The 42974-nt window shown below is 69.0% G+C and carries 38 protein-coding genes (1 of these 38 only partly in view); 22 read left to right on the top strand and 16 right to left on the bottom strand.

Features of this window, described 5'->3' with window-relative positions; all coding sequences use genetic code 11:
• A partial coding sequence (locus ACIQ0W_RS12135; protein WP_396643003.1) for a hypothetical protein occupies positions 1 to 572 on the top strand: 572 nt, incomplete at its 5' end.
• A gap of 58 nt (positions 573 to 630) precedes the next feature.
• Here the strand turns inward: ACIQ0W_RS12135 and ACIQ0W_RS12130 are convergent.
• Genes ACIQ0W_RS12130 through ACIQ0W_RS12120 form a run of 3 tightly spaced genes read right to left on the bottom strand, consistent with a single transcriptional unit; the run spans position 631 to position 4413 of the window.
• On the bottom strand, positions 631 to 1626 hold the full coding sequence (locus ACIQ0W_RS12130; RefSeq protein ID WP_396643002.1) for a glycosyltransferase family 2 protein: 996 nt from the start codon (positions 1624 to 1626) through the stop codon (positions 631 to 633).
• A gap of 58 nt (positions 1627 to 1684) precedes the next feature.
• Complete coding sequence (locus ACIQ0W_RS12125; protein WP_396643001.1) at positions 1685 to 3013, bottom strand: O-antigen ligase family protein; 1329 nt, start codon at positions 3011 to 3013, stop codon at positions 1685 to 1687.
• Complete coding sequence (locus ACIQ0W_RS12120; RefSeq protein ID WP_396643000.1) at positions 3010 to 4413, bottom strand: O-antigen ligase family protein; 1404 nt, start codon at positions 4411 to 4413, stop codon at positions 3010 to 3012. The genes ACIQ0W_RS12125 and ACIQ0W_RS12120 overlap by 4 nt, the downstream gene beginning before the upstream one ends.
• Positions 4414 to 4540: 127 nt before the next feature.
• Between ACIQ0W_RS12120 and manA the strand changes: the two genes are divergently transcribed.
• The 4 genes from manA (at position 4541) to ACIQ0W_RS12100 (ending at position 10876) form a co-directional block, all read left to right on the top strand.
• Positions 4541 to 5725, top strand: a complete 1185-nt coding sequence (gene manA / locus ACIQ0W_RS12115) for a mannose-6-phosphate isomerase, class I (protein ID WP_396642999.1) — start codon at positions 4541 to 4543, stop codon at positions 5723 to 5725.
• A gap of 163 nt (positions 5726 to 5888) precedes the next feature.
• Positions 5889 to 6209 (top strand): WhiB family transcriptional regulator, encoded by a 321-nt coding sequence (locus ACIQ0W_RS12110; protein ID WP_081766244.1) that lies wholly within the window; start codon positions 5889 to 5891, stop codon positions 6207 to 6209.
• 57 nt (positions 6210 to 6266) lie between these two features.
• Positions 6267 to 9476 carry a glycosyltransferase gene (locus ACIQ0W_RS12105; protein WP_396642998.1) on the top strand — a complete coding sequence of 1070 codons (3210 nt, stop codon included), beginning with the start codon at positions 6267 to 6269 and terminating at the stop codon, positions 9474 to 9476.
• Positions 9473 to 10876: a DUF5719 family protein gene (locus tag ACIQ0W_RS12100; protein ID WP_396642997.1), complete on the top strand. Its 1404-nt coding sequence runs from the start codon at positions 9473 to 9475 to the stop codon at positions 10874 to 10876. The genes ACIQ0W_RS12105 and ACIQ0W_RS12100 overlap by 4 nt, the downstream gene beginning before the upstream one ends.
• 37 nt (positions 10877 to 10913) lie before the next feature.
• On the opposite strand, the gene ACIQ0W_RS12095 is transcribed toward ACIQ0W_RS12100, so the two are convergent.
• On the bottom strand, positions 10914 to 11360 hold the full coding sequence (locus ACIQ0W_RS12095; protein ID WP_396642996.1) for a metallopeptidase family protein: 447 nt from the start codon (positions 11358 to 11360) through the stop codon (positions 10914 to 10916).
• A 139-nt stretch (positions 11361 to 11499) separates the two neighbouring features.
• Here ACIQ0W_RS12095 and ACIQ0W_RS12090 point away from each other — a divergent pair, with 139 nt between their 5' ends.
• Both ACIQ0W_RS12090 and ACIQ0W_RS12085 read left to right on the top strand, forming a co-directional pair.
• On the top strand, positions 11500 to 11706 hold the full coding sequence (locus ACIQ0W_RS12090) for a DUF3499 family protein (protein WP_396642995.1): 207 nt from the start codon (positions 11500 to 11502) through the stop codon (positions 11704 to 11706).
• Between the two features lie 145 nt (positions 11707 to 11851).
• Complete coding sequence (locus ACIQ0W_RS12085) at positions 11852 to 13120, top strand: DUF222 domain-containing protein (protein ID WP_396642994.1); 1269 nt, start codon at positions 11852 to 11854, stop codon at positions 13118 to 13120.
• A gap of 220 nt (positions 13121 to 13340) precedes the next feature.
• On the opposite strand, the gene ACIQ0W_RS12080 is transcribed toward ACIQ0W_RS12085, so the two are convergent.
• Positions 13341 to 14198, bottom strand: a complete 858-nt coding sequence (locus tag ACIQ0W_RS12080; RefSeq protein WP_396642993.1) for an RDD family protein — start codon at positions 14196 to 14198, stop codon at positions 13341 to 13343.
• Between the two features lie 17 nt (positions 14199 to 14215).
• Here ACIQ0W_RS12080 and ACIQ0W_RS12075 point away from each other — a divergent pair, with 17 nt between their 5' ends.
• From ACIQ0W_RS12075 to katG, 3 genes are all read left to right on the top strand, one after another.
• The gene (locus ACIQ0W_RS12075; RefSeq protein WP_396642992.1) at positions 14216 to 15211 is read left to right on the top strand and encodes a stage II sporulation protein M; all 996 of its coding nucleotides are present in this window, start codon (positions 14216 to 14218) and stop codon (positions 15209 to 15211) included.
• 72 nt (positions 15212 to 15283) lie between these two features.
• Positions 15284 to 15751, top strand: coding sequence for a Fur family transcriptional regulator (locus ACIQ0W_RS12070; RefSeq protein WP_396642991.1), 468 nt, complete (start codon positions 15284 to 15286; stop codon positions 15749 to 15751).
• Between the two features lie 43 nt (positions 15752 to 15794).
• Positions 15795 to 18119 carry a catalase/peroxidase HPI gene (katG, locus tag ACIQ0W_RS12065; protein WP_396642990.1) on the top strand — a complete coding sequence of 775 codons (2325 nt, stop codon included), beginning with the start codon at positions 15795 to 15797 and terminating at the stop codon, positions 18117 to 18119.
• Between the two features lie 97 nt (positions 18120 to 18216).
• Here the strand turns inward: katG and ACIQ0W_RS12060 are convergent, their stop codons facing one another.
• From ACIQ0W_RS12060 to ACIQ0W_RS12035, 6 genes are all read right to left on the bottom strand, one after another.
• Positions 18217 to 19005 (bottom strand): aquaporin, encoded by a 789-nt coding sequence (locus ACIQ0W_RS12060; protein ID WP_396642989.1) that lies wholly within the window; start codon positions 19003 to 19005, stop codon positions 18217 to 18219.
• Between the two features lie 100 nt (positions 19006 to 19105).
• Positions 19106 to 20431 (bottom strand): DUF58 domain-containing protein, encoded by a 1326-nt coding sequence (locus ACIQ0W_RS12055; RefSeq protein WP_396642988.1) that lies wholly within the window; start codon positions 20429 to 20431, stop codon positions 19106 to 19108.
• Between the two features lie 8 nt (positions 20432 to 20439).
• Positions 20440 to 21396: an AAA family ATPase gene (locus ACIQ0W_RS12050; RefSeq protein WP_396642987.1), complete on the bottom strand. Its 957-nt coding sequence runs from the start codon at positions 21394 to 21396 to the stop codon at positions 20440 to 20442.
• Between the two features lie 20 nt (positions 21397 to 21416).
• Positions 21417 to 22655, bottom strand: coding sequence for a DUF4350 domain-containing protein (locus tag ACIQ0W_RS12045; RefSeq protein ID WP_396642986.1), 1239 nt, complete (start codon positions 22653 to 22655; stop codon positions 21417 to 21419).
• Entirely contained in the window at positions 22655 to 23317 is a 663-nt protein-coding gene (locus ACIQ0W_RS12040) for a DUF4129 domain-containing protein (protein ID WP_396642985.1), read from the bottom strand. Before ACIQ0W_RS12040 ends, ACIQ0W_RS12045 begins: the two co-directional genes overlap by 1 nt.
• Complete coding sequence (locus ACIQ0W_RS12035) at positions 23314 to 24555, bottom strand: hypothetical protein (RefSeq protein ID WP_396642984.1); 1242 nt, start codon at positions 24553 to 24555, stop codon at positions 23314 to 23316. Before ACIQ0W_RS12035 ends, ACIQ0W_RS12040 begins: the two co-directional genes overlap by 4 nt.
• Before the next feature lie 208 nt (positions 24556 to 24763).
• Between ACIQ0W_RS12035 and mtrA the strand changes: the two genes are divergently transcribed.
• From mtrA to hpf, 5 genes are all read left to right on the top strand, one after another.
• Positions 24764 to 25444 (top strand): MtrAB system response regulator MtrA, encoded by a 681-nt coding sequence (gene mtrA, locus ACIQ0W_RS12030; protein ID WP_396642983.1) that lies wholly within the window; start codon positions 24764 to 24766, stop codon positions 25442 to 25444.
• 100 nt (positions 25445 to 25544) lie between these two features.
• Entirely contained in the window at positions 25545 to 27242 is a 1698-nt protein-coding gene (mtrB, locus tag ACIQ0W_RS12025) for an MtrAB system histidine kinase MtrB (protein WP_396643007.1), read from the top strand.
• A gap of 8 nt (positions 27243 to 27250) precedes the next feature.
• On the top strand, positions 27251 to 28909 hold the full coding sequence (locus ACIQ0W_RS12020; RefSeq protein ID WP_396642982.1) for an LpqB family beta-propeller domain-containing protein: 1659 nt from the start codon (positions 27251 to 27253) through the stop codon (positions 28907 to 28909).
• A gap of 87 nt (positions 28910 to 28996) precedes the next feature.
• Positions 28997 to 29713, top strand: a complete 717-nt coding sequence (locus ACIQ0W_RS12015; RefSeq protein ID WP_396642981.1) for a ComF family protein — start codon at positions 28997 to 28999, stop codon at positions 29711 to 29713.
• A gap of 94 nt (positions 29714 to 29807) precedes the next feature.
• A complete protein-coding gene (hpf, locus tag ACIQ0W_RS12010) occupies positions 29808 to 30473 on the top strand; it encodes a ribosome hibernation-promoting factor, HPF/YfiA family (RefSeq protein WP_396642980.1) in 666 nt (221 codons plus the stop codon).
• Positions 30474 to 30587: 114 nt separating this feature from the next.
• Here the strand turns inward: hpf and ACIQ0W_RS12005 are convergent, their stop codons facing one another.
• Together ACIQ0W_RS12005 and ACIQ0W_RS12000 are read right to left on the bottom strand one after the other, a co-directional pair.
• Positions 30588 to 31901 (bottom strand): hypothetical protein, encoded by a 1314-nt coding sequence (locus tag ACIQ0W_RS12005; RefSeq protein ID WP_396642979.1) that lies wholly within the window; start codon positions 31899 to 31901, stop codon positions 30588 to 30590.
• Positions 31902 to 31943: 42 nt separating this feature from the next.
• Positions 31944 to 32585, bottom strand: coding sequence for a PadR family transcriptional regulator (locus ACIQ0W_RS12000; RefSeq protein ID WP_396642978.1), 642 nt, complete (start codon positions 32583 to 32585; stop codon positions 31944 to 31946).
• Between the two features lie 79 nt (positions 32586 to 32664).
• Here ACIQ0W_RS12000 and ACIQ0W_RS11995 point away from each other — a divergent pair, with 79 nt between their 5' ends.
• Positions 32665 to 33402 carry a YqjF family protein gene (locus ACIQ0W_RS11995; RefSeq protein WP_396642977.1) on the top strand — a complete coding sequence of 246 codons (738 nt, stop codon included), beginning with the start codon at positions 32665 to 32667 and terminating at the stop codon, positions 33400 to 33402.
• Positions 33403 to 33505: 103 nt separating this feature from the next.
• Positions 33506 to 34495 (top strand): phosphodiesterase, encoded by a 990-nt coding sequence (locus ACIQ0W_RS11990; RefSeq protein WP_396642976.1) that lies wholly within the window; start codon positions 33506 to 33508, stop codon positions 34493 to 34495.
• Here the strand turns inward: ACIQ0W_RS11990 and ACIQ0W_RS11985 are convergent.
• A complete protein-coding gene (locus ACIQ0W_RS11985; protein WP_396642975.1) occupies positions 34452 to 36101 on the bottom strand; it encodes a stealth family protein in 1650 nt (549 codons plus the stop codon). The genes ACIQ0W_RS11990 and ACIQ0W_RS11985 overlap by 44 nt on opposite strands.
• A gap of 324 nt (positions 36102 to 36425) precedes the next feature.
• Here ACIQ0W_RS11985 and secA point away from each other — a divergent pair, with 324 nt between their 5' ends.
• The 3 genes from secA (at position 36426) to ACIQ0W_RS11970 (ending at position 41032) form a co-directional block, all read left to right on the top strand.
• Positions 36426 to 39248 carry a preprotein translocase subunit SecA gene (secA, locus tag ACIQ0W_RS11980; RefSeq protein ID WP_396642974.1) on the top strand — a complete coding sequence of 941 codons (2823 nt, stop codon included), beginning with the start codon at positions 36426 to 36428 and terminating at the stop codon, positions 39246 to 39248.
• 135 nt (positions 39249 to 39383) lie between these two features.
• Complete coding sequence (locus tag ACIQ0W_RS11975; RefSeq protein WP_396642973.1) at positions 39384 to 40610, top strand: pyridoxal phosphate-dependent aminotransferase; 1227 nt, start codon at positions 39384 to 39386, stop codon at positions 40608 to 40610.
• 68 nt (positions 40611 to 40678) lie between these two features.
• The gene (locus ACIQ0W_RS11970; RefSeq protein ID WP_396642972.1) at positions 40679 to 41032 is read left to right on the top strand and encodes a hypothetical protein; all 354 of its coding nucleotides are present in this window, start codon (positions 40679 to 40681) and stop codon (positions 41030 to 41032) included.
• A gap of 13 nt (positions 41033 to 41045) precedes the next feature.
• Here the strand turns inward: ACIQ0W_RS11970 and ACIQ0W_RS11965 are convergent, their stop codons facing one another.
• Positions 41046 to 41456 (bottom strand): Rv3235 family protein, encoded by a 411-nt coding sequence (locus ACIQ0W_RS11965; protein WP_396642971.1) that lies wholly within the window; start codon positions 41454 to 41456, stop codon positions 41046 to 41048.
• Positions 41457 to 41657: 201 nt separating this feature from the next.
• Between ACIQ0W_RS11965 and ACIQ0W_RS11960 the strand changes: the two genes are divergently transcribed.
• A complete protein-coding gene (locus tag ACIQ0W_RS11960) occupies positions 41658 to 42308 on the top strand; it encodes a hypothetical protein (protein WP_396642970.1) in 651 nt (216 codons plus the stop codon).
• A 61-nt stretch (positions 42309 to 42369) separates the two neighbouring features.
• Here ACIQ0W_RS11960 and ACIQ0W_RS11955 read toward each other — a convergent pair whose 3' ends face one another.
• Complete coding sequence (locus ACIQ0W_RS11955) at positions 42370 to 42648, bottom strand: helix-turn-helix domain-containing protein (RefSeq protein WP_396642969.1); 279 nt, start codon at positions 42646 to 42648, stop codon at positions 42370 to 42372.
• Between the two features lie 169 nt (positions 42649 to 42817).
• Between ACIQ0W_RS11955 and ACIQ0W_RS11950 the strand changes: the two genes are divergently transcribed.
• Positions 42818 to 42974, top strand: partial view of an SAF domain-containing protein gene (locus ACIQ0W_RS11950; RefSeq protein WP_396642968.1) — the 5' portion only. Its footprint extends 470 nt past the window's final position; 157 of the gene's 627 nt are visible here — the first part of the coding sequence; its start codon is at positions 42818 to 42820; its stop codon lies beyond the right edge, outside the window.

Below are 42974 nucleotides of genomic sequence, written 5' to 3'. Positions count from 1 at the left end.
CGGGCGTCGATCAACCGACGGCGTCGAATGTGAACTTCACCGGGGGGCAGACGATCGCGAACCTGGCCACGGTGAAGCTGGGCTCTGACGGCAGGATCAGGGTGACGAACAATTCGCCTGGCTCCGTGCACCTGCTGGCGGACATCGCCGGTTACTACGTCGCGGGCGACGACGTCGCTGGCGCGCCGGAGGCGGCGGGTGGTTTCGTGAGTGTGTCGCCGTCTCGTATTTTGGATACTCGGACGGGGAACGGGGCGCTTCGGGCAGCGGTGGCGGGGTTCGGATCTGTTGATGTGCAGGTGACGGGCCGTGCTGGTGTTCCCGTGTCCGGTGTGACTGCGGTGGTGGTGAACGTGACTGTTGCCGGGGCGTCGACGGGTGGATTCCTCACGGTGTATCCGTCGGGCGTCGATCAACCGACGGCGTCGAATGTGAACTTCACCGGGGGGCAGACGATCGCGAACCTGGCCACGGTGAAGCTGGGCTCTGACGGCAGGATCAGGGTGACGAACAATTCGCCTGGCTCCGTACACCTGCTGGCGGACATCGCCGGTTACTACGTCGCGGGCTGACTCGCGGCGTTCGGTTGCGGCCGACACACCGGCCGAGAGTTCGATTCGACGAGGCTGATCACGGTTGCGCGGCCAGCGGTGGCATGGGCTGCCACGTCTTGTCGCGTGCGATCTTGCGCCCGTCTCGGAGTCCCCGCCACAGGTTGCTCGTACCGCGGACCGTGCGCTCCACGAAGACCAGACGGATCAGCTCTTTCGCGAAGGTCAGGAACGTTCCCATCGCGAAGCGGACGGGACGAAGCGCACCCTGGGTCCGGAAGTAGTGCCGCATGTGCCCGCGGTTTCGCATGATGTAGTAGCGGTACGCGTTGCTCGACGCGTTCAAGTGGCGAACACCCATGTCCCACTGCCGGATCTCTCGAGTGCGCCGCAGGACGAACTCGTCGACGATGACCGCGGTCGTATGGCGTGACGCGAGCCATCCGTACACCGAGTCATCCCAGTAGATGAAGAACCGCGGGTCGGGCAGGCCGACCTTCCGCACGATGTCGCGGTGGATGAACATGCCCTCGAAGCATCCGGAGTTCATCTCGCGATAGCGCGCCTCGTCGAATCCCGCCGGAGCGAACGGGATGGGGATGCCGAGGGGGATCGACAGGCGGTACTGCCAGTAGAACTCGCTGCCGTCGTAGTCGTAGCGCCGACCCTGGATGCTCTTGAACCGCGGAGCCCACACGCCCATCCGGGCGAGGCCGTCGGGCAGGACCTCGACATCGTCGTCCATCAGCCACATCCACGTCGAGCCGAGCTCGTACGCAACGCGCATGCCCTCGCTGAAGCCACCGGAACCGCCGGTGTTCGTCTCGAGGCGCCGGTAGACGATCGTCGCGGGGATCTGTTCGCGGAAGGATTCCACGACCTCGGCGGTGTCATCGACGGATGCGTTGTCGATGACGACGACGTGTCCCGGGTGAGGATCCATCCGCACGATCGAGGCGAGCAGCTTCGCCAAGAGCGCCGAGCGGTTGTACGTCACGATCGCGATGGTCGCCGATGCCGGATCGAATGCGGTTTCGGTCGACGAAGATTCCGTCGCTTCTGGGCTCTGTGGCATGACGCCTCCATCCTACCGGCCCGGCAGCTTCCCCTTTTCGGTGCCCGTGAACCCGGGTCTACCGTTCCCCACTGAGGGGGAGCGGTGGCGGCGGGCTCGCGGGCCGGATGCCCTCCCGCCACGACCGGCTGAGCCCGGCGCGAACGACGCACACCACGAGCAGGAGCCACCCGAATCCGCCGAGGGTGAAGCTCTCGAACATCGAGTCGACGAGCAGCGTGATCAGAATGAGGGGAGTCCAGGCGTAGAGCACGGAGCGCCGCTTGCTCGCGACGAGCGACGAGCGGACGAGGGCGAGGGCGCACATCCCGGCGAAGAGCAGGAGGCCCACCCATCCGGTCTGCAAGAGCACGTCGAGATACGCGTTGAGGGCAGTCGCGTGCGCCTCGTCCGTGATGATGTTGATCGAGGTGTAGGGGAACTCCTCAACCGGCCAGGCTCCGACCCACCCCCAACCCTGGATCGGCCGATATCGCACGTAGATGTTCAGGATCGTGTCCCACAGTTCGGCTCTCGTGGCGAAGTCGGATCCCGCATTCAGGATCGCGATGATCGCGCGACGGAAGAAGTATGCGAACACACCGCCGACGACGACGAGCGACAGGAGTGAGATCTGCAGGGTTCGTCGTTGCTCGGGCGGCGCGTGCCGCACGAGCGCCAGCGCGCCCGTGGCGACGGCGACCGCGAGCGCGAGGACGAAGACGGTCGGGGATGCGGAGAGCAGCGCGAGCAACCCCCCGAGGACGAGTGAGAAGATCGCGAGACCGCGGGGGATGGACCGGGTACGCCACTCGATGACGAACGTGATGAGCGCTATCACGGCGACGAAGCCGAGCATGTTGCGTGTGCCGAAGATGCCCTGGATGGGACCGCCCAGAACGATGTTGCCCTGGATCCCCAGGAACCTGATCGGCAGGTCCAGAAGGATGCCCGAGAGGATCTCGAGCGCGAGCGATATGGCGAGGAGAGTGCGCAGCGTGTCGCCGAGGGCTCGCACCGTCTGAAGGGTGTCGCGGACGTGTCCGATGACGATGGCCAGGAACGCGGGTCCTGAGAGAACGAGCCATCCGATCAGCGTTCGGGGTGGTTCCGTGCTCCACACGGCCGTGGCCGCAAGCCACACGAAGAACAGTACGAGGGTCGTGGGCACCAGCCGCACGATCATCACCTCGTGCCGACGGCGCACGAGTACCGCCACGCCCACGGCGCACAGTCCCGCGATGATCGTGGAGTAGGTCACGACTCCGGCGGTCCGCTGGATGGCGAACGACAGAGCCACCGTCCCGAACACCGCGAGGGTGAACGCTCGCGCGAAAGCCGCGGAATCGAGCGCGTCCCAGGTCCACTCGAGCAACGGATGCCGCGGCATCCGCGCGGGGTTCGTCACCGCGCCGTCCGCTCGACCTGCTCGCCGCGCTCCATCGCGAGTCTGCGCTCCGCCGGGCCCTCGCCCACGAGCGGCGACTGCCCGATCTTGTGCGACAGCATGACGACGAACAGCCAGCCCCACTCGGAGAGGGGGCGGGATTCTGCGAGGCCCTGGACCAGCAGCACGGTCATGACGAGCGTCGGCAGCAGGGTGAGCGCCTGGTAGGGCCGGTCGGCCGTCAGGTCCCACCGGGGGCGGTCGATCGCGAAGAACCACGCCCGCCAGATCAGGGCCACATAGGTCAGCACGAGCAGACCCAGGCCGATGGCGCCGACCTGGAAGAGGGCGTCGAGCCACATGTTGTGCGCGTGGAACACGGTCAGATCGTTCACCACGATCCATCCGTCGATCTCGGGTACCCACGGCAGCCACGGGGTGGAGAACCCCCAACCCAGTACGGGATGCTCGACCACCCGGGCCCACACGTCCTCCCAGATGCCCGTGCGGCCCGTGAGGTCGCCTCCCCGGCCGAGCAGCTCCAGGATCGCATCACGCCCGAACCAGGCCGCGAGGGCCCCACCCAGGCCGATGGCGGCGTACGCGATGTAGAACTTGGTGCGCTCGCCCGGTCTGCGGGTCGTCCGCATGAGGAGCGCCGTCCCGAGAACGACCGCCACCGCGACGACCGCGAGCCACACGCTTGCGGAGCCCGAGCGCCAGAGGAGGAACGCCGACAGGACGATCCATCCGTACAGGAGTGCCCGACGCGGCGCCCCCGAAGCTATGCGGATCGCGAAGACGATGATCGCGAGCAGGGCGGCGGTCGCGAGCAGATGGGCGTTGCCGACGATGCCCTGGATGCGCCCGCCGTCGAAAAGGTTGTTGCGCGACCAGTCCAGTTCCGTGACGATGTCGCCGTCCCAGAGCAGGAAGTTCGGCAGGATCGGATGCTGCACGATGAGCGAGACCCACAGCTCGAACAGGATCGACAGAGCCATGACCCACTTCAGAGCGGAGGCGATCGCGCGCACGAGCTCACGCCACGTCAGCACGCTCGCGACGAAGAGGCCCTGGACGGTCGTCGCGGCGAGCAGTACCCAGGTGAGCACGGTCGCATCGCGCCACGTCGACCAGATCACCGAGGCTGCAGCCCAGGCGACGTAGGCGAGCGGCAGCCACGGCAGCTGGCGCCACGCGATCACGGGACGGAGCACGGCCCACAAGACGCCACTGGCGAGCGTCGAGGCGCAGACGAGAACCACGAGTCCGACGGCGCCGAGCAGGTTGAACCAGAACGTCGTCGCGAGCGCGGTGAACAGGACGAAGATCGTGTAGGCGCGCAACAGCAGGTGCCCCGTGGATTCGCGGATGGGCGCCGCGGGAGGGGCGCCAACGGGGTGTCGCGTGTGGACGGCCATGGTGCAATCAGGGTACCCGCATCACGTGGCCCGGCCGGGGCGCGGGGCGTCGCCGCCCTGACGGCAACTCCTCGCGCGACGCCGAAGCAGGGACGGAGGATCGCAGCAGTCGATTTAGGCTGTTCGCATGCTCGTGTCGCTCTCGAATGTCCCGCGCAGCTATGACTGGGGCTCTCGCGATGCGATATCGCGCCTTCAGGGACGTCCGCCGTCCACGATGCCGGAGGCGGAGCTGTGGTTCGGCGATCACCCCGGCGCTCCCGCGACCGTCGAAGACGGCACGGGACGGACCCTCGACGCATGGATCGCGGACGAGGGCGAGGCCCGGGGCATCACCGGTCCCCTTCCGTTCCTCCTCAAGCTGCTGGCCGCGGACTCGCCGCTCTCGATCCAAGCGCACCCCACCCTGGATCAGGCGCGCGTGGGCTACGACCGAGAAGAGGCGTCCTCTGTGCCTCGGGATGCCCCGCACCGCAACTATCGGGACGCCAACCACAAGCCCGAGGTGATCGTCGCCATCGACGGGGACTTCGAAGCGCTCGCCGGGTTCCGGCCCGCGGACGAGATCGTCGAACTCCTGGATGACATGGGCGTCGACGATCCGGATGTCGCCCGGTTGCGTCGAGGGCTCCGTCACGATGACGCACGCTCAGCGATCGCTTCTTTCGTCCGTGCGTCGCTGGCGGGCGAGGTCGCGGGAGCCGCAGCGCTGATCGCGGCAGTGTGTTCGCCGGGCCGCTCGCGGTTCGCGGACGATTTCGCCGCGATCCGACGGGTGGAGAAGGCGTATCCGGGCGATCCGGGCGTCGTTGTCGCGCTGCTGATGAATCGCATCGTGCTGGCCGAGGGCGAGGCGCTGTTCGTGCCGGCGGGAGTGCCGCACGCCTATCTGCGCGGCCTCGGGGTCGAGATCATGGCCGCGAGCGACAATGTGCTCCGTGGCGGGCTGACACCGAAGCATGTCGATGTTCCCGAGCTGCTGAGCGTGCTGGACACGCGTCCCGGCCGCGTCGCGCTGCTCGCTCCGGAGGCCGTGGCGCCCGGGGTCGAGATCTTCGCGCCGCCCGTATCGGACTTCGCACTCGTGCGAGTCCGACGCCCCGAAGGAACGGAGGGCGAGACATCCGTCGAACTTCTCGGCGCCGCGATCGCATTGGCGACGAACGGAACGTCCACGATCGTCGGATCCGCCGGCGCCGTCACCCTGGCTCCGGGGGAGGCCTGCTTGATCACTCCCGATGAAGGCCGCGTACGAATCACGGGCGTCGGCGAGGTTTTTCTGGCTCGCCCTGGCCGGTTCGCCCCCGCGTGAGCCCCGAGGCTGCCGACTGCCGACACGCCCGGACCGGCGCGTCGTGAAGCTTCATCTCCGGATTGAGGGTTTACGATGCCGCGCTTGACCTGGAGCGAATGACAACGGTGTAATTAGTCCTACGCGATTGCGTGTGTGGGGGGACTAAGAGGTGGGAGACGAAATGGCGGGTACGGAATATCGTTCCGGCGTTCCCGACAACTGGTTCGTCGACCCGGTTAATTTGGGGGTTCCGGGAGTTCGACGGCCTGTCGAGGACGAAGATCCCTTGTCGTGGCAAACCGATGCGCTGTGCTCGCAAACGGATCCGGAGGCCTTCTTCCCGGAGAAGGGCGGATCCACGCGGGACGCCAAGCGCGTCTGCACGACATGCGAGGTGCGGGGGCAGTGCCTCGACTACGCACTGGCGAACGACGAGCGCTTCGGCATCTGGGGAGGGCTCTCCGAGCGCGAGCGCCGCAAGCTGAAGCGCCGGGCGGTCTGACGCGCGCGGCGCGTTCACCCGCTGGGTGCGGCAGAGCGCGCCTAGGCTGACGGAGTCATGCCAGCCCGTGTTCATGCTCTTCTGGTCGTGCGCGTCGATGGCGCGGACGACCAGGCGCTTCGGCACCTCGAACGGACCCTCGAGTCGGTGGGAGCGGGCGCCCGGCGCCCGGATGCGCTGACTTTGGTCGTCTGCGGTCGTGTTCCCGCTCGCCTGACTGAACTGGCGACATCGGCCGGGGCGGAAGCCGTCATCGAGGCGCCGCGCAACACCGGATACGCCGGCGCCGTCCGGATGGCGAGCGCGCGCCTCGGCGATGCCGACGCCGTCTGGCTGCTTGCCCAGGACACGGCTCCCGATGCCGACGCCCTTCGCCTGCTGGCGGGATCGCTCGAAGTCCAGCCGTCGGTTGCCGCGGCGGCGCCGAAGCTCGTCGCATGGGACGCCCCGGACGCGATCGTCTCGCTCGGTGTATCGATGACCCGTTACGGGCGCAGCGTCGGCCTCGTGGACGGCCGGCTCGACCAGGGTCAGCACGATGGGGCCGAGGACGCGCTCGGTGCGGACGTGCGTGGTCTGCTGGTGCGCCGCGCCGTCTGGGACCTGCTCGGTGGAATCGACCCCGGCCTGGAGGGGGCGGACGAAGGTCTCGATCTCGGCGTCCGGAGTCGCTTCATCGGCGGTCGGATCGCTCTCGTGCCGGCGGCGCGCGTCTCGGTCGCGGGTGACGGCGTCGCGGGCTTGCCTGCGCCCCGCGACGGCCGCCGCACCCGCCAACGAGAATTCATGGCGCGGACGGCGCAACTGCATCGCCGCCTTGTCTACGCTCTGCCCGGACTCGTCCCGTTGATCTGGCTGAGCATCCCGCCGCTCGCGGCCGCACGGACGATCCTGCACCTCATCCGCAAGTCGCCGGGCTCGGTCATCGGCGAGTGGCGCGCGAGCGCCCTGGCCTGGGCTCGCGTGGGCGCCGTGGCGCGGGCGCGGGGACGGATTCGAGCGGCGGCACGGGCCACCGGCATCCGCGTGCCGTGGTCGCAACTCGCGCCGCTGCGTGTGACGCGATCGGAACTGGTGCGGCGCTTCGATGATCCGGATGACATGGCCACCGAAGCCGATGTCCGCACGGAACTCAGGTTCTTCACCGGCGGCGGCGCCTGGACGGTGCTCGCAGCCCTCGCGGTCGGGGCGATCGCCTTCTTCCCGCTGCTCGCTTGGACCAGCGTGGAGGGTGGGGGGCTGCTTCCCCTCTCGTCGACCCTCCAGGGGCTCTGGGGTGATGCCGCATACGGCCGACGTGAGTTGGGCCTGAACGTCGTCGGACCCGCAGACCCCTTCGCGGCGGTCGTTGCGATCCTGGGCAGTCTCACCCCGTGGAACCCGTCGATGGCCCTCGTCGTCCTCTGGATCCTGGCGCTCCCCCTGGCGGCGCTCGGCGGATGGTTCGCCGCGACGCGGCTGACCGAACGTTCCGGCCTGCGCATCGCGGCCGCTGTTCTGTGGGCCCTCGCGCCGACCTTCCTGACCGCCCTGATGCAGGGCCGTCCCGCCGCCGTACTGGTCCACCTCCTTCTTCCCTGGCTCTTCTACGCGGGCGCCATGACGCGTCGATCATGGGGCTCCGCGGGTGTGGCTTCTTTGCTGCTGGCCGCCGTCGTCGCCTGTGCGCCCTCGCTCGCCCCCGCATTCGTCGTGCTCTGGCTCGCCGCACTCGTGACAGCGGGACGAGGCGCGGCGCGTGTCGCCTGGCTGCCCGTACCGGCGCTGGCGATCTTCGCCCCGCTGATCTGGTTCCGGGGCATCCGTAACGGCGACCTCTGGGGCATCTTCGCCGACCCGGGGTTGGTGTGGGCGGCGCCTCAGGCTGCGGCGGATGTCGCCGGTCGGGCTCTGCTGGCCAGTGGATTCCCGACACCCGATGTCGCCGGCTGGACGGCTTGGCTGAGTGTGACCGGCACCGATGGCGCTGGCGACGTCGGTGCCGTCTGGTGGCTCGCGCTTCCCCTGGTGCCACTGGCCGTGCTCGCCCTGTTGTCGCTCAGCACTCCGCGCTGGCCCGTCGGCGGGACCTTGGTCGGTGTCGCGGTGCTGGGGCTCGGATCAGCCTTCTTCGCCGCGGGTTTCGTGGTGCAGTTCGCGGCGGGTACGCCTGTGGCGCTCTGGCCGGGAAGCGCCCTGAGCCTTGCCTGGCTCGGCGTCGCGGGTGCGGCGGTCGTCACGGCGGACACTCCGCTCGCGCGACCGGTCGGGGCCCTTCGGCCCTGGGCGGTCGTCATCGCCGTCGCCGGCGTCGTGATGCTGTCGTTTCCCGCACTCTCCGCGACGATCCAGGATCGTGCCGCGCTGCAGAACGGTCGCTCGTCCACTCTGCCGGCATTCGTGGCCGCGGTCGGTCGGGACGATCCCGATCTCGGCACGCTCGTTCTCACCCCCCTCGCCGATGGAGCGGTCTCGGCACGCGTGGTCTGGGGCGCGAGTGAGACACTCGGCGGTCAGACGACTCAGCTGAGCACCGCGACGGAGCCCACGGCGTCGGCAGAAGACCTCGCCGCGCTGTCCGCCGAGCTAGTGTCGCCGAGTGTGGTCGATGCGGCAGGCGAACTCGCCGCCGAGGGTATCGGTTTCGTTCTGCTGGGGGAGGGTGCGGGCACGGAGGCATCCGATGCCCTATCGCTTCAGGCGGTCGCTTCCCTGGACGCACGCGCCGGACTGGAATCCGTCGGCGACACCGTGCGGGGCAAGCTCTGGCGGGTCACGGACGACATCTTCATCGCGCCGCGTGAGCCGCTCAGCCGCACGGACGCCGCCATTCAGCGCACGATCGCCGGCGGGCAGGCGATCATCGTCCTCATCGCCCTGCTGCTCGCATTCCCGACCGCCGCGTCGCGTCGTGCCGCCCGATCCCGTTCGCGTCTGGTGGGAGTCACGGACCGCCGGTCCGGGCGCCCGGCGGGTGCGCCGCGCACCGGCCCGAAGACCACGCGTGACTCGGTGCGCGCGCGGCGTGCGACCGAGACCGTCGGGGCCGAGCGGATAGAGCCCGCGCAGGTCGAGCGGGTGCAGGTCGGGCCGGAGCAGGTCGGGCCGGAGCAGGTCGAGCGGGAGCAGGTCGAGCGGGAGCAGGTCGAGCGGGTGCAGGTCGAGCGGGAGCAGGTCGAGCGGGAGCAGGTCGAGCGGGAGGGCGAGCGGCAGACCGACCGAGCCGAGCCGGACGAAGCGTTGACCGACGACTCGGCGCGGGACTCGAACGGGGAGGACCGAGCATGAGGGCGACGGGCTGGCTGCGAGCGTTGACGACGGGAACGCGGGTGCTCATCGGGGCGTTGCTCGCGGTCCTGATCGTCGCCATCGTCATCGCGGCGGTCGGAGCCAATGTGCCCGGCATCGCGCGGGACGCGCTTCGTATCGTCGATACGCCCACACCGTCGCAGACGGTGGCGGTGTGCCCGGGTCCGCTGCTCGCCACCGGCAGGACGGTCGGAGCGGCGGGCGATGTCTCGGTCGCCGGTGACGCGTCCGTCGTGTCCGGCTCGCCGGACGGGACCCCGCGGGAGGACGTGCTGAGCGCTCCCGTGGGCGATGGGCCGCGCGTGCTGCGGCTCGACCCCTCCGGTGACGTGCCCGCGGTCGTCGCCGGAGCCCAATCCGCTTCCGTGGGGGACGAGGACCTGCTCGGATTCGCGGCCGCCGCGTGCACCGCACCGCAGTTCGAGTCGTGGCTCGTCGGGGGCGCGACGACGACGGGATCCGCGGACCTCGTGGCCCTCGCGAACCCCGGGGACGTGCCGGCGACGGTGCAGCTCACGGTCTACGCCTCGAGCGGGGCGCTCACCCCTCCGGGCGGGCGGGACATCGTCGTCGCGGCGGGCTCGCAGGTCGTGCTGCCCCTCGCCGGTCTCGCTCTCGGTGAGCTCGCGCCCGTTGTCCGGGTGCAGGCGCAGGGCGCTGCCGTCGTCGCGAGCCTTCAGTCGAGTCGCACGCAGACGCTCGTGCCCGTCGGGCTCGATGTCACCGGGCCCACCTCGGTGCCCGCCGAGCGCCAGGTCATCGTCGGTCTGGTCACGCCGACACCCGGCGATGGGGCCGCGAGCAACGTCGCCACCGCTTCGGTGCGGGTGCTCGCTCCGACCCAGGACGTCACGGCGACGATCCGTGTGTACGCCGTGGGCGCCACCCAGCCCGCCAACACGCCGGTCGATGTTCCCCTGAGCGCGGGCGTGCCGCTCGAGATCGATCTGCCCGGCCTCACGGCCGGCACATACACCGTCGAGGTCGAGGCTTCATCGCCCGTGGTCGCTGCGGGTTGGAGTTCGACTGCCGCGGACGGTGTCCGTGACAATGCGTGGATCCCTGCCTCCCCGGCACTGGACGAACCCTCGCACGTCGCGGTCGCACAGGCGCCCGCGGACACGTCGCCCTCCCTCCGCGTTGCGGCCGATGCCGAGTCCGTGCAGGTCACGCTGACCCCCCTGAGCGGCGGCGCACCTCTTCAGCTGACGCTTCCGGCGGGTGTTTCGCAGACGATGGACATCACCCCCGGTGTGTGGCGAATCGAAGCATCCGGAACCGTCTTCGCATCCATCGGCTACGCCGGCGCGGCCGCTTTGGCGGGCTATCCCGTGGCCGCGTCCGCGCAGGCATCGGCCGCGGTCGTCATCGTCCCCTGAGTGGACGCCGGATGACGCGACGCATCGGCCGGGCCCGTCAGAAGTAGCGGAAGCGCTCGGGACCCAGGTCCCACGGATCGCGATCGAGATACTCGGCGGCGGCCCGGAAGACGTTGCCCTCGATCATCATGCGGCGGTGGAGCTCATCGTCCCGGTGGGTTCGTACCAGGCGCTCGATGGGGATGCGGAAGAGCACGATTCGCCGTGCTTCGCGATCGATGTGCCAGCGCGGGATTCCCTCTTCGTGCGGCTCGGTGGGCATGTGTCCGATATGGAATTCGACGTCGCGCAGTTCGGGCCACGCGGAACGGAGAAAATCGGATGCCGCGCCGACCGCGATATCGAAGCGCTCGAACCGGGTGTCGAGCGGTCCGATCGGCGGGCGGACGACCGGGCTCCGGCCCTGACGGCCGTGCCGCCCATGGCGATCCGGGCGTGGGCCGGGATCGCCCCCGCGCGCAGACTTTCCTCGCCGAGCGATCATGCCTCGATCTTAGGCCGATGCCCGGGCGCGCATCCGCAGGGCTCGGGCCCCGTCATCCGGACCGCGCATGGGGGTGCTCTGTGGCCGGGCACCGCGCGCCGCGGCCGGGGTGGTCCATAGCGCGACTACGCTGACGTCGATGCATGGAAGACTCTGCTCGAAAGTGGGCTGCGCCCGCGAGGCCATCTCGACGCTGACCTACGACTACGGCGACCAGATGGCTGCTCTGGGACCCCTGGGAGCTGCCGACGATCCGCACGCGCACGACCTCTGCTCCATCCACACGGAGCGGATGTCGGTTCCGAAGGGCTGGGTCGTCGTGCGTCACGAGACACTCCGCGCCTGAGCGCGGGCGAAGTCCGCGTCAGGATTCGTCGAAAATCCCGTGCCCGTTCTATATGTGAAAACTCTCATCATCTCGCCTTCATTCCGCGCGATTTCGGGCCATTTTCGGGGTTCGGATGTCGGTGGTCGTCCGTAAAGTTTCGAACATGCATTCGATTTCTTGTGGGGTTGATGCCAAGGCTCGGGACTTCGCGGTCCGCTGCGCTGAGGCGGTGCGTGTAGCCGAGCAGGGGCAGGCCGCTTTGGCTCGCATCTTTGCGGAGGCGGCTGCGGAGGGGATGCACCGGGTCGCGGAACTCGCCTCCCCCTCCTCACGCGAAGCTGAGTTGCCGTTCCGTTCTTTGGCGGCGGAGATGGCCGCTGCGGCGAACATGTCCGACCGGACCGTGCAACGCCGCATGAACGACGCCGCTGTATTGGCGGAGTCCTTTCCCGCGACGTTCAACGCGTGGGAAGAGGGACGGATCGCTCGCGGCCATGTCGCGGTGATCATGGAACACGGACTCCCCCTCACCGACCCCGACGCGCGGGCGGAGTTCGAGGCTGAAGCACTGCTTCGTGCCGAGGGGACAACGCCCGGGCGACTCGGAGCATCGCTCGCGCGGCTCGCGGAGTCGCTGCAGCCGCGTCCGCTCGCGGAGCGCCACAAGGAAGCACGCGCATCGCGGGGTGCGTGCGTGCGGGATATCGGCGACGGGATGGCGGAGTTCATTTCCACCCAACCCGCGGTGTTGGCTCATGCGATGCACGATCGCATCACGCAGCAAGCCCGGGCGATCAAGGATGCCGACCCGACCGACACCCGCACCCTCGACCAGATCCGTGCAGACCTGGTGGCGGACATGATGCTCACCACGACGCCTTCCGTGGAAACGGGTGCCGGGTTCTCGGATGGTTTCGGCGGATTGGGCGCGATTCGCGGGATCGTGAACGTCACCGTCCCGGCTCTCGCGTTGGCCGGCGTGACCGATGAACCAGCCGAGCTGGTTGGCCGCTGTCCGATCGACCCCGCCACCGCCCGCCAGCTCGCCGGACACGCGACCGGTTGGGACCGAGTTCTCGCCGATCCCATCACCGGGTGCGTGCTCGCGGTCGACCGGTACACGCCCTCGGCGGATATGAAACGGTTCCTCCGGGCGCGGGATCAGCACTGCCGGTTCCCGGGATGCCGGCAACCCGCACATCGGTGTGATCGGGACCACACCCTCGACTACGCGCTGGGTGGTGAAACCGTCGTCTGCAACCTCGCCTGCCTCTGCAAACGACACCACATTCTCAAGGGCGAAACGGCGTGGACCGTCCGCCAACTCGGCGGCGGAGTTCTGGAATGGACCTCACCCGGTGGTCACGTCTACATCGACAGGCCACCCCCGGCGATCCACTTCACCCCGAACACGGATCCGCCCCCGTTCTGAGGGAACCCCCGGTCACTGACGCTTCCGGTCATTGAGCGAGGTCCGGAAGGGGCGAGAGGAAATGACGTCACCCCGTGGGAGCGTCCGTGATGGAGGACGTTTCGTCTCGCCGCGCTCGCGCAACGACGGGGATGCTGCTGTCGTACGTGTTCGTGGGTGCTCCCGTCGACAGGCTCGCTGCGCTGTCGGCCGTCATCGGGACGGGTTCAGCGGCGGCGCCTCAGCGCCGGGGAAAGCCGGGGGGAACGCGCTCCAGGATCGGCGCGAGCTCGACCCTCCGCTCACCGTGCGCGGTCAGGGCGCGCAGCTCCCGGTCGCGCCGCGCCGCCGCGATGCCGAGGAGCGCCGTGAGGGGGTCGGTGTTCGGCATCGGGTAGACGAAAGCGGAAACCTCATCGCGCAGTTCTTCCGCGATGCGGTGACGCGCCGCGGGCGCGAGCCGGGGGGCCTGAACGAGAAACTGTGCGAGCCGCCGCGAGAGGCGGTCCGGGAGGCGTGCAACGTCCACGACCGATGCCCATTGTTCGAGCATCGGGGGAACCGGTGGGAGCGGAGACGGCAGGGGAGCCACGCGGGTTCTCTGCGAGTACGTTCCCGCGAGCAGATCACCCAGGCGTTGCGATCGCGGGGTGAAGGCGCCGGCGAGCACCGCCACCACGCCGAGGGTGAAGTAGATCTCCAGCACGCCCACGAGGGCTCGGATCAGGGCCTGACGGAATCCCGACGCCCCGCCATCCGATCGCACGATGCGTGTTCCCACAGCCAGACGGCCGAGGCTCCGCCCGCGCGTCGTGGCCTCGACGGCGGTCGGAAGCACGACGAGCACGAGGACGAGCGTGACGATCACCGTCATCTGCTGGGCGCCCGCGGGCAGCAGCGGCGCGAGAGGGCCCGTGATCACCAGCACTGCGCCGACCATCAGCACGGTCGCCAACAGGATGTCGATCACCGCGCCGACGGCCCGCAGCAACACGCCGGTCGGCTGGACGTCGAGGGCGACCGCCTCACCGGTGAGCACTTCGTCCTCGGCCAGATGGGTGGCCCGGTGGGTGACCTCGGGGGAGGGGCGAGGCGTCATGCGGGTAGTTTAGGCGCGTGGACCTCGACGCGCTGGCGGCCGCACGGGCTGCCGAATGGGAACGGCTCGGCGTGCTCTCGGCGCGCCGCCGCTTGACGGGCGCCGAAGCCGACGAGTTGGTCGCGCGCTACCAATCCGCTTCGGCCGATCTCGCCGAGATCAAATCGACCGCGGGGCGCGCACCCCAGGGTGATGTCGTCTCGACCCTGCTCGCGGCCGCGCGGCTGCGCCTGACGCGGGCGAGTGCGAACCCCTTGCGAGCGCTGCCGCGCTTCTTCACCCTGCAACTTCCGGCGGCCCTGTACCGGGTGCGCTGGACGACACTCGTGATCGCCGCCCTCTTCGTCGCGATCGTCGCGATCGTCGCCGCGTGGGTGGCAGGCGATCCCGCCCTCGTTGCGGCTCTCGGAGACCGGGCGGGGCTGCAGTACTACGCGGAGGAAGAGTTCACGAGCTACTACTCCGAGAATCCCGCGGCGGTGTTCGCGGGCACAGTCTGGACGAACAACGCGTGGATCGCCGCGCAGTGCGTCCTGTTCGGGATCACCGGGTTCTGGCCCGTCATGGTGCTGATCCAGAACGCGGTTGGCGTGGGAACGGCGGCGGCCGTGATGTTCGCCTTCGAGCGCGGCGATGTCTTCGTGCTGTTCATCCTTCCGCACGGTCTGCTCGAGTTGACGTGCATCTTCGTCGCCGGAGCCGCCGGGCTCCACATCTTCTGGGCCTGGATCGCGCCTGGGCCGCGGACCCGCCTGGAGGCGCTCGCGTCCGCCGGCAGGTCGCTCGCCACCGTGGCGATCGGGCTGTTGTTGGCTCTTCTGGTGTCGGGGATCATCGAGGGCTTCGTGACGGCGCAGCCGTGGCCGTGGGTCGTGAAGATCGGCATCGGCGCTCTGGCGCTGGGCGCGTTCGTCTTCTACATGCTGTTCGTCGGGGGGCGGGCGGCGCGGGCCGGCGAGACCGGCGACCTGTCCGAATCCGAAACAGGCGCACCGATCCTCGTCTCCGGATGAGCGGCATTCGTTCATCGGATTTTCACGGCCGCTTGTTTTGAGTGAATCAAAACTGGACGCTAGACTCGGGGGATGAGTTCAACCGCCCTCCTCCCTCACGGGATGGAAGCCGCCGAGCTCATCCGGCGTGCCGGCCTCCGGGTGACGGAACCGCGGAGAGCCGTCGTGGAGGCTCTGCAGGTCAGTCCACACGCGAGCGCGGACGCCGTTTTCCAGATCGTCGCCCTGTCGGTGCCGCAGACGAGCTTGCAGTCGGTCTACAACGCCCTCGGCGACTTCGAGGACGCGGGGCTGGTGAGGCGCATCGAGCCCGCCGGGCGGCCCGGGCTGTTCGAGCTGCGCGTCGACGACAACCACCACCACGTCATCTGCACGGAGTGCGGAGCGATTGCCGACGTCGACTGTACCGTCGGCGAAGCGCCCTGCCTGACGCCCTCCGATACACACGGCTTCGCGGTTCACGCCGCCGAGGTGACGTACTGGGGCACGTGCCCCGACTGCTCGAGCGCCGCCATCGCCGCGGCATCCGTGAACCCCTGAACCCGACGACGAACCCCGATACGAACCCCGAGGAAGGAAGACCATGAGCGATAGCGACGAGACCACCACCGGAATCGGCAACGATCCCACCGGTACGGACCAGTCCGTCACCGACATCGACACGCCCGTAGACGAGCGCGAGGACGGCGAGACGCGTCCGAGCCCGAACCCGGACGATGGCAGCTGCCCCGTCATCCACGGCCAGTCAACGGCACAGCCCCACCCGACGACGGGTTCGGCCAACCGCGTGTGGTGGCCGAACCAGCTGAACCTCAAGATCCTCGCGAAGAACCAGCCGGCCCGCGACCCGCTCGACGCGGGATTCGACTACCGGGCGGCGTTCCTCGCGCTCGACCTCGACGCGGTCAAGGCCGACATCGCGGAGACGCTCACGAAGAGCCAGCCCTGGTGGCCCGCGGACTTCGGCAACTACGGCCCGCTCATGATCCGGATGGCCTGGCACTCGGCGGGCACCTACCGCGCGACCGACGGTCGCGGCGGCGGTGGCACCGGCCAGCAGCGCTTCGCACCCCTCAACAGCTGGCCCGACAACGTCAGCCTCGACAAGGCGCGGCGACTGCTCTGGCCCGTGAAGAAGAAGTACGGCCAGAGCCTGTCGTGGGGCGACCTGATGATCCTCACCGGCAATGTCGCACTCGAGACCATGGGCTTCGACACCTTCGGTTTCGGCGGCGGCCGCCCCGACGTGTGGGAGCCGGACGACGACGTGTACTGGGGCCCCGAGACGACCTGGCTCGCCGACGAGCGCTACGAGGGCGATCGGGAACTCGAGAAGCCCCTCGCCGCGGTGCAGATGGGCCTGATCTACGTCAACCCCGAGGGCCCCAACGGCAACCCGGACCCGCTGGCGTCGGCCCGCGACATCCGCGAGACCTTCGGCCGCATGGGAATGAACGACGAAGAGACCATCGCGCTGATCGCCGGTGGCCACACCTTCGGCAAGACGCACGGCGCGGCCCCCGACACCAACGTCGAGGCCAACCCGGAGGCCGCGGGCCTGGAGAACCAGGGCCTCGGCTGGAAGAACAACTTCGGCACCGGTAAGGGCGACGACACCATCACGTCGGGCCTCGAGGTCACGTGGACCTATCACCCGACGCGCTGGGACAACGAGTTCTTCCACATCCTGTTCGCCTACGACTGGGAGCTCATGAAGAGCCCCGGTGGTGGACACCAGTGGCGCCCGGTCAACGGCGGGGGAGCCGACATGGTGCCCCTGGCCCACGACCCGGCGAAGCGCCGCGAGCCGCGCATGCTCACGAGCGACCTGGCCCTGCGCATGGACCCGGACTACGAGCCGATCTCGCGCCGCTTCCTCGAAGACCCGGAGGCCTTCGCCGACGCGTTCGCGCGTGCATGGTTCAAGCTCACGCACCGCGACATGGGCCCGATCGCCCGCTACCTCGGACCCGAGGTGCCGAGCGAGGAGCTCATCTGGCAGGACCCGGTGCCCGCGGTCGACCACGTTCTCATCGACGCGGCGGACGCCACGGCGCTCAAGCAGCAGATCGTGGCGTCCGGCCTCACGGTCGCCGAACTCGTCGCGACGACGTGGGCCGCGGCATCCACGTTCCGTGGCAGCGATAAGCGCGGTGGCGTGAACGGCGCGCGCATCCGCCTCGCGCCGCAGAAGGACTGGGCGGTCAACAAGCCCGAGCAGCTGGCACGTGTGCTCGGCGTGCTCGAGGGCGTCCAGGCGTCCTTCAACGACGGCCGCACGGACGGCAAGAAGGTCTCGCTTGCGGACCTGATCGTGCTCGCGGGCAACGCGGGTGTCGAGAAGGCGGCGCAGGATGCGGGAGTCGACGCCGAGGTACCGTTCCACCCGGGGCGCACCGACGCGACGCAGGAGCAGACCGACGAGCTGTCGTTCGGATATCTCGAGCCGAGTGCCGACGGATTCCGTAACTATCAGGGCCCTCTCGCGCCGATGCCGGCCGAGTACCACCTGATCGACCGCGCGAACCTGTTGACGCTGACCGCGCCCGAGATGACCGTGCTCGTCGGTGGACTTCGCGTCCTCGGCGCGAACTGGGACGACTCGGCCTACGGCGTTTTCACGGAGCGTCCCGGCGTTCTCACGAACGACTTCTTCGCCAACCTCCTGGACCTCGGCACGACGTGGAAGCCGCTCGACCCGGGCTCGCACGCGTTCGAAGGTCGCATCGACGGAACGGACGAGGTCTTCGGCCGCGGCACCCGCGTCGACCTGCTGTTCGGCTCGAACTCCGAGCTGCGCGCCCTGGCCGAGGTGTATGCCTCGGACGACGCGCACGAGAAGTTCGTCCGCGACTTCGTCGCCGCGTGGGGCAAGGTCACCGAGCTCGATCGCTTCGACCTCCGCTGATCAGCCTCGTCTGATCAGCCTCGTCTGATCAGCGCCGAAAAGAAAGCGGCCCGTCCCTTCCGGGGCGGGCCGCTTTCGTGCGCGTGGGCGCTGATCGCTACCGCGTGCGGGCCTCCGCCTGCGCCGGGAATGCGGGCTTGGGCTCGAAGAGCGTCCGGTGAGCGAACCCGGCGATCAGACCACCGACGAGCGGGAACACGATGAAGACCCACAGCTGGGCGAGCGCGTCGCCGCCGCCGTAGATCGCGGTGGCGATCGAGCGGGCCGGGTTGACCGAGGTGTTGTCGATGGGAATCGACGCGAGGTGGATGAAAGTGAGCGTGAGGCCGATCGAGAGACCGGCGAGGGCCGGGCCCGTGCCGCGTGACGCGTGAGTGACCCCGAGGATGACCATCACGAAGATCGCCGTGAAGAGCACCTCCGCGATGATGGCCGCGCCGATTCCGAAGCCACCCGGTGAGTTGTCGGCGAAGCCGTTGCTGGCGAAGCCCCCGTCCTGGGCGAGCTGCAACCATCCGTCCGGCCCGAACAGGCCGATCAGGACGATCAGCGTCGTGCCGACGGCACCGCCGACGAGCTGAGCGATGATGTATCCCGGTGCGTTCTTCCACTCGAACCGACCGGACGCGGCGAGTCCCAGGGTCACGGCCGGGTTGAAGTGACCGCCCGAGATCGGGCCCCAGGCGTAGATGCCCGCCATGAGGGTCAGGCCGAAGGCGAGCGAGACGCCGAGGAAGCCGACGCCGAGGGGCGTTCCGTTGTCGCTGATTCCGAAGTTGGCGGCGAACAGGGCCGTCCCGATCGATCCGAAGACGAGCAGGAACGTTCCGAGCGCTTCTGCGGCGAGTTTTGTGGCGGTGGAGGGGGTCTTTTCGGGTTCCGACATGGCGGACTCCTCTCTTCTCGTGCCGAGCGTAGCGGCGTGCGTTCGCCTGGCGCGAGAGCCGCGCAACAAACGTCACCGCGTCGAACGGACCGCCGGATGCCTAGAGCCGGCCGGCCGCCTTCAAGGCGAGGTAGCGGTCCGCGATCTGCGGGGGCAGTTCGTCCGGTCCGCGCAGGATCGCCTCGGCCCCCAGTCGCGTCAAGCCGTCGCTGAGGCGCCGCGTGTCGAGCAGAGTGCGTTCGGCCGCCGCGGCGAGCCACAGGTCATCGCTCCGTTCACGCTTCGCCGCGGTCTGCTCGATCATCACATCCGTGACGGCGCCGATCAGCACGCGGCCCCGCGCCGCGACCGCCGGGAGGCGGGCCAGCAGGGACCGGCTCGCGCTGGCTGCGTCGAGCGCGGTCAGCAGAACGACGAGCGACGCATGCGACGTCAACCGGGAGGCCTGGGCGAGTGCCGCATCCCAGTCCGTATCGATGAGTTGCGGCTCGACACCCGCCATGGCGTCGACGAGCGCCGGCAGGAGTCGGGCGCCGCGCACACCACTCACCCGGGCGCGTACGACCCGGTCGAACATGAGCAGGTGCACGTGGTCGCCCGCCCGGTCGGCGAGGGCGGCCAGCAGCAGAGCGGATTCCATCGCGGCATCCAACCTCGTGCCATCGCCCACGCGGGCGGCAGAAGTGCGCCCCGTGTCGATCACGATGACGACGTGGCGGTCGCGTTCGGGCCGCCACGTGCGCAGCATGGTCGTGCGCGCCCGCGCGGTTGCGCGCCAGTCGATGGAGCGTACGTCGTCGCCGCGGACGTATTCACGCAGTGAATCGAACTCGGTGCCCTGGCCGCGCACCTGAACGCTCGTGCTCCCGTCGAGCTCACGCAGGCGTGCGAACCGCGAGGGCAGGTGCCGGCTCGCGTGGAAGGGGGGCAGGATCCGCAGCGACGCCGGCGCGGGGGTGACGCCCTGACGTCCGGCAAGTCCCAGGGGGCCGAGGGTGCGGACCACGACGAACGCTGTGCGCCGCTCGCCTCGCCGTCTCGGGATGAACGTCACCGGCAGGATGCGGCTCTCACCCGGCGGGATGTCGAGGCGGTGACGCGAGGGTTCCGCGCCCGCCGTCGGCTCCCAGCCGTCGCGCAGGAGACCGCGCAGGCGCCGTCGTCCCGTGGCCGCAACCATGATCGACGCCCGCACCGGAACGCCGAGACGCGCGCGACCCGGCATGTCGCGCTCGACGCGAATGGCGCGCGGGTCGGCGGCGGCCGACGCATCCGCGATCGCCGCGACGGTGCACAGCAGGAGCCAGCCGGTAACCCCCGCCCACGCGACGGTATCCGCGCTGCCGGCGCTCGCGGCGAGCGAGAGCAGGATGACGGGCACGACGCCGAGGCCGACGAGAACCGCGAGGCGTCCGGTGACGAACACGGCGACCCCTAGAGCGGCACGGGGGTCTGCTGCACGACCTGGCGGAGGATCGCGTCGGCCGTCACCCCCTCGATCTCGGCCTCGGTCCGCAACCGCACGCGGTGCCGCCACACGGGAACGAGCATCGTCTGCACGTGGTCGGGTGTGATCGCGGGGTAGCCGCCGAGCCACGCCCAGGCCTTCGCCGCCGCGAGGAGGGCCGTGGATGCGCGCGGGCTCGCACCGAGCTCGACGGACGGGCTCGACCGGGTGGCGCGGGCGAGGTCGACGACGTATGCGAGCATCTCGTCGGTCGCGGCGACGGCGGCCGCAGCCCGCTGAGCGGCGTGCACATCGGCGATCGTCACCGCGGGCGCGACCCCCGCGGCCTCGAGGTCACGCGGCGAGAATCCCGCGGCGTGGCGACGCAGAACGGACACCTCGGCGTCGCGGCTGGGCGCTTCGATCACGAGCTTCAGCAGGAAACGGTCCAGCTGCGCCTCGGGGAGCGTGTAGGTACCGTCGTGCTCGACGGGGTTCTGCGTCGCCGCGACCAGGAACGGGTCGGGCAGGGGGCGCGTCACGCCGTCGGCCGAAACCTGGCGTTCTTCCATCGCCTCGAGCAACGCCGACTGGGTCTTCGGGGGTGTGCGGTTGATCTCGTCGGCGAGCAACACGTGCGTGAACACCGGGCCCTCGCGGAATTCGAACTCACCCGCGCGGGCGTCGTAGACCAGCGACCCCGAGACATCGCCCGGCATCAGGTCGGGCGTGAACTGGATGCGGGTCGTCTCGAGCCCGAGCGCGCGACTGAACGAGCGCACGAGCAGCGTCTTGGCGACACCGGGAACCCCCTCGAGCAGCACGTGGCCGCGTGCGAGCAGGGCGATCAGCAGGCCCGTGACGGCTCCGTCCTGACCGACCACCGCCTTGCCCACCTCTTCGCGTACGCGGTTCATCGACTCCCGCAGGGCGTCGTCGCTCATCCGTTCTCCCTCATCCATGGTCATCCGTCCGTCTGCTCCGGTCGGGTTCCGCCCTCGCCTCGAATCCCGCGGGCGACGGCTGCTTCGAGTGCCCGCAATCCGTCGCTCAGCGCGATCAGCTCGCGCTCGCCGCGCGGTTCGTCCTCGATCAGCAGGCGTCTGGCGTCCTGATGGGGGAGAGCCGCGAGGCGGGCGGATGCGTCGGCGATATCGGTTGCGCTCGCCGCGGGCGGCAGCGCGAGGGCGCGCCGCAGGCGCTCCAGCGTGCCGAGTCGCAGGGAGTCCGCGGCGTGCAGGGCGTCCCTTCCGGACTCGTAGAGGCGACCGCGACCCTCCATCGTTTCACTCGCCCGTGCCGTTACGGGCAGGCGTTCGAGGACGAGCGGACCGAAGCGGCGCCCGCGCCAGAGCGCGGCGGCCACCGCAGTCGCACCCAGCAGGACGATCGCGGGGGTGACCCATCCAGGGGTCAATTCGCCCAGGGTGGGTTCGGTCGCGACGTCGCTGTCGGTGAGGGCGGGCACGTACCAGACGAGGTTCGGCAGCCGCCCCATCAGGGTGAGGGCGAGCGCGGCGTTCCCGTCCGCGGCCAGGTTTTCGTTGGTGATCAGGTCGAGACCGTCGAATGCCGCGGTGCGACCTTCCCCGTCCGCGCTCGTGAGCAGACCGAATCCGTCACCCACCGGGTAACACGCGGCGGCATCGGATGTCCCCGGCTCGAGCAGCCGGCCGGGCACCACGGAGCCGGCACGGACCGCGGCATCCGTTTGACAATCCGGCTCGACGGTCTCTGCGGGCGCGAAGCCGCTGGCGGTTGCTCCGGGAAAGAGCATCTCCACGCCGCGCGTTCGAGGATCGATCAGGACGACGTCGGTCGCCGCGTCGAAGATCGCCCGCAGGGCGTCGTCCCCGAGGATCGGCGAGTCCGCCATGACCAGGGTGGCAGGCGCCGCAGCAAGGGCGCGCATCGTCTCGTCACGGTCACGCGTGACCGTGACGTCGACGCCCCGCTCGCGCAGGATGGCCACGAGCGCGGCGGTGCCGCCGGGGCCGACGCTTTCGGGGTCGAGTCGGTCTCGCTCGTTCCACGTTCCGATTCCGGACAGCAGAGCCGCGACGATCCCGACGAGGATCAGGAACGCGGCGATCACGGTCCAGGTGAGAGCACGGCGCCGCCGGGCAGCCGGAGGAACGTCGGGCAGCCGCTGCTCCGTCGCTGTGCCCCCGAGTGCCGGGTGGGTGGTGCGCGTATCCGGCATCATCGGCGCCGTCCGGTCGTGACGACCGCGTGCTCGTCACGTCGTGGACGGGCGGCTTCGACCGCGCCATCGGTCGCCGCCACCCGTTCGTAGTCGTCCGGCGACCCGGGGCGCCGCAGGTACCGCACATCGTCGAAGACGGATGCCGCATCGGCCAGCTCGCCGCCGAGCTCCGGGAAAGCCCGCGCCGCCGAGCGGGCGAACGACTGCGCCGTCGCGCCCGGCCGCGCGGCCACGATGCCCCGGTCGATGCTCGAGCGGGCGAGGGCGCGGTAGCGCAATACGATCGCCGCATCCCAATCCCCGGCTGCGGCACGCGCCGATGCTTCGCGGCGCAGATCCGTGCTCGAGCGGGCGTCGTCCTCCCCGAACAGGGGGGCTGTCACCGACGTCTGCCGCGAGAGCCGGGGTCGGCCCCAGATCACGAAGGCGACGACGATGAGGGCGATCGCGAGGAGTGCGAGACCGACGAGCACGGCGGGGCCGAGGCCCGCCGGGGCAGCCGTGCCGAACAGCGATTCGAGGAATTCGCCGATGGCCTGGGCCAATCGGTCGAGCGGCGTCGGCTCGGCCGCGGCATAGCGAGGATCGGCGAGTTCTCGTTCGGCCCACTCCCGCCCCTCGGCTCCGTCGGGAATGAGAGGGAGATCCCGCGCTCTCACGACGGCGACTGCGGGTCGGATTCCCCGTCGTCCGCCATCGGCGGTGCCCATGTGCGGGCATCGCGGGGCGCGGGCGGTGCGGGCTGGGGCTCGGGCTGGGGCTGCTGGGGCGCGGCGTAGGGAGGCTGGGCGGGATACGGCTGCGCGGCTCCGTAAGGCGGCGGTCCCCACGCGGGCGCAGCAGGGGGAGCAGCGGGCGGTCCACCCGCCTGCGGGCGCCACGGATCGGGCAGCGGGTCGTCCCCGGCATCGCGTCGCTCGACGTAGCGCAGCAACTCGATGTCGAGGCCCTCGCGCCGCATCCGGCAGTCGATGTAGATGAGCACGCTCGCCGTGGACTGCACGACGAGTCCCACGGCCTGGATGGCGAGGGTGATCACGTAGGTGAGGACGACCGTGACGACGATCGCGATGACAGCCCCGGCGTTGGGCTCGCCCGTCGGCGCGAAGATCGTCGTGAGTCCGGAGCTGAGGAACGACAGGGGCAGGCTGACGAACTGCGAGATCGTGCCGAACAGCAGAGAGATGATGACGATCACGCCGAGGGCGACCCAGAACCGGCCCCGCACGAGCACCCACGATCGGGCGACGGCCGCACGGATCGTCGTGCGCTCGAGGATCAGGATGCTCGGCACGAGCAGCAGCTTGGTGTTGAGCCAGAGCGCCAGGGGAATCGCGCCCAGGATCACGAGCACGGTCAGCGCGATCGCGACGGCCGGATGGACGGCGACGCCGATGGCGATGATCGCCGCCGTGACAATCGTCAGGAGAACGGCGATCGCGACGAGGAGCAGAGCGGCGTATGCGAGAAGACGGCCGAGGCTCGGGCGCACCTGACGCCAGAGGGTCGCAAGCCGCAATTTCTCGGCGACGACGGCGTGCGACACCTCGCCGACGACGACGGCTTGAACGATCACCTGTAGCGCTGTCGCGAGCAGGCCGAGGACGAACGCGGCAAGACCGGTGATCAGGGCCGAACCCGCGAGGACCGCGTCGAACTCCTCCGTGCCCTCACGCAGCGTATCCAGGCGCGAGAAGGTGAGCCATCCGATACCGCCGACACCGACGAGCAGGATGATGAAGGCGATCGCCTGCACCCCGAGCGCGAATCCGAACAACACCGCCGGGTTGTGCCGGAGGGCCGCGAAGGACCGCCCGAGGATCGTGCCGAACCCGAGCGGATGCAGCGGGATGATCCCGGGCCGTGGCGCGGGCGTCCACGCGTGCTGGGCGCTCATCTGAGTCCTCCGTAGGCGCTCGGCGGCGCGGATGTCGGACCCGGCGCCGGTGGTGGCTCCTCCATCGTGTCACACGCTCCCGGCGACGTATCGGCGGGCGTGCAGGCGGTGCGCAGTCCACGTTCGGGCACTGTCGACTACTCTGTGGGTACCCGCCGCGCTCGAGCCGCGCACGACACTCCGTCGCAGAAGGACGAAACCCCGTTTCATGAGTTCACGCATCCTGGTCGTCGACGATGACACCGCCCTCGCCGAGATGATCGGGATCGTCTTGCGCACAGAAGGCTTCGACCCCGTGTTCTGCTCCGACGGTTCCGAGGCGCTCGACGCGTTCCGCTCGGAGCGTCCCGACCTCGTCCTGCTCGATCTGATGCTTCCCGGCATGGACGGGATCGAGGTGTGCACGCTCGTTCGTGCCGAGTCCGGTGTGCCGATCATCATGCTGACCGCGCGCACCGACACCGCCGATGTCGTGAAGGGGCTCGAGTCGGGCGCCGACGACTACATCGTCAAGCCGTTCAACCCCAAAGAGCTCGTGGCGCGCATTCGGACGCGCCTGCGGCCGACGCCGGAGAGCACGGGAGCGCCGCTGCGCATCGGCGACCTCACGATCGATGTCGCGGCCCACGAGGTGCGCCGTGCCGGTGAGATCATCGCCCTCACTCCGCTCGAATTCGAACTGCTCGTCGCGCTCGCCGCGAAGCCGCACCAGGTGTTCTCGCGCGAGATGCTTCTCGAGCAGGTCTGGGGCTACCACTACAAGGCCGACACCCGCCTGGTGAACGTCCACGTGCAGCGTCTGCGCGCCAAGGTCGAGCTCGATGCCGACAACCCCAAGATCGTCACCACGGTGCGCGGCGTGGGCTACCGCGCCGGCGCTGTCGTCTGAGGTTCCCGTGACGCCGTCATCGACCGCGTCCGAAGCGACGAACACGGCAGCGACGGCCACGGCGGCGCCGGGAACGGTACCGCAGGCCACGCGGACATTCGTGTCGTTCACGTGGCGGCATCCGTCGACCTGGGTCGAGGGCACCTCGCGTCTGTGGCGTCGCTCGCTCCGCTTCCGTACCGTTCTGATCACCCTCGCGTTGACGGCTCTGGCGATCCTGATCGCGTGCGTCTGGATGGCGCTGGCGATTCAGAACGATCTGTTCCAGTCGCGCCGCAACGAGGTGCTCGACGACTCGCGCCGTGCCACCGTCGCGGCGCAGGCGACGTTGGATGCTGCCAACGTCCAGGGCGACCGCGTTCGCCTGCAAAACCTGATGCGCGGCGTGGGCGACGACATCGCCCGCCAATCCTCGAGCGACCGGATCGCGGTGTTCCGCGTCGACTCGGCTCCGTCGTCGATCGCTCCGCAGGATTTCACGGCGGGCGGCTTCGAAGAAGAGATCGTGTCGGAGGGTCTCCGCGAGCGCGTGCAGGCGCAGCCGACGTCGCAGTGGTGGCAGTCGGTATTGCTCGAGGATGCCTCGGGAACGGTTCCGGGAATCGTCGTCGGTCAGCAGCTCCTCGTCCCCGAGGTCGGCGCGTACGAGCTGTACCTCGCATATGACCTCTCTGCTGCTTCCCAAACCCTCGGTTTCGTCCAGAGCACACTGTGGATCGTCGGGATCACGCTCATCGTTCTGATCGGGGGGATCTCGTGGTTCGTGCTGCGCGCGGTGGCCACGCCGATCGCCGAGGCCGCCGAGACGAGTGAACGACTGGCCGCAGGCGAGTTGCAGGTGCGTCTCCCTGTCCGCGGCGAGGACGAGCTGGCAACGCTCGGCCGGTCGTTCAATGCGATGGCCGACAGCATCCAGGCCCAGATTCTCGAGCTCGCCGACCTCTCGCTGGTGCAGCAGCGGTTCGTTTCGGATGTCTCGCACGAGCTGCGCACCCCGTTGACGACGATTCGACTGGCCGCGGACATCTTGAACGATCGTCGCGAGACCTTCGATCCTGCGGCGTCCCGCGCGGCCGAGCTGCTGCACGCGCAGGTGCAACGGTTCGAGACGATGCTCGGTGACCTGCTCGAGATCAGCCGGTACGACGCGGGATCGGTTCAACTCGAGTGGGAGGCGACGAGCCTGGCGCATCTGGCCGAGGACATCATCGCCGAGATGGCTCAGCTGGCTGAGAAGCACGGCTCCGACGTGCGGCTGGTGGCACCTGGCGGATATTCCCCGGTCGACATGGATGCCCGTCGCGTTCGTCGCATCGTCCGCAACCTGCTCGGCAACGCGATCGAACACGGTGAGGGGCGGCCGATCGTGGTCAACGTCGACAGCAACTCCACCGCCGTCGCGATCGGCGTCCGCGACTTCGGTATGGGCATGAAGCCGGCGGATGCCGAGCGGGTCTTCGATCGCTTCTGGCGGGCGGATCCCTCCCGCAAGCGCTCGATCGGCGGCACGGGCCTCGGGCTGTCGATCGCCCTCGGGGACGCGCGCCTGCACGGTGGCACGCTCGCGGTCTGGAGCGAGCCGGGCGGGGGCTCGAATTTCGTGCTGACGTTGCCCAGGCAGCCCGGCGGGACGATCGAGGCACCGCCGCTGCGCACCGAGCCCGATGCCGAGACCGACGCACTGGATGCCCTGGGCCTGACGCAGCCGATCGGCGTCCTGGGCGACGTGGCCGCGCTGTCCGCGGAGATGACGACCGATTCGTCGACGGACGCCGCACGATCCGGGGGAGTGTCATGAGGGCGCGGATGGTTGCGGCGCTGGCCGCGCTGATGCTGGTCCTGGCGGGGTGCGCGGGTCTGCCGTCAACGGGTTCCGTCAACCCCGGGCTCGCGCTCGGCGAGGCGCCGGACGTCCCCGATTTCTCGTTCCTCCCCAACCGACCGCAGCCGGGAGCGACCCCCGAGCAGATCGTCGAAGGATTCGTCGCGGCGGCCACGAGCCCCGCCGGCAATTGGGAGATCGCGAGCCTCTTCCTCGCACCCGACCTCAGCGGTACCTGGCGCCCGGAAACAGGGGTCACGATCGACCGCCCGGGATCACGCAGCATCCTTGCGTTGGACGGCGACACGGTGCAGATGACCCTCGCTCAGACCGGAGATGTGGATGAGACGGGAGCGTTCCATGCCACAGACGCGGGCTCGGCGACCCTCGACTACGAGCTGGAGCAGCAGCAGGACGGCGAGTGGCGGATCAGCGCGGCGCCGGATGGAATCGTTCTGAACGAGCAGGACTTCCGCGTGGTGTTCAGCGCATACGGCGTGATGTTCTTCGACCCCGAGTGGGAGTTCCTCGTACCTGATGTGCGCTGGTTCCCCACTCGGCAGAACGTGGCCACGCGCATCACCCAGGCGATCATCGGCGGTGCCCCGAGTCCGTGGTTGAGCGGCGCGGTGGTCTCAGCCGTTCCCGAGGGCGTGGTGCTGGAGAGATCCGCCGTGCCCGTGGTGCAGGGCATAGCGCAGGTAGAGCTGGGCGCCGCAGCGCTCGAGGCCGATCCGATCACGCTCGGTCGGCTGCTGCGCCAACTGCAGGCGAGTCTGCAGGGCACCGGTGTAGCGGGCGTCGAACTGCTCGTGGACGGTACCGAGCTGGCGGTGGAACCCGCACAGACGCTCAGTACAGCGGTCGATGCGCGCCCGCTCGTCCGGACCGCCGAGGACTTCGGATTCCTGGGCGAAGACGAGCTGACGACACTGCCCGGGCTGAGCGCGCGAATCTCAGAGCTCGACGCCGACTCGATCGCGGTGGGACGCGGCGGCCGGGTTGCCGCCGTCCTCCTCACTGCCGGGGGCGTCGCGAGAGTCGAGGGCAACGAGGTCTCGACGGCCGACGATCGGGCCGGCCTCATCGATCCGGCGCTCGATCCGAACGATGGGATCTGGTCCGTTCCCGAGTCGCAACCCTCCGCCCTGGTCGTTTCGACGGCCGCGGGTGAAGGACTTCCGATCGCGAATGCCTGGCCGGGTGCGACGCAGATCGCCGCGATGCAGGTCTCCCGCGACGGTACGCGGATCGCCGCTATCGTGACCGACGCCGGCCGCGACTGGGTGTCGGTGGCGGGTATCGAGCGCAATCCCGACGGCGTGCCGATTGCGCTGGGCACGCCGGAACGCATGCTCCGCCTGGACGGGGTCGGAGCAGACATCGCCTGGCTCGACGACCGGACCTTGGGGATCCTGTCGGAGGGCACCGACGGCATGATCGTGACCGAGCAGCTGGTCGGCGGCATGAGCACTTCGGGCAACGGTCCGACGGGTTCGGCCGTGTCGCTCGCGGCGGGGCCGACCGCCTCGTCGTCTCGGCTGCTCACCGCGGAGGCCGCCCTGTACGTGCGCCGCGGCACCACGTGGCAGCGCGCGGCGGACGACGTGCTGGTGCTGGCGTCGCAACTCGGCGCGAACTGATCCTCCACAACCGCTCGGTGGGCCCGCTTCTGTGCGGATCCCGACGTCGCGTCGGCGGCCCACCGCTGCCGCACCCACGCTGGACGGATGGGCTCGACCATCTCGGAGGCATGGTGGCTGGGGTGTCGCGCCGTCGCGGACGCCACGGCGATCGTGCTTCCCGAACGCTGCGCCGGATGCCTCGAGCCCGGCGCTCTGATCTGTGCCGCGTGCCTCCCGGCGCTGGAACCGGGCCCCGCGCGCATCGTGATCCCCGGCGACGATCTCGAGGTCTGGGCGGGCATGCCATTCGCGGGCCCGGCAGCATCCGTCCTCCGAGCGGTGAAACGCGATGCCCGCCCGCGGCTTGCACGGCACCTCGCACCGGCCCTGGCGTCGGCCCTGCGGGAACTCGCCCGCTCGACCGGCGCCGCACCCGCCTCGCTCGTCGCGGTGCCGGTCCCGTCCAGCACGAAGAGCCTGCGCGCCCGCGGATTCCGGGTCGTCGATCTCGTGACGCGTCGCGCCGGAGTCAGACCGCTTCGACTGCTCAGGATGCAGCGTACGGCGGCTGACCAGCGCGGGCTCGGCCGGATCGAGCGTCTCGAGAACCTCCGCGGAGGGATGTACGCACACGCTGCGGGCGGATTGCCTGCGGCCGGACTCCGCGTCGCCATCGTCGACGACGTCGTGACCACGGGCGCGACCCTCATCGAGGCGGCCCGGGCCCTGCGAGCCGCGGGCGCCGTCGTCGTGGGCGCCGCCACGATCGCGGCGACGCCGCTCCGGGGACGCACGGTTGATGCATCCGAAACTCGCAGGTGACACCCTGGGCCCGCAGGGCTAGCGTGGGAGGGACCAAGGCGAGCGCACGATCCGCTCTTGTACGGGCGGATCGTCCCGAGCAAGGAGGTCAGAGATGGAAACAGGCATCGTCGGCGTAGGAGTCAGTGTCACGGATCGCTTCCGATCAGTGGTCGAGGAGAAAGCGACCCGCATCGAACACCTCGTCCCTCGAGCGCAGCGGCTCGAGGTGAAGGTCACGCACCGCTCGTATAAGGGCGGTCGTGTGGAGGACGACACGGTTGAGATGACCCTGATCGGCAAGGGCCCGATCGTCCGGGCAGAGGCCACCGACGCGGACAAGTTCGCCGCCCTCGATCTCGCGGTCGACAAGATGTGCGAGCAACTGCGTCGGGCCAAGGGCAAGCGCGTCGACGCACGGAAGCACCCTCACGGCGCGCACTTCGAGAAGGGCAGCGGCGAGATCACCGGTATCGATGTGCAGCCGGCATCCGCCGACATGATCCACGCCGTCGCGACGGGCGAGATCCCGATCGTCACGGGAAACGAGGAAGAACCCGACTACACGCCCGTCGTCATTCGCGTGAAGAGCTTCGACGCCGAATGGATGGCGGTGGAGGAGGCCGTAGATCGGATGGAGCTCGTCGGGCACGACTTCTTCCTGTTCATCGACGTCCGCACAGACAAGCCCAGCGTCGTCTATCGCCGCAAGGGCTGGGACTACGGCGTGATCTCGCTCGGCACGCAGTCGGCGCCGCCGGCGGAGGCGCTCGCCTCGTAGCATCCGGGCACGCGTCACTCATCGAACGGACGCGACAGGCCGTCAGGCTTCTGGCCACACGGCGTGTCGCGTCCGTTCGTGCGAGCGGATGGCTGATCCGGCCAGCCGATCGGTTCAGTCGAACATTCCGCCGAGCAGGCTACCGATGACGAGGCCGCCGAACAGGCCCCCCATGCCGTCGCCGCCCTGGCCGCCGCGTCGTCCGCCGCCACCCCAGCCGTCGTCCTGCGGGGGGCGTGACGAGTCGATGTCGCGCTGAGCGAGCTGGAGTGCCTCGCTCGCGAGGTGGGCCGCGCGTCGCGCGAGCTGGAAGGCCTCTTCGAGGGAGTCGTCGTCACCGGGAAGCGCGGCCATGTCGGCGCGCGTGCGTTCGGCTTCGGCGAGACGCGTCCGAGCGTCGGCACCGATCCACCCGCGGTGGCCGGCGATCACATTGCGAGCGACGGCGATCTGACGGTCGGCGTCATCGGTGGCATGCCGGATCTGGGCGGGAGTCGGCAGTGGCTTCGCAGCGCGCTCGCGTGCCTTGTCGACCGCGACATCCAGTGCCGTGTTCGCCTCGCGCAGATGCGAGAGCTGAGCAAAGGGGTCGGCCTTCTCGCTGGCCGGGGGAAGCGCCGAGAGGGCGGACTGCAGGGCGGTGAGCGCGGCCGTCACCTGGGGTGTGGCCGGAGCATCCCGTGCCGCGATCACGTCGCCGCGCGAATCGGCGATGACATCCGCGAGCGTCGATTCGGCGCGCAGCGCCTCGATCTCGAAGTCGTCGATGCCATCGAGGAGCGTCCCGGCACGACGGACGGCCTCGGTTGCGGTCTCGAGCGCGAGCATGGCCTCTTCGCGGCGGGATGCTTCGCGCCGGCGTTCCGAGATGTCCGCGCTGTGCAGGGCGAACGACAGCAGCTGTTCCGCCTCGTCGGGTGCCCTGTCGATCTGCTGGAGGGCGGAGGGCGCGTACCGATCCGCGAGACGTGCGACCGTCGTACGCGCCTGGGGCAGGCGCTCGCGCAGGCGATCCGCGTCGGAGCGGACCTGAGCGAGGATCTGTGGCGCTCGGCGCACCTTGGCGATCTTCTCGGCCAGGGTCTGCGTCTTCTCATCGAGCAGGTTCTCGGCCCACTCGCAGAGCTGGGCGATGCGGGCGTTTCGCTCGCGGAGTTCCTGCGGGGTGTCCGGGATCTCGTCGTGGTTCAGCTGATTGAGGTGGAAAGCCTCGGCGAGGTGGTGGCGGACGGCGTCGAGCGCGTCACGCAGATCCTTGGTCGCACCTTCACCGAGTTCCGCATTGGCGAAGTCCAGTTCATCGGCGGTGACGCGGATCCGCTCGTCCGCCTCGACCAGCGCACGTCCCGCCCGCCGGGCGAGCTCGGCATCCTGCGCATCCAATGCGGACTGCTCTTCGCGCTTGCGTTTGCCCCAGAATCCGGCCATGTTCCGATCCTAAGCCGGGTTCGCCCCCGCCCCTGGCGTGATTCAGGCGATCGGAGTGCGCCCTGCGAGAACGCTCGACACAGCCGTGGGCGCGACCGTGCGTGGCGGGCGTCCTCGTCGCGGACGGTCGGCGACAAGGGGGAGCGCCGTCTCTGCCGGAGGGTGCTGCGCGAGTCGGTCCTCGAGGTGGTCGAGCCAGAGCACCTCCGCTTCCGCCTGGAAGACCTGGGCATCGATCACGAGTTGGCGCGCGAGTTCCTCGCCGCGGGTCGTCCTCGCGTCGTCCGCGCGCCGCGCATCTCGCAGCATCGCCAGTCCCGCGAGCGATGAGCGTCGCTGCGCCTCGACGATCGCGGCCACATCGACGCCCGGAAGCGTCGCCGCGAGCGCGAGCTTCAGGGGCAGTTCGTCGCGGGTGCCCCGCACACGCGTGACGGGGGAGCGGAGCCACTCTCGCACCGCGGTGCGTCCCGCGTCGGTGATCTCGTAGTAGACGTGACCGTGCTCGTCGGTATCGCCCTGCGCAACGAGGCCATCACGCTCGAGCCGATCCAGTGTCGTGTAGATCTGGCCGACGTTGACCGGCCAGCTCGAGCCCGTCCGCCGATCGAATTCGGTCCGCAGCTGGTAGCCGTAGCATGGGCCCTGATCGAGGATCGCCAGCAGGCTTTGTCGGACCGACATCACATCTCCAGACGAACGGCATTCTCGGTATACATAACCGAGTATATGAATATCGGGCAGGGTTATCCGGGAGGTCGACATGAACGACTCTCGCGTCGCGCCCCCGCTCTCCGGCCGCATCGTCGCCGCTCAGGAGTGGCGGAACGTCGCCTTCGTCCACTGGCGCGTCGATCCCGCGGTCGTCGCCCCGCTCCTGCCGTCGGGCATCGCTCCGGACGTCGAGGGCGGTTCGTCCTGGGTCGGGCTGATCGCGTTCGAGCTCGGCGACGCGCGCATCGGCCCTCTTCCCCCGCTGCATCGGTGGGGCTCCTTCACCGAGGTCAATGTCCGTCTGTACGGCGTCGACCGCGACGGGCGCCGCGGGGTGATCTTCCGCTCGCTCGAAGCCTCGAGCCTGCCCGCGGTGCTGGCGGCGCGGGCGATGTTCTCGCTGCCGTACGTGTGGGCGCGCACGGCTCAACGCCCAACTACAGACGGCTGGGAGTATGCGTCGCGCCGCGTCGCCGTTCCGTCCGCCTCGGGTGCTCGGTTCAGGCTTGCGGTCGAGGCGGACAGCTCAACGACCGTCGATGACGAGCTGTCGCGATTTCTGACGGCGAGATGGGGGCTCTATCAAAGCCGGTTCGGTCGAACCCACTGGCTGCCGAACACGCACGAGCCCTGGATTCTTCAGCCCGCACGCGTCACCGGGTTGTACGACGAATTGTGCGCGGCGGCGGGCCTGCCCGATGTCAGCGATCGTCCGCCGGATTCGGTGCTGTTCAGCCCGGGAGTGACGGCGAGCTTCGCACGCGGTGGGATCGTCCGCCGGTCCTGAACCGCCGTGACGGCATCCGATTCATCCGGAATCCACGTCACGAACAGACGTCGTTCACCGTTTCGCACCCAGCTATTCGAAACATCCCGGTAACATTTTGAAGGTGATCACCGCAAACGGCGTGCGCATCGCCGAGTACGCCCGTCCGAGTCATCAACTGCTGCACCTCAGCGACACGCACCTGAGGGCGGGGGATGACCCCCTGTACGGTTCGATCGACGCTTCCGCCCGCCTGGCTCGCGCGCTCGCGCAGATCGCCGAATCCGGCACGAAGCCGGACGCGATCATCTTCACGGGAGACCTCGCCGACCACGGCGAGCCCGAGGCGTACGAGACGCTCCGCGCCATAGTCGACCCGTGGGCCGAGCGCCTGGGCGCCCCGGTGATCTGGGTCATGGGTAACCACGACGACCGTGCCTCGTTCCGCGCGGGCCTGCTCTCCGACGACGCGGCGGATGCCTCGGCCCCCGTCGACGCCGTGTACGACATCGACGGGCTGCGGGTCATCGCCCTCGACACCTCGGTCCCCGGTCACCACCACGGCGAGATCACGGACGCCCAGCTCGAGTGGCTCGAGGTCGAACTCGCGATCCCGGCTGCCCACGGCACGATCCTCGCCATGCATCACCCGCCCGTGCCGAGCGTCCTCGACCTCGCCGTCACGGTCGAACTGCGTGACCAGTCACGACTCGCGTCGGTCTTGCGGGGGAGCGACGTGCGCACGATCCTTGCCGGGCACCTGCACTACTCCACGGCCGCGACGTTCGCGGGCATCCCCGTCTCGGTCGCATCCGCCACGTGCTACACACAGGATCTCGGCGTGATGGTCGGCGGCACGCGCCCCCAGGATGCCGCGCAGGCCTACAACCTGGTGCATGTCTTCGACGAGACCGTCGTGCACTCGGTCGTCTCGGTCGGAGACACCGTCGCCCTCGGCTACGTCGATCCGGCCGAGAGCGCCCGACGGATCGCCGCGGCAGGCATCGTCATCCCCGACTCCGCGACGCGCGCCCTCCGTGCCGAGCGACTCCACGACTCGGGACGGGTCGTTACGAACCAACCGCCGACGACGCCTCTTCCGATCGTCCGCTGACCGACTCTCCCGCTGCCGTGACTTCCCACGGCGCCCGAATCGGGAAGTAACCCTCGAGCGTGTCCCGCAAGACACGCTCCCTCAACGCCTCGGGCACCTCGGGACGGCTGCCGTCGTTCAGGCAGAACATGTCGACATCGCGCCGCGCGAGCAGCCGCTCCATCTGACGGATGCCGGGCTGCAGCGTCGTCTGGATGTAGCGGGTTCGCGGCTCGCGCGTCGTCACGGCACGCCCCGTCATGAGCGCGTAGTAGTGGTATAGCGAATTCGTGACCGAGATGTCGGTCGCCGATCGGAACGTCGCGGCGGCCGTCCGAGCGAAGTCCTCGGGAAAGGCCTCTTCGAGTTCGTACATGACGCTGCGGCGCAGCGGCGCGGCGCAGTGCTCGAGGTCTCGCGCGATGACGCGACCGAAACGCTCTTCGAGCAGGGCGCGGTTGATGCGGGCGGCGTTGTCGTGGCCACTGCGCTGAGGATCGGTCGCACCGATCCCGATGCGCACATTCGACTCGACGAAGCGTGAGATCCCGGCCGCCGTGAAGAACAGCTCGGGGCGCACCGGACGCCCGAAGAACATATCGTCGTTGGCGTAGAGGAAGTGCTCGGCGAGACCCTCGATGCGGTGCAGCTGCGCCTCGACCGCGTGCGAGTTATGGGTCGGCAGCGAAGCCGGGTCGGCGAAGAACTCCTCGCTGCGGACGATCGTGACCTTGGGGTGCTCGGTCAGCCACCACGGCGCCGGGCTGTCCGTCGCGATGAAGATGCGCCGGATCCACGGTGCGTACTGGTTCACGGAACGCAGGGCGTAACGGATCTCGTCGACGTGACGGAAGCGAGCCGAGTGCTCGTCACCATCCCCGACGACATAACGACTCATCCGTCGTGCGCGCTCGCGCTGGAAATCGCTCGAGGAGCCGTCGACCCACGAGAAGACGATGTCGACATCGTGGGTGAACTCCGAGGGGCCGGGCGAGAACATGCCGTCGAGCGTCCGCCACTGCCGTCCATGCAGGTCGATGCTCGTGAAGGTCAGGTCGTCCGTGGCGATCACGCGGCGCGTGAGGGCGTTCGCGTGCGGTGCGGTGACGACGTTGCCATCCCCGCGCCAGAATTCCAGACGGATGCCGTGACTGGCGCCGAGGCGCAGGGTGCCGCTCGGGCTGACCCGGGGGCGATAGACGGTCGCGCTCTCGTCGCGACCGAACGGGTTGTTCGATCCCGCACCGAAGACGCGAGCACGACCCGCGCGACCGACGATCCACGGCTCGGATGCGGCATCCGCCCGGAGCGCCGCGATCGCCCGCTTGCGTGCCCCGGCGTCGACGGCCAATGCCGGCCGTCCGCTGGCGCGGCGCAGGAGGATGGGTTCGACGTCTGCGGCCTCGAGGAGGGCGGCGAGCCGGAGCAGATCGTCGATCTCTGCCTGTTGCGGTGTGACCTCCGCCACCAGGTGGGGAACACCGCCCACGAGCACCACGTCGTCTCGTTCCAGAACCGGCGCCCAGCCCGCGGTGGGCTCATCGGACGCGGCGTCGTGCGTGCGAGAGGATTTGCCGGTGCGGGCCTGGCCGGCGAGGGCGCTCCGCCCCGTGTTTGTCCGTCGCACCGGGGCGGTCCCCTGTTCTGAAACGACACGTCGCGTCATCGATCACCTGTTTCTTCGTCATGCGATCCGCGGGCGTCCTCGCCGCGGTCGATCGCTTCCTGCATCGTCGTCGGGGCGATCGCCGAATCCGGCGATGCAAGCCCCTCTCCGCAGTGTAAGTCAGCAAATGTGTCGGGCGTGTTGCGAGGTGTGCCCCCTTGACACCGCGGAATCGAGGTGAGCGGCCACCCAGGGGATTCCAGGTCACGGACCGGTAACATGAGACCGTATGCCGGTCGTGCGGGTACCGATCCGCGCGGCATCCGATCGGATGGAGATCCTGCCGTGGCAAACCCCCTCGAGAAACTGCTCCGCGCCGGAGAGGGTCGCATCCTCAAGCGCCTGCAGCAGGTCGTCAAGGCCGTCAACGCCCTTGAGGAGGACTACTCGCAGCTGAGCGACGATGAGCTCCGCGGCGAGACCGCTGAGCTGCGCGCGCGTTACGCGGCGGGCGAAACGCTCGATCAACTGCTGCCCGAGGCGTTCGCCGCCGTCCGCGAGGCGGCGAAGCGCACGCTCGGCCAGCGTCCGTACGACGTTCAACTGATGGGCGGCGCCGCCCTGCATCTCGGGAACATCGCCGAGATGCGCACCGGGGAGGGAAAGACCCTCGTCGCGACCCTTCCGGCGTACCTCAACGCGATCGCGGGTGAGGGCGTCCACGTCGTCACGGTCAACGACTTCCTCGCGACGTACCAGTCCGAGCTCATGGGCCGTGTCTTCCGCGCGCTCGGGATGACCACAGGGGTGATCGTGTCCGGTCAGACTCCGGCGCAGCGCCGTGAGCAGTACCTGTGCGACATCACATACGGCACGAACAACGAGTTCGGTTTCGATTACCTCCGCGACAACATGGCCTGGCGACAGGAAGACCTCGTGCAGCGCGGCCACTTCTTCGCGGTCGTCGACGAGGTCGACTCGATCCTCATCGACGAGGCACGCACGCCGCTCATCATCTCGGGCCCTTCCTCGGGCGAGGCCAACCGGTGGTTCACGGAGTTCGCGAAGATCGCGCGCACCCTCGAGGTGGATGTCGACTACGAAGTCGACGAGAAGAAGCGCACCATCGGTGTGCTCGAGCCCGGTATCGAGAAGGTCGAGGACTACCTCGGCATCGACAACCTGTACGAGTCGGCCAACACTCCGCTCATCTCGTTCCTGAACAACTCGATCAAGGCTCTGGCGCTGTTCAAGCGCGACACCGACTACGTCGTGATCAACGACGAGGTCATGATCGTCGACGAGCACACGGGACGCATCCTCGCCGGCCGTCGCTACAACGAGGGCATCCACCAGGCGATCGAGGCGAAGGAGGGCGTGCCGGTCAAGGCCGAGAACCAGACCCTCGCGACCGTCACGCTGCAGAATTACTTCCGTCTCTACAACAAGCTCGCAGGGATGACGGGTACGGCCGAGACCGAGGCGGCCGAGTTCATGTCGACCTACAAGCTCGGCGTCGTCCCCATTCCCACGAACAAGCCGATGGTTCGCAAGGACCAGTCCGATCTCGTCTACAAGAACGAGCAGGCGAAGTTCGCCCAGGTCGTCGAGGACATCGCGCGGCGTAACGAGACGGGTCAGCCTGTGCTGGTCGGCACCGTCAGCGTCGAGAAGAGCGAGTACCTCTCACGCCTGCTGGCCAAGAAGGGCATCAAGCACGAGGTTCTGAACGCCAAGAATCACGCGCGCGAGGCCGAAATCGTGGCGCGCGCCGGGCTCCCGGGCGCCGTCACGGTCGCCACGAACATGGCCGGCCGCGGCACCGACATCATGCTGGGTGGAAACGCCGAGTTCCTCGCGGTGCAGGAGATGAAGGCCAAGGGCCTCGACCCGGTCGAAACCCCCGACGAGTACGAGGCGGAGTGGGAGGGCGTGTACGACGCCGTCCGTGCCCGGGTCAATGACGAGGCCGAGAAGGTCGTGAGCGTCGGGGGACTCTACGTGCTCGGCACGGAGCGCCATGAGTCCCGGCGCATCGACAACCAGCTGCGCGGACGCTCCGGCCGCCAGGGCGACCCGGGCGAGAGCCGGTTCTACCTGTCTCTGACGGATGACCTCATGCGTCTCTTCCAGTCCGGTGCAGCCGAGGCCATCCTCAGCCGCGCGAACTTCCCGGACGACGTCGCGATCGAGTCGTCGATGGTGAGCCGCGCGATCAAGAGCGCTCAGTCGCAGGTCGAGTCCCGCAACGCCGAGACCCGCAAGAACGTCCTGAAGTACGACGACGTCCTGAACCGTCAGCGCGAGGCGATCTACGCCGACCGCCGGCACATCCTCGAGGGCGACGACATCGCCGGTCGCGTCCGGCACTTCATCGAGGACGCGATCGCCGCGGTCATCGACGAGCACACGGGCAGCGGACACAGCGAGGGCTGGGACTTCGACGCCCTGTGGACCGAGCTGAAGACCCTGTACCCGGTCGGTGTCACGATCGACGAGGTCGTCGCCGAGGCCGGCACGAAGGGGCGGATCACGCCCGAGGTCCTCAAGCGCGAGATGCTCTCAGACGCCCTCATCGCGTACCAGAACCGCGAGGACAAGCTCGGCACGGAGGCGATGCGCGAGCTCGAGCGTCGTGTCGTGCTTCAGGTGCTCGACCGCCGCTGGCGCGACCACCTGTACGAGATGGACTACCTGAAGGACGGCATCGGCCTGCGGGCGATGGCCCAGCGCGATCCGCTGATCGAGTACCAGCGCGAGGGCTTCCAGATGTTCCAGGCGATGATGGGGCAGATCAAGGAAGAAACCGTCGGGTACCTGTACAACCTCGAGGTCGAGGTCCGCAGCGCGGGCGAGGGCCCCGAGGCTCACGCCGAGGTCGCGGCCAAGGGACTCGACGCACCGCCCGAGCAGAAGCTCGAATACTCCGCCCCGAACGACGCGGGCGAGGTCGAGGTCCGCAACGAGCGCGGCCAGGTTCAGCAGGCCGCGACGGCGAAGCTGCAGCGCGAGACGGCGCAGCGAGTCGCTCAGGGTGCGCGTCCGGAGCCGGAGGCGGCACCCGCCGCGCGTGGTGCGTTCGGACAGCGGACGGATGCTCCGGCCGCGGGTTCGGCGCCGGCAGCGGTCAACCGCGCCGACCGCCGCGCGGCGTCGAAGCGCAAGTAGCTCTCCAACGGTCGCGACGCGCCGTGTTGCTTCGCAGCACACGGCGAGTCGCGACCGTTCGCGTGTGCGTGGAGATGACCCGACCAGGCCACGAGGTGGCCGGTGGCACGCTCGGCGCGGGGATATCCTGAGCCGATGAGCACCCTCCGCCCCCTTGATCAGTCCTCGAAGCTGAAGAACGTCCTCTACGAGATCCGCGGCAACGCGCTCGTCGAGGCCGCCCGGCTCGAGGCCGAGGGGCAGACGGTCCTGAAGCTCAACACCGGCAATCCGGCGACGTTCGGTTTCGAGGCTCCGTACCAGATCGTCCGCGACATGATCGCGGCCATGCCGACCGCGCACGGGTACAGCGAGAGCCGAGGCATCCTGTCCGCCCGCCAGGCGGTCGTCTACCGTTACGAAGAGGAGCCGGGGTTCCCCCGGATCGATCCCGATGACGTCTTCCTCGGCAACGGGGTCTCCGAACTCATCACCATGACGATGCAGGCGCTGCTCGACGAGGGCGACGAGGTGCTGATCCCGGCGCCCGACTACCCGCTCTGGACGGCGATGACGAGCCTGTCGGGAGGTACGCCCGTCCACTATCTCTGCGATGAGAACGCGGAGTGGCAGCCGGACCTCGAAGACATCCGCTCGAAGATCACGCCGCAGACGAAGGCGATCGTCGTGATCAACCCGAACAATCCCACGGGCGCTGTGTATACCCGCGAGGTTCTGGAGGGCATCGCCGAGATCGCCCGCGAGCATTCGCTGTTGCTGCTGGCGGATGAGATCTACGATCGAATCCTTTTCGATGACGCGAAGCACATCACGATGGCGTCGATCGCACCCGACCTGCTCTGCCTGACCTTCAACGGCCTGTCCAAGACCTACCGTGTCGCGGGCTACCGTTCGGGTTGGATGGTCATCACCGGACCGAAGGCGCACGCCGCGGGATTTCTCGAGGGGATCAACCTGCTCGCCTCGACCCGCCTGTGCCCGAATGTGCCCGCGCAGCATGCGGTGCAGGCGGCGTTGTCGGGCGTGCAGTCCATCGACGCGCTCATCGCTCCTTCGGGCAGGTTGCACGAGCAGCGGGATGTCGCGTGGGAGGGACTGGAGTCCATCCCCGGAGTATCGTGCGTGCGGCCCCGGGGTGCGCTGTACGCCTTCCCGCGACTCGATCCCGAGGTCCACGAGATCCGCGACGACGCGAAGTTCGTGTACGACTTCCTGGTGGCCGAGCGTGTCCTACTCGTGCAGGGCACGGGCTTCAACTGGCCGACGCCCGACCACCTGCGCGTCGTGACCCTGCCCGAATCGCGGATCCTCGCGGACGCCATCGAGCGCCTGGGCAACTTCCTGTCCTCGTACCGCCAGTAGGTCTAGCACGAAGAACGGATTCGTCAAGGTCCTGTGCGCCGGATGATGCCCGTCCTAGCGTGCAGGGCATGGCTATCGAATTGAACCAACCGGCGCTTCGGCAGGCTCGTTCGCTCGTGCGCGAGGGCAAGGTCGTTCGGGACGAACGCGACGACTGGTCGGAGGCGGCGCCGACCGCGGATGACGAGAATGCGTTCATCGAGCGAGAGGGCTGGACCGCGTTCTCCCACTGGCACCTCGGCGTCGACAAAAGCGCGAACCCCGAAACGAAGCAGGCCTACAGCTTCCCCTACGGAGACTTCCGCCGCGTGCATCGTTCGGGCGTCATCTCGGGCGAATCCCGCGCAGGCCAGTACGACCACACCGAGATCGAGGACGAGCTGAAGAAACTCCTCGACCTGATCGACTCGTCGGCGGACTAAGGCGCGCCGTCGACTACAGCAGCGCCAGGGATGTCGCGCGCCAGCGCCCGTCTGTACCCTCGAGCCGCAGGGCGATGGCCCGCGTGCGGTGAGGTCCCGCGAGGATGACGACGGATTCGACGACGCCATCCGCGGGGGACATGTGTCGGACGCTCAGGATGTCGAAGACCGGCCGGGTCGCACGCACCCCGCGCGCGTTGCGCGCACGAGTCGCGAGGTTGCTGCGCGTGAGGAGCCGCCGGTACGCATCCTCGGCGAACCACCGCGCGAGCTGGTCGACTTCCCGCACGCCGGCGAAGACTTCCATGACACCGCGAGCGAGGTTGGTGATCAGCGGCTCGGGATCGGGAAGAGCCGAAGAGGAGGTGCGCTGCGGTGAGAAGAATTCGTCCGCATCCACCGATCGCACACGACGCGAAGCCATGGCTTCTCGGGCTATGGTTTCTCGGGCCACGGCTTCTCGGGCCACGGCTTCTCGGGCCACGGCTTCTTGCGCCATGCCTTGTCGGGCACTGCCGGCTGGTGTGCTCATGGAGACCCCCATCTCTCGCTGACCGGGCTGAGATTGCAGTAGACCACAGCAAAGTCCAGCCCAAGCTGGGTATTTGCCCTCTGTGGATAACTCGTGATCAATCCGAAACTTTTCACCTATGGTCCTGTTGTGCGCTGGGAGCGGCTATTCGAGGACCTCGAGGGGCAGCTCGCCGCGGAGTGGGAAAGCGAGCGCGCCGCGCTCGACAGCGAGGGCGAGCGCCTCCGGCTCTCGCGCGTTCGTCTGCATGACCGCTTGGTCGCTTTCGCCGGCACCGGTGTGAAGGAGACGGTCTCCCTTGCGCTCACCGACAGCTCCGTTCTGCGCGGCACGGTCGACGCCGTCGGTACGGACTTCGCGGCGCTCCGTCTTGACATGCCCTCGGGCGGGCTCGCGCTGGTGCGCACGGGCGCGATCGCATCGCTGACGACATCCGAGGTTGCGCTCATGCGCGCCGCCCGTCCGGACGCGCCGCCCGCGAATGCGGGTCTCGCGGAGCGGCTGACGCTCGGGTTCGTGCTGCGCGACCTCGCGCGACGTCGTGTGCCGGTTCGGGTGCACTGGCTGTGGGGCGGAGCGGAGTTCGGGACCATCGACCGCGTGGGTCTGGATCATCTCGATCTCGCCGTGCACGACGCGGGTGCCGTTCGTCGAACGGGAGAGGTGCGGGCGTTCCGGCTCGTACCCTTCGACGCCATCGCCTGGCTCTCGCTCGAACGGGGCGAGACACCGGCATTGTTGTGAGGAGACACCGGCATTGTTGTGAGGAGACACCGGCATTGTCGTGAGCGGGTCGGAACGCGCTTTATTCGGGTCGGGTCGCGTTCCCCGAACCCCAGACTTCGGGGAAGCTCGCCGCTTGCGACTGCTGCCACAGATGCATCTGGCGGGCCTCTTCGACCTGATCGTCGATGTAGCTGCGCAGGCTCTGCTCTTCGATACGCCACTTGGCGGGAGAGCCGAGACGCGCTCCGCGAAGGCGACCTTCGTGGACGAGATCCATGACCTCGTCGACGGAGATGCTCAACAGCTCAGCCACCTGCGACGGAGCCAGGTAGCGAGGGCTGGGGGAGCTCTCGGACATGACCCCATTATGGACCCCTCGACGGGGCGCCGGGCGCGGGGTCCTGTGGATAACCGAAGGGGCCCGTGAGCGCGATGCGCGACGATGGTGCGCACCGCGGAACGGCGTCCAGCGCCCGAACGCAGAACCGCAGACCACGGCTTACGCAGCCACATCATGGGGGATCGACATGACTGCTCTCGACAGCCCGCCGCGGCGCCCGCGCGCATTCTGGAACGACGTGCGATTCTTCGTCGGACTGGGGCTCATCGTCGCCTCGGTCGCCGGCGTGTGGGCCACGGTGACCGCCGCGCGGCAGACGGTTCCCGTTTTCGCGGCGGCGCGCA

It is taken from the genome of Microbacterium sp., assembly GCF_044340635.1.
In the GTDB taxonomy this organism is placed as follows: Bacteria; Actinomycetota; Actinomycetes; order Actinomycetales; family Microbacteriaceae; genus Microbacterium.
Note: the sequence above shows the minus strand (reverse complement) of the source record. Positions and strands in the feature narration are given on the sequence as shown.

What these genes read in the sequence shown, in the direction of transcription:
- ACIQ0W_RS12000 (WP_396642978.1), bottom strand. Translation starts at nt 32,585, where the DNA reads ATGTCGGTCCGACAAAGCCTGCTGGCGATCCTCGATCAGGGCCCATGC.
- ACIQ0W_RS11965 (WP_396642971.1), bottom strand. Translation starts at nt 41,456, where the DNA reads ATGGCTTCGCGTCGTGTGCGATCGGTGGATGCGGACGAATTCTTCTCA.
- ACIQ0W_RS12100 (WP_396642997.1), top strand. Translation starts at nt 9,473, where the DNA reads ATGAGGGCGACGGGCTGGCTGCGAGCGTTGACGACGGGAACGCGGGTG.
- ACIQ0W_RS12015 (WP_396642981.1), top strand. Translation starts at nt 28,997, where the DNA reads ATGGGCTCGACCATCTCGGAGGCATGGTGGCTGGGGTGTCGCGCCGTC.
- mtrA (WP_396642983.1), top strand. Translation starts at nt 24,764, where the DNA reads ATGAGTTCACGCATCCTGGTCGTCGACGATGACACCGCCCTCGCCGAG.
- ACIQ0W_RS12035 (WP_396642984.1), bottom strand. Translation starts at nt 24,555, where the DNA reads ATGAGCGCCCAGCACGCGTGGACGCCCGCGCCACGGCCCGGGATCATC.
- ACIQ0W_RS11975 (WP_396642973.1), top strand. Translation starts at nt 39,384, where the DNA reads ATGAGCACCCTCCGCCCCCTTGATCAGTCCTCGAAGCTGAAGAACGTC.
- ACIQ0W_RS12090 (WP_396642995.1), top strand. Translation starts at nt 11,500, where the DNA reads ATGCATGGAAGACTCTGCTCGAAAGTGGGCTGCGCCCGCGAGGCCATC.
- ACIQ0W_RS12110 (WP_081766244.1), top strand. Translation starts at nt 5,889, where the DNA reads ATGGCGGGTACGGAATATCGTTCCGGCGTTCCCGACAACTGGTTCGTC.
- ACIQ0W_RS12045 (WP_396642986.1), bottom strand. Translation starts at nt 22,655, where the DNA reads ATGCCGGATACGCGCACCACCCACCCGGCACTCGGGGGCACAGCGACG.
- ACIQ0W_RS12005 (WP_396642979.1), bottom strand. Translation starts at nt 31,901, where the DNA reads ATGGCCGGATTCTGGGGCAAACGCAAGCGCGAAGAGCAGTCCGCATTG.
- ACIQ0W_RS11970 (WP_396642972.1), top strand. Translation starts at nt 40,679, where the DNA reads ATGGCTATCGAATTGAACCAACCGGCGCTTCGGCAGGCTCGTTCGCTC.
- ACIQ0W_RS12080 (WP_396642993.1), bottom strand. Translation starts at nt 14,198, where the DNA reads ATGACGCCTCGCCCCTCCCCCGAGGTCACCCACCGGGCCACCCATCTG.
- ACIQ0W_RS11955 (WP_396642969.1), bottom strand. Translation starts at nt 42,648, where the DNA reads ATGTCCGAGAGCTCCCCCAGCCCTCGCTACCTGGCTCCGTCGCAGGTG.
- ACIQ0W_RS11995 (WP_396642977.1), top strand. Translation starts at nt 32,665, where the DNA reads ATGAACGACTCTCGCGTCGCGCCCCCGCTCTCCGGCCGCATCGTCGCC.
- ACIQ0W_RS12085 (WP_396642994.1), top strand. Translation starts at nt 11,852, where the DNA reads ATGCATTCGATTTCTTGTGGGGTTGATGCCAAGGCTCGGGACTTCGCG.
- hpf (WP_396642980.1), top strand. Translation starts at nt 29,808, where the DNA reads ATGGAAACAGGCATCGTCGGCGTAGGAGTCAGTGTCACGGATCGCTTC.
- ACIQ0W_RS12120 (WP_396643000.1), bottom strand. Translation starts at nt 4,413, where the DNA reads ATGGCCGTCCACACGCGACACCCCGTTGGCGCCCCTCCCGCGGCGCCC.
- ACIQ0W_RS12105 (WP_396642998.1), top strand. Translation starts at nt 6,267, where the DNA reads ATGCCAGCCCGTGTTCATGCTCTTCTGGTCGTGCGCGTCGATGGCGCG.
- ACIQ0W_RS12095 (WP_396642996.1), bottom strand. Translation starts at nt 11,360, where the DNA reads ATGATCGCTCGGCGAGGAAAGTCTGCGCGCGGGGGCGATCCCGGCCCA.
- ACIQ0W_RS12070 (WP_396642991.1), top strand. Translation starts at nt 15,284, where the DNA reads ATGAGTTCAACCGCCCTCCTCCCTCACGGGATGGAAGCCGCCGAGCTC.
- ACIQ0W_RS12060 (WP_396642989.1), bottom strand. Translation starts at nt 19,005, where the DNA reads ATGTCGGAACCCGAAAAGACCCCCTCCACCGCCACAAAACTCGCCGCA.
- manA (WP_396642999.1), top strand. Translation starts at nt 4,541, where the DNA reads ATGCTCGTGTCGCTCTCGAATGTCCCGCGCAGCTATGACTGGGGCTCT.
- katG (WP_396642990.1), top strand. Translation starts at nt 15,795, where the DNA reads ATGAGCGATAGCGACGAGACCACCACCGGAATCGGCAACGATCCCACC.
- ACIQ0W_RS12050 (WP_396642987.1), bottom strand. Translation starts at nt 21,396, where the DNA reads ATGAGCGACGACGCCCTGCGGGAGTCGATGAACCGCGTACGCGAAGAG.
- ACIQ0W_RS12020 (WP_396642982.1), top strand. Translation starts at nt 27,251, where the DNA reads ATGGTTGCGGCGCTGGCCGCGCTGATGCTGGTCCTGGCGGGGTGCGCG.
- ACIQ0W_RS12130 (WP_396643002.1), bottom strand. Translation starts at nt 1,626, where the DNA reads ATGCCACAGAGCCCAGAAGCGACGGAATCTTCGTCGACCGAAACCGCA.